Source organism: Kitasatospora sp. NPDC127060 (assembly GCF_042724935.1).
Taxonomy (GTDB): domain Bacteria; phylum Actinomycetota; class Actinomycetes; order Streptomycetales; family Streptomycetaceae; genus Kitasatospora.
In genome coordinates this window covers 1-55,853 of sequence record NZ_JBHXEG010000036.1, presented here as the reverse complement: position 1 = coordinate 55,853, position 55,853 = coordinate 1, and the positions used below count along the sequence as shown (strand labels likewise).

Here is a 55,853-nt window from a genome sequence, read left to right as displayed (position 1 = left end):
CGGCGTCGACGTCGATGACGGCGGTGGCGGTGGTCACGGCGGGGCTCCTCGGGAGGCTTCGGCGGGCCGTCGTCCGGCGGCCCCGGATCCAGTGGAGACCCTCCGGCCACGGTTCGCACCCGGCCTTGACGCACGGCCTACGCATCGGGGGCGTACCTTGACGACTTCCTGACATGCCCTTCATCCCGAGCCCGCGAACGGGTGTTCGTGCAGGTGAGGGGCAGATCGATCATGGTGTCAGGGAACTGTCAAGAACCGGCGCTTCCCCGCCAAGCCCGCGTCAAGAGCCGCATGACCCGGCGGAATCCGGTGGTGGGCTGGCCGCCGTCCCCCGTCGCCACCGAGCCCGCCGCCCCGCCGCTGAGAAGCCGAGGAAGGGGCGGCCCGGAAGGTCCCCCGAGACGATGCGCCGTTCGGCCCTCACCACACCGGATGCCACCGCCCCCCGAACCGACTGGTTCCGTCGCCCGGAGCCCGCCACCCCGGAGCCGCCACACCCCAGCCACCGTCCGTCGACCCCCAGGGGCCGCCGCGCCCTGATCACCCGGCAGCAGCTCGCCGAGGCCCTGCCGGCCGCCGCCCGCAAGCTCCACCCGCGCACCATGATGCGCAACCCGGTGATGCTGGTGGTCGAGACCGGCTCGGCGCTCACCACGATCAACGCCGTCCTCCAGCCGAGCGTGTTCGCCTGGGTGATCTCCTTCTGGTTGTGGCTGACGGTGCTGTTCGCCAACCTCGCCGAGGCGGTGGCCGAGAGCCGGGGCAAGGCGCAGGCCGACTCGCTGCGCCGTGCCCAGGCCGGAATGACGGCCCGGCGGCTGCTGCACTGGCGGGTCGGCACCCGCGACCACCGCCACGAGGTCGTCCCCGCCGAGGAGTTGACGCTGCACGACATCGTGCTGGTGCCGGCCGGGGAGGCCGTCCCACGGGACGGCGAGGTGGTCGAGGGCGTCGCGAGCGTGGACGAGTCCGCGATCACCGGCGAGTCCGCGCCGGTGATCCGCGAGTCCGGCGGCGACCGCACGGCCGTCACCGGGGGGACGAAGGTGCTCTCCGACCACCTGGTCGTCCGGGTCACCTCCCGCCCCGGGCAGAGCTTCGTGGACCGGATGATCGCCCTGGTCGAGGGCGCGAACCGGCAGAAGACTCCGAACGAGATCGCCCTCAACATCCTGCTGGCCTCGCTCACCATCGTCTTCCTGCTGTCCGTGGTCTCGCTCCAGCCGATGGCGATCTACGCCCGCGCCCCGCAGACCACCGTCGTACTGGTGGCGCTGATGGTCGCGCTGATCCCGACCACCATCGGCGCACTGCTGTCCGCGATCGGCATCGCGGGGATGGACCGGCTGGTCCAGCGCAATGTGATCGCCCTGTCCGGCCGGGCGGTCGAGGCCGCGGGCGACGTGGACGTGCTGCTGCTGGACAAGACCGGCACCATCACCCACGGCAACCGCCGGGCCGTCGCCCTGCACCCGCTGCCCGGCGCGACCACCGAACAGCTCGCCGAGGCCGCCCAGTTGGCCTCCGTCGCGGACGAGACCCCGGAGGGGCGCTCACTCGTTGACCTGACGAACCGTCAGTACTGGGTGCCGCCACGGGCCCCCGGCGAGCTCGGCGAGCAGCGGCCGGTCCCGTTCACCGCGCACAGCCGGATGAGCGGCGTCGACCTCACCTGGCCGGACGGCACCGGCTGCCTGATCCGCAAGGGCGCGGCCGCGGCCGTGGCCCGCTGGGTGGTGGACTCCGGCGGCCGGATGCCGATGGAGGCGAAGCCACTGGTCGACCGGATCGCCGAGGCGGGCGGCACCCCGCTGCTGGTCGCCGTGCACGACCGGCACGGCGCCCGGGCGCTCGGCGTGGTCGAGCTCAAGGACGTGATCAAGGAGGGCATCGCCGAACGCTTCGCCGAGCTGCGCCGGATGGGCATCCGCACCGTCATGGTCACCGGCGACAACCCGCTCACCGCCCGGGCGATCGCCGGGGAGGCCGGGGTGGACGACTTCCTGGCCGAGGCCACCCCCGAGGACAAGCTCGCCCATCTCAAGCGCGAACAGGCCGCCGGCAACATGGTGGCGATGACCGGCGACGGCACCAACGACGCGCCCGCCCTCGCCCAGGCCGACGTCGGCGTCGCGATGAACTCCGGCACCGCGGCCGCCAAGGAGGCCGGCAACATGGTCGACCTCGACTCCAACCCGGCGAAGCTGATCGACATCGTCCGGGTCGGCAAGCAACTCCTCATCACCCGGGGCGCGTTGACCACCTTCTCGATCACCAACGACGTCGCCAAGTTCTTCGCGATCATCCCCGCGATGTTCGCCCACGCCTACCCCGGGCTGCACGATCTCAACATCATGGGCCTGCACAGCCCGCAGTCCGCGATCGCCTCCGCGATCATCTTCAACGCGCTGATCATCGTCGCCCTGATCCCGCTCGCCCTGCGCGGCGTGCGCTACCAGCCCGCCTCCGCGACCGACCTGCTCCGGCGCAACCTGCGGGTGTACGGACTGGGCGGGCTGATCCTGCCCTTCCTCGGCATCAAGGCGATCGACCTGCTGATCGAGTTCGTGCCCGGACTGGGCTGACCGGCGCCGCAGTCAGGGGCGCCGCTGTCAGGGGCGCCGCTGTCAGGGGGCCGTCAAGAAGTGGGCGCCCGACGTCATGGAGGTGTCAGCGCCGGTACGGACGGATCGGTTCCGGGTTTCACTGGAGGCATCCGGTGCAAGGAGCAATCGACCGGCAGGACTCGACCGAAGAGCTACCGAAGAGCTACCGGAGAGACGGAGGCGAACGGCCATGACCGGGACCACGAGCGGGACCACCAACGGCACCACCCGAGTGATCGTCGGCCTGAGCGGGTCACTGAGCAGTCTGGCCGCCCTCTACCACGCCGTCGGCGAGGCGGCCCGGAACGCGGCCGTGCTGGTGCCCGTCGCCGCCTGGACGACGGGCGACAGGGACGGCCTTCGCCCGCTCTCCGAACTGGAGCACGCCGCCCGTCGCCGCCTGGACATCGCCTTCGAGCAGGCCTACGGCGGCTACCCGTCCGGCCTGGTCATCCACCCGATGGTGGTGAACGCCGAACCGGGGCCCGCCCTGGTCGCCGCCGTCACCGGACCGGACGACCTGCTCGTCCTCGGCGCGGCCACCCGGCGCCGCTTCGACCGGCTGCGCGGCACCTCCGTCGCCCGGCACTGCCGGCACCGGGCCGGCTGCCGGGTGATCGAGGTCTCGCCGTCGGCGCTGCTGACCCGGCTGGAGCTGCCCGCCCGGACCGGGGCACCGCTGCCGCTGCTGGCGCGGTAGGCGTCGCGCAGCGCGTTGGCGGAGGCGGAGGCGGGGGCGACCGCGTACGAGGTCGGGGTCGGACTGGCGGATCGCGATCCGGTCCGCGGTGGTGCCGAGGGCCCCGGTGGTGATCTGCTGGTGCACGGTGGTGGCGCCGTTGCCGAACTCGGCGGTGCCCACGGCGACGTCGTAGCCGCCGTCCTCCCACGGGGACACCGTCGCGTCGGCGAGGTGGCCGCCGGGTGGGCCGGTCGCGAGGGCGGCCATGGCGAAGCCCTGGCCGACCAGCCAGCCCTCGGGGGGCGGGTGTCACGAGTGGGCCCGGGCACCATTCGCACCCGTCGGCGCTGGTCGATCCTCCAGGGGCGCACCTCACCTGCCGGTGCTCCAAGGGGAGTTGGCGGTTCCGCGGGCCAACTTCGACAGAGCTGTCGAAGTTGGCATGACCGGGCTATGCTGTCGACGGGTCCGAAGGTGAAACCCCTGCCCCGTCGACGTCCGCACCACCCTGGCGCGCCCGACCGGAAGGAGGCGAGACGCATGGACCACACCCCTGCGGATCGCGACCCGCTCGACGCCCCTGCCCGGCTCCGCGTTCCCGGGTCACCCCTCGGCAGAACTCCGGCGCACCGCTGAGTCGCTGACGTGTCGTCAACTCAGTGCACGCCCCTTCACCGTCAGGCCGTCCGGGCGTGCCCCGGGCCGTTCGTCGCCGTTGTACGGAGGGTGAGTCGCCGCGCCCGCCCCAGCCTCCCGGCCCCGCTGCCGAGGAAGAGGTTTCCCATGACGACGTCCCGGCTCCTCCCCCGGCCCCGCGAGGCGGCGGTGCTGGCCGCCGTGCTCGGGCTGCTCGTGCTGGAGGAGGTCGCCCTCGGGCTGGCCGAGGAGGGCGACCGCCCGGTCATCGGCGGCATCCTGATCGGCGTCTCCTGTTCCGGCCTGCTGGTGGTGGGGGCCGTCCTGCTCGGCCGCTGGCTCGACGCCCGCCGCCCGCTCCCGCTGCCCCCGCCCGGCCCCAACGGGCGCGAGTACAGCGCCCGTGCGCTGGAGGGCTTCCCGATGGAGGCCGTCCGCCCGCTGCTGCTCGCCGAACGGGCCCCGCAGCTGGGTCAGTTGTATTCCGCCTGGATGCTCGCCCGGACCGGGCGGCCGGCCCCCTGGATCGCCCGGCGGCTGCAACTTCCGCTGGGAACCGTCCAGTTGCTGGTGGACGCGGCCCGAACCCACGCCGACGGCCCCCGGCCGCTGCCGGAGGGGTGACGGATCATGACGCCGACCCCGCCACCGTGAACCGTGGTGGCGGGGCCGGCGTCGGGGGGCGGGATCAGCTCTCGCGGCCCGAGGCGTCGTCGATCAGGAAGGAGGTGGTCGGGTTGGCGCCGGTCTCGTGGGAGACCAGTTCGAGGCCGATGGTGGTCCCCCAGCCGACCTGGCCGATGAGCGGGGAGAGGTCCACCGACTGGTACTGGTAGCCGTTGGTCGGGTTGCGGCCGCTCCAGGTCTTCACCGTGCCGAGCGGCTGCCCGGTGTACTGGTCGATCGCCACCAGCGACAGCGTGTCGGCGGCGGGTGCCGCGGGGTCGACCGGCGCCACGTCCAGCCAGAAGGAGAAGCTCGCCTGCCCGTAGCCCGGGTAGGTGTTGAGGTAGGTGGTGATCGAGTCGTCCGTCCCGGTGTTCTGGCCGAGCCAGGCGTACCAGGAGCCGGAGTGCGGCGCGTGCAGGCTGGACGGGGTGATGAGGTTGTAGCCCGACGGGCTCCAGGCGTCCGTCATCACGGTGTGGTTCACGTCCGCCGAGCCGTTCTCGAAGCCCGGGTCGATGAGCTGCTCGATCCCGCCGCAGCCCGTGCCGCCGGAGGCGCTGACGTTCTCCCAGAAACCGGTGGAGGCCGCCTTGCCCGCCGGGTCGGTCGCCGTGACGGTGATCCGCTGGTAGCCGTTCGTGGCGGCGGCGGTGCCGGAGATCACCCCGCTGTGGGCGTCGACGGCCAGCCCCTGCGGCAGTCCGGTGGCGCTGTAGGTCAGGGCAGCGCCGCTGCTGGAGACGCCCACCGCCGGGATCGACAGCGGCTGCCCGGCCTTGTCGGTGCGGTCGCACATGGTGCTCACCGAGACCGGCGGGGAGGCCACGACCGGGTCCGAGGCCATGCACAGGTGGTCGGCGTTGGACCACAGGGTCTGCAGCGGGAAGGAGCCGGTCGAGAGGTCCTCGGTGAACAGCCCGCCGTTGGAGCCCTTGGGGATCCAGGCGCACTTGTCACCGATCTCCTGGCCGGTGGCGTCGGTCCAGCCGCCGGGGGTGTTCGGGTCGCTCACCGTCTCCGCGTACTCGTGGCCGCCGATGATCCCGTAGCCGTCCAGCCGCCCGCGCGGGGTGTTCTCGCCGAACCAGTTGGTGCCGCAGCCGGCCACGTCCGTCAGGTACGGCATGTTGGTGTAGGCGAGCTGGCCGTACGGGGAGCGCTGGAAGTCGTGCCAGGCGCAGTAGCCCAGCTCCTTCCACTTGTCCGGGTCGGTGCCCTGCGGTGAGTCGATGACGTACTGGACGTTGCGGTTCTGCGCCTCGGTCAGGTTGCCGAAGTGCTTGGCGGCGGCCAGCGCCTCGGCTCCGAGCTGCGGCTCGGTCGCGGACTGCGGCGCGGGGGCGGCGTTGTCCACCCAGACGCCGGCGAGCACGCTGCCCGGCTGCGGGTACGGGATGTGCGCGGAGCCGGCCGGGCACTGGACGGAGCCGGCGGCGATGCCCTCGCAGTACTGGGTGAGCACGGCGCTCCAGCCGTCGCCGGCGCTGCCGAGGCCCTTGAAGAAGTCCTGCTGGTAAGGGGCCGCCTGGTCCGGGTCGCCGGTGGTCACGGTGTCGCCGGTGGCGTTGGTGGACGGGGTGCCCCACTGGGAGCCCCAGAGCACCAGGTAGACCTTGGGCGCGCCGATCACCACACCGGTCGACTCCTGGCCGCCCTTGTAGGTGACCTGGAGGTCGTACTGGTTGGCGACGTTGCCGTCGCCGTGCTCGCCGGTGCCCGGGTCGGCGCCGTCCACCAGCTTGGGCGCCTTGGTGGTGGCGCCGACGGGCCCGGCCTTGGCCGCCCCGACCCGGCGCGGGCCGGACTTCTGCGGGGCGGACTTCTGCGGGGAGGCGGCCTTCGGGGTGCCGGGCCGGGCCGCCACGGTGGTGGGCTGCGGCGCGTGGGAGTCGGCCATCGCGGACAGCGGACTGCTGAGCGCGGCACCGGCCAGCGCGGCCGCGAGCGCCACCAGGGCGGTGCGCGGGGCGCGTCGGGCGCGTCCGGGCGTGCGGGATCGGAATCTGAACACGGGTCGGGTTCCGTCTCTCGTGACGTGGGGGGGGAGGGGTGCACGGGTGGGGCACACATGCGGTCCGGAAGGACGGGGAACGGGGTCTCACTCCGGGCCGACCACTGTGCAATGCGCCATATGATATTTCACTGATGGGCGCGCACAAGGCCCTCCGTGCGACGCCCGGCAGCGCCACCCGACCACTCGCACACCCCTCGGCGGGTCACCGCGCCCGCCCCGCCCGGCCCGATCGCCCGCGAACCGGCCGCGCGTCAACTCTCCGGCCGGGCACCGATTTTAACCGCCCCTTACCCGACCACACCCCCGCCTTGACCCGCTGTCCGCCCGGGCGGTGAATCGTCTGGCCGCTCGGGCGGCGGGCCGTCAGACCCGCCGCCCCGCGCTCGCCTGCGCCACCAGGTACGGCACCAGCCCGCGCTCCGCCAGGGCCGACCGCCAGGCATCCCGCGCCTGCACCAGCTCGCCCGGCCCCTCCGTCGCCCCGGCCTCCGGGCCCCGCCCCCGCGCCGCCGACCCCAACAGCCCCAGCCCGCCGACCAGCAGACAGACCGCCGCCACCCCGGCGGCCACCCAGCCGGCCCCCACCAGCGCGTGCCCCAGCACCGCCAGGTCCTCGGCCAAGCCCAGCAGATGGCCGAGCACCAGGAAGGCCACGGCCGCGGCGACCGCGATGATCGGCACGATCACCCCCAGCACGCCCCACCAGCCGGACGCCCGCTCCCGCGCCGGCGCGTCCACCGGCAGCCGCGCCACCGCGTCGGCGTCCGCCCGCAGTGCCGCGTAGCGCTCGTACTCCGGCGCCGCGGCGGCCAGCACGTACTCGGCGTTCTCCCGCGCCGTCCGCCGCAGCCGCTCCACCCCGCGCGCCTCCTCCCCACTGTCCCGCAGCGCCGCCCGCACCTGCGGCGCGGCCAGTGCCCTGCTCAACTCCGTCTCGAAGTCGGCCCGATCCTGCTGCGGCAGTCGAAGCGGCCTGTCCATGCCGTGCCCCCGTTCGCTGTTCACTCCGAGCCTTAGTTCTACAGCACTGTAGAACAAGGGGCCAGAGCCGGACCGGCCCCTTCACCTGTGGAATCGTGAAGCGGAACGGCTGCCTCGGCGAACCGCCGACACCCCGGACAGCACCGAGGCCCGGCCGGAGGGCCGGGCCACGATGACGGCGACGGTGACGGGCGGTCGGGGGGGTCCCGGGGGACGGGCGGTCGGCCGGGCGGGCGGGCGGGCGGGCGGGCGGCTCAGCCGGCGGCGAGCTTCACCCGGCGGCTGTCGGCCGAGGCGGACGGCGACGCACCGATGTTGGAGACGGTGGCGATCACGACGGCGTCGACGTCCGGGATCCAGTTGGAGGTCTTGGACTGGACGATCAGCTGGCGCTGCCGCTGGTTGCCGTCGCAGACGATGTCGGCCTCGGCGGTGCGGCTGGAGCCGAACGCCTTCGAGGCTGCGTCCTCCGGGTCCGTCTGCTCGACCGAGACGGTGAGCGACCGGGCCTCGTCGGCGACCGAGCAGAGGTAGCCCACGTCCACCCGGACCCGGCCGGGCACCTTCGGGTCGATCCGGGCCTCACCGAGGGTGACCGCCGTACCGGGCGAATCCCGCACCACACGCCGGGCCGGGGCCTGCGCCGGGGCCGGGTCGGCGGCCAGGGCGGGAGCAGCGAGGCCGGTGAGGGCCGAGGTCAGTGCTGTCAGGACGATCCACCGCTGCACGAGGGGCTCCAAGGATTGGGGACGCGTTGCGGCCGACGCTAACCGTCACTCAGAGCACCTGCGCGCCGGGTCGTCCGATCGTCGTACGGGCGCTCCGGCGGCGGGAGGCCGATCGGGTAACGGTCCCGGCCGTCGCGGCGAGCGCCCGCAACGCGTCATCCGGTCGGCCGGTGACTCCGCCGCCCGGGCCTCCCCCAGCGCGTCCGCCCGCCTGCTGGGGCTCGGGGACGCGGAACCGGAGACGCCCGCACGGAAACGCACGCACGAAAACGCGCGCACGGAAACGCGGACCCGGAAAGGTCCCGGAATGCCGGACGGCCACCGGCCGGTGTTCAGCGGATTCCACGGGCGACGAACCAGGCCAGGGCGAATCCCGCCGACGGCCACCGCCGGCCACGATCACCGCTGGATTCCAGGACGCAACGACCGGGGCCATGCCCGGCGCAGCCGGCCGGGAATCCTGGCCCGGTCCCGCGGCGTCCGCTCGTCATTCCGGGTGACGGCCTTTCCGAGGTCCGCGGCCAACAGGGAGCCGATGCCGAACAGCAGGATCCCGAGGACCGCGCTCAGGCCGGGGGCGGCACTCGGGCCCGCGCTCAGGCCGGGCCCGCGCTCAGGCCGGGCCCGCGCTCAGGCCGGGCCCGCGCTCAGGCCGGGGCCGCGGCGTGCCGCTCGGCGACCAGGACCACCAGGTCGCCGAACTTCCGGTGCGAGACGATCTCGATCGCGTCCACCGTGACCTGGAGCTTCTCCTGGATGTCGGCGGCCAGGTAGACGGCCACGATCGAGGTTCCGCCGCACTCGAAGAAGTCCGTCCCGGCGGTGACCTCGTCGCACTTGAGCAGTTCGGTCCAGATCGCCGCCAGCTGGCTGTTCAGATCCATGTCACATTCCTCCCGGTGGGAGTCCCGGCGAATTCACAGGACATTCGTGGAAAACGGAAAGTACGGGATCCGGCGGGCCCGGATCCGCATTCGCGCACGAACTCGAGGATGTCGGCGAACGTCACGGGCGGCACACGACCGGATATCGATCCGATGACCCGTCAACTCTTTCACGCGCGGCCTATTGCGTCAAGGTGCGAACGAACCCACCGGCATTCCGGCGGGCGCGCTTGTCAGTCATTCCCGGTGCCCCGGGAAATCGGTCAGTGTTTCAGGACGTTGAACCGCCCCTGGTGGTAGAGCAGTGGACGACCGGGCCCGCCGGCGTCCCCCGCGATCACCTCGGCCAGCAGCACCCGGTGGTCCCCGGCGGGCACCCGCACCACCACCCGGCAGACCAGCCAGGCGGGCACGTCGTCCAGGATCGGTATCCCCCGGGGGCCGGGCGCCCAGCGGGTCGGCGCGGCGAAGCGGTCGATCCCGCTACGCGCGAAGGTGGCGGCCAGCTCCCGCTGGTGCTCCCCGAGGATGTGCACGCCGACGTGCTCGGCGTCGGCGAACACCGGCCAGCCGGAGGAGCCGGTGCTGATGCCGAAGGAGACCATCGGGGGGTCGGCGGCGACCGAGGTGAGCGAGGTGGCGGTCAGTCCGACCGGCCGCTCCCCGCACGCCGTGATCACGGCGACCCCGGCCGCGTGCCGGCGGAAGGCGGACCGGAACAGCTCGCCGGACGCCGGCTGTGGTCCGCGGAGTCCGGCGGCGGGCGCGGTGCGGGTCCTTCCCCGGGCGGCTGCCACGGCTCAGCCCGTCGGCCCGCCGGCCGCGAACAGCGGCTTCAGCGCGCGGTCGCGGGCCCAGGCGGCGCCGAGGTCCTCGGCCACCACGCAGTACATGACGCCGTTGTTGCCGTCGAAGGCGTTGGTCAGCACCACTCCGGTGCGGGTGGCCGGGTCGTAGCCGAGGCCGGCCTGTCGGATGGCGGCGTGGGCGGCCGGGAACGACGGGGTGGACCAGCCCTCCGGCCAGACCCGTTCGAGGATGACCCGGTCCTTGCCGAAGCCCTCGCCGACCCCGTACCGGCCGATCCGCCCGTAGATGTGGGTGGATCCGGTGACCCGGCCGTTGTACTCGGTGAAGAGCACCTCGCGCTCGGGCGTGACGATCGCGTCCGGGCCGAGGATGCCGCGGTAGCCGATCGCGTGCAGCGCCTCGGCGAGCCGGCGGCCGCCCTCGATGATCCGCTCCAGCACGTCCGGCTCCAGACCCTGGGAGGGCATGATCTGGCCCACCGCGTAGGGGGCGGACAGCAGTTCGCCGTCCCCGGTCAGCTCCACCCCGTCCTCGGTGAGCAGGAACTCGGTGAAGAAGGCGGAGCTGTCGCGGACGTAGCGCTCCGCCACCGGACGCCCCCGGCCGGCCGCGGTCAGCCACTCCCACCGCTCGCGCAGGTAGGACCGCACCTCGGCGCGGCCGTCCACGGTGATCACCCGGCGGGCGCCGATCGGGCGGAACCGCTCGCCGGTGGTCAGGATCTCGTTGCCGCGCCCGCCGGAGAGGTAGTCGTGCTTGACCACCACCGGTCCGCCGCCGAGGAGTTCGAGGATGGCCTCCTCGGCGGCTTCCGGGCTGGTGCAGACGGCGCCCTCGGGCAGCGGCACCCCGGCGCCGCCGGCGATGGTGCGGAACGCGGACTTGCTGTTGGCCAGCACGCCGCCGGCCTGGTCGACGAAGCCGTAGCCGGGCATCGCGTCCTGGACGCCGAGGGTGCGGGCCAGCCGGGCCACCGCCGCGTCCGGCCAGAGCGCGGACAGATGGGTGACCGTACGGTCGCCGACGGCCTCCTCCAGCGCCTCGACGAACTCCGGGTCGGCCAGCCGGGCCGGGGAGAGGGTGCCCTCGCTGCCGGCGTGGGCGGGCGGGACGACGACCGTCAGGCTCTGCCGCCGCACCCCGGTGTGCGAGGTCACGTAGTCGAGGAAGGCCTCCTCCGGGCGCACCGGCAGCACCAGGACGTCGCCCTCCTCGGCGAACCAGGCGATCCGCTGCACCCACCAGCCGGTCCAGCCGCGGTCGGTCCGGACGTCCTCGCTGAAGTCGTTGGCGATCAGGATCCGGGTCCCGTCGCCGGTGCCGCGGGCCGTGCGGGCGGCCCGCTCGCTGGGCAGGATCAGCATCAGTTCTCCCGTTCGATCAGGGTGGCCATGGTGGCGACGGTCGGGGCTGCGAGGACCTCCACGAGGTCGAGTTCGACGCCGAACCCGTCCTGGAGCGCGGACAGCAGTTCCAGCAGCCGGATCGAATCCCCGCCGCTGGCCATGAAGTTGCCGTGCAGGTCGGCCGAGGGGACACCGAGGACCCGGCACCAGACGGCGGCCACCGCGATCTCGGTCGCGGTCCGCGGTGCCTCGCCGGGGCCGGCCGCGACCTCCTCGGGGGCGGGCAGCGCGGAGCGGTCCAGCTTGCCGGTCGGGCCGAGCGGCATCCGCTCCAGGGCGAGCAGGCGCCAGGGCACCGCGTACTCGGGCAGGGTGCGGGCCAGGTAGCGACGGAGTTCCTCGGGGTCGGGCGGGAAGGCCGTCGCGGGGGTGACGTACCCGACCAGCCGGGCCACCGGCTGCCGGGTGTCCACGGTGAGCACGGCCTCGGCGACGGTGGGGTGGCCGCGCAGCACCGCCTCGATCTCCCCGGGTTCGATCCGGTGGCCGCGGATCTTGATCTGCCGGTCCTTGCGGCCGCGGAAGACCAGGGCTCCGTCGGCCCGGCGGCGCACCAGGTCGCCGGTGCGGTAGAACGGCGTTCCGTCCGGCCCGGTGCCGAACGCCGTTGCGGTGACGTCGGGTTGCCGCCAGTACCCCTCCGCGACCCGCTCGCTGTGGATCTCCAGTTCACCGCAGAGCTCGGTGGGGTGGCCGTCCTGGTCGACGAGCCGGATCCGGACGCCGTCGACGGGGTGGCCCACCGGCAGCGCGCCGCTGCCGAGGTCGGCCCGGCCGGCCAGGTGCTGGGTGACCAGGGTGCACTCGGTCGGGCCCAGCCCGTTCACCAGCGCGCTGCCCTCCGGGAAGGCGCCGAGGAACCTGCGCAGGTCGTGCTGGGTGGCCTCCTCGCCGCCGAGCACCACCGCGCGGACGGCCGCGAGCGTCGGCTCGGGCCGGGCGGCGTCGGCGGGGAGGTCCCCGGTGAGGTGCCGGAACAGCGTCGGGGTGCAGTGCACGATGCTCGCCCCGGCCGCGGCCAGCCGGCCGCGCAGTTCGGGGGCCGGCAGCAGCGGGTCCAGCACGTGCAGGGTGGCGCCGGTGAGCAGGGCGCCGTAGAGGTCCATGACGGCGGCGTCGAAGGTGTAGCGGGCCAGCAGGGGCACCTGGTCACCCGGGCCGAGCCGGAGCCGGTCGGCGTAGCAGAGCCCGTGGGTGAGGACGTTGTGCCGGGTCTGGGTGACCGCCTTCGGCTTGCCCGTGGAGCCCGAGGTGTGCAGCAGGTAGGCGGGTGCGCCGGGGTCGACGGCCCGTCCGGGATCGCCCGGCTCCCCCGGATCGGTCAGGTTCCCCGGATCGGTCAGGTCCAGCGGGAGGACGTGCCGGCCGCGGAACACCGCCGCGGCGCGGTCGGCGAGTTCGGGGTCGCAGACGACCGCGCCGACCTCGGCGTCCAGCAGGAGGCGGGTGAGCCGGGCGTCCGGCTGGCGCGGGTCCAGCGGGACGTACGCGGCACCGGACTTGAGCACCGACCAGACGCCGACCACCGAGCCGAGGTCATGGGCGCAGAGCAGGGCGACCCGCTTGCCCGGGCCGCCGACGCGGCGCAGCCGGCGGGCCGTCGCGCTGGTGATCCGGTCCAGTGCGGCGTAGCTGAGCGTGCCGGAGGGGCCGGTCAGCGCGGGCCGCTCGCCGTGGGCCCGCGCGGTGCGGCGGAAGCGGTCGACCAGGTCCTCGCCCCGCTCGGCGGGCGCGGGGGCGCGGTGGCCCGCGGGGACGGGCAGCCGCCACTCGGGGAGGTGGACCGGACCGTCCTGCACCCGGAGGTCCCGCAGCGGCTGGCCGGGCTTGGCCACGGCCTCGGAGAGCAGGGTCAGGCAGTGGCCGAGGATCCAGCCGGCGGTGGCGCGGGAGATCAGGCTCGCGTTGTAGTGCAGGGCGAGCGCGCCGCCGTCGTCCGCCAGTGCGAGGGCGAGGTCGGGCGCCACCGCCCGCAGCTCCGGCTCGGCGGGGCGGCCGGCCACGGCACGCAGCTCGGGGGCGGTGGCCGGCGGCGGGCTGCCCAGGGCCTCGGCCGCGGCGGCCCGGCAGCGGAGCAGCTCCTCGGCGAAGGGGGCGTCGGGCCGCAGCTCCAGGCGCAGCGGGCGGATCCCGGGCCCGCCGGCCGACCCGGTCGTCGGTGCGGCGGCCCGCCCGGCCGTCGGGCCGGCAGCCGGTAGGGCCGTCGGGGCAGAAGCCGGTACGGCCTCGGCGAAGGAGCCGGCGGCCAGGCCGAGCAGCAGGTCCGTCTGCCCGGTGTGCCGGTGCAGCACGGCCGCCCACACCGTGAGCAGGGTGATCGCCGCCGGCACGCCGGTGCTGCGGCCCAGTTCGACGAGCAGGGCGGTCGTCCCGGCGGGGAGCGGCACGCTCTCGGTCTCGCCCCGGTACGGTCCGGCGGTGAGCCGGGGCCGGTCGGTGGCCAGGTCGAGCGGCGCCGCTCCCGCCGTCGCCTCCCCGTCGCGATCGGGCCGGCGACCGGCGCCGATCGGCTCGGTGCCCTCCATGACTGCTCCTTCCGGGCTTCAGCTTGGTGGTGGATTGCCGGTCCGATCCGTCATGCCTGGTCCCGCCGGGGAGCGCCCCCCGGTCAGCCGGAGGGCAGTACGTCGGCCGGGTCTCCGTGCCAGGAGTGCCACAGCCGGGCGTACGGGCCGCCCTGGCGGACCAGTTCGTCGTGGCTGCCGGTCTCGCTGATCCGGCCGTCCTCCATGACCACGACGCGGTCGGCGTCGTGCGCGGTGTGCAGCCGGTGGGCGATGGCGATGACGGTGCGTCCGGCCAGGACGGCGGCCAGGCCGCGCTCCAGCTGCCGGGCGGCGCGCGGGTCGAAGAGCGAGGTGGCCTCGTCCAGGATCACCGCGTACGGGTCGGTCAAGACCAGCCTGGCCAGCGCCAGTTGCTGGGACTGGACCGGGGTGAGCGCGACCGCCCCGGAGCCCACCTCGGCGTCCAGGCCGAGTTCGGACGCCCAGTCCCAGGCGTCCACCGAGCCGAGGGCCTTCTCCAGCTCCTGGTCGGAGGCGTCCGTCCGGGCGATCAGCAGGTTGTCCCGCAGGGTGCCCCGGAAGACGTGCTGCTCCTGGGTCACCAGGGCGATCTCCCGGCGCAGTTCGGCCAGCGGGATGTCGGTCAGCGCGGTGCCGCCGATGGTGATCGCGCCGGACCGGGGGGTGTGGATGCCGGCCAGCAGCGCGCCCAGGGTGCTCTTCCCGGCGCCGGACGGGCCGACGATCGCGAGCCGCTCCCCCGGTTTGACCACCAGGTCGACGGAGTGGAGGACGTCCTGCCCGTCGCGGTAGGCGTGGGTGACGCCCTGGACCACGATGTCCTTGCCGCTGGGGACGTGCTCCGCACCGGCCTCGGCCGCCTCCCCGCCGGTGCCGGCCGCCTCCTCGGCAGGGCTGCTGACGCCGAGGATCCGGGCCAGGGCCGTGCCGCCGACCTGCAGTTCGTCCATCCAGTACAGCAGCCGGTCGACCGGGCCGATGATCTGCTGGACGTAGAGGGTCGCCGCCGTCACGGCCGCGATCGAGACGTGCCCGTCCAGGTACAGCAGCCCGCCGACCAGCAGGGTGGCGGCCACCGGCAGGATGTACCCGGTGTCCGCGATCGGCAGGTAGACGCTGCGCAGGTAGAGGGTGCGGCGCTCGGCCGCGTAGGACTCCGCGATGTCCCCGTCGACCCGGGCGGAGCGGTGGTCGGCCAGCCGCATGGCCTCCACCGTGCGGGCGCCGTCGACGGTCTCGCTGAGGCCGCCGGTGAGCCGGGCGTAGGAGGCGTTGGCCCGCAGGTAGCCGGCCCGGGCCCGGCGCAGGTACCACTGGGTGGAGAGCCACAGCACCGGTACCGCGACCAGGCAGGGCAGCACCAGGACGGGCGCGGTCAGGGCGATCGCGCCGAGCGTCAGCGCGACCGTGGCCAGCGCCACCAGGGTGTCCGGGACGGCGAGTTGCACGGTGTTGGCGAGGACGTCGATGTCCCGGGTGGTGCGACTGATCAGGTCGCCGGGGCCGGCCCGCTCCACGGTGGCCAGCGGCAGGGCGAGCATCCGGTCGACGAACTCCTCGCGCAGCCGGGCCAGCACCTTCTCGCTGAGCTTCAGCGAGGCGAGCATGGCGAAGCGGGTGAAGGCCGCCTGGGCGACGACGGCGACGCAGATCGTCACGGCGACGCGGGTGACGTCGTCGACGCCCTTTCCGGCGTCCTCGACCAGCCCGCCCAGCAGCTTCGGGGCGACCAGCCCGGCCACCGTGGCGAGGGCGTGCAGCAGCAGCGCCAGGGAGAGCTGCCGGGGGTACTGGAGCATGAGGCGCCGGGCGTAGGAGCGCACCTCTCGGGGTGTTGCCACGGGCAGGATGGTCACGCCACTGCTACCTCTCGGGTCACGACGGATCGATAGCGGGCGTTGCCGAGCAGTTCCTCGTGGCTGCCCTCCGCCACGGCCTTGCCGTGTTCCACGTAGACCACGTGGTCGGCGTGGTCCAGCACGATCGGGCTGGTGGTGAACACCACCGTCGACCGGCCCCGTCGGTGGGCGCCGAGCCGGGCGGCCACCCGGCCCTCGGTGTGGGCGTCCAGCGCGCTGGTCGGCTCGATCAGGATGAGGGTCTCCGGGTCGGCGACCAACGCCCTTACCAGGTTGAGCCGTTGCTGCTGGCCGCCGGAGAACTCGCGGCTGCCGAGGATCTCCTGGCCGAGGCCGTCCGGGAGCGCGTCGACGATGTCGGCCGCCGAGGCGTCGTCGATCGCGCGGTCCAGCCGGCCCGTGTCCTCGGCCGCGCGGGCGTCCGGGTCGAGCTGGGCGCCCAGGGTGCCGGAGAACAGCCGGGCGCCGTGGTCCACCACCAGGATCCGGCGGCGCACCTCGTCCAGCGGGAGGTCCGCCAGCGGGACGCCGCCGTAGCTGGCGGAGGAGTCGGTGTACCGGCCGAGCCGGTCGGTCAGCAGCTGGGCGTCCCCGGCGGTGGCGCAGGCCACCGCGACGAACCGGCCCGTGGGCAGGTCGATCCCGGACTCCGGGTCGCGCAGCGCGCCCTGCTCGGGGAGGTCGGCCGCGTCCCGGTCACCCGAGGTCAGTTCGCGCTCCAGGGCCAGGAATTCGGACGCCATCCGGGCGCCGACCAGGGCTCGGGTCAGCTGGTCGACCATGGTCGTGGCCCGGCGCAGCTGCTCGGCGAGGAACACCGCGTAGCCGTAGAAGGCGACGAGTTCGCCCGGGCTCATCCGGTCGCTGTCGACGAAGTGGGCGCCGAGCCAGACGATGGCGGTGATCAGGAGCCCCGGAAGTAGCAGCCGGCCCGCCATCACATTGGCCTCGACGGCGGCCACGCGGACGCCCTCTCCGCGCACCCGCTGGGAGCGCTCGTGGTAGCGGGCGGCGAAGACCTTCTCGCCGCCGATGCCGCGCAGCACGCGCAGGCCCTCCACGATGTCCACGGCGAGGCCGGCGAGCACCCCCTGCTCCTTGCGCAGGCCCTGCTGACGGCTGTGCAGCACCCGCATCAGCCGGGCGATGGCCCAGGCCGACAGCGGCACGCCGACCAGGGCGACCAGGCCGAGCGGCCAGGAGACCGTCAGCATCACCCCGGCGATGACCACGATGGACACCACGGCGCCGCCGCCGCGGGCGGTGCTCTCCAGGGCGATGCCGATCCGGGTGATGTCGGTGGCGCCGACGCTGACCACCGAGCCGGCGGACACCCGGCGCGGCAACTCGGCTCCGAGAGTGGCGGCTTGACGGGTGACCAGCTGCATCGTCCGGTAGCTGGCGCCGAACCGGTTGGTCACCGAGCAGCGGTCGCGCAGGGTCCCGGTGACGGCCTGGATGACGCCCAGGGCGAGGACGGCGGCGCTCCACAGCACCAGCGCCCCCTTGTCCCGGGCGATCAGCCCCTCGTCGATGCCCCGGCCGATCACGGCGGGCACGAAGGCCTGGGCCAGCGTGCAGACCACTCCGTAGCAGACGGCGAGGATGACCGAGGTGCGGTGGTTGGCCACCAGCCATAGGAGGTAGCGACTTGGGGAGCCGAGTGCGGGCCTGCCCGGATCTGGTTCGGGGAACTGGCGCATGTCGTCCAACACTTGTCGTCTGGGGGGCACCCCCCGCGTCGGCAGGGCAGGTGCGACGGAAGGAACTAGGCCTTGGTGCCCATGCTGAGCCCGTGCTCGTACGGGAGCCCGCCTATGGTCTTGACGTCGCCGAAGCCTACCTGCTGCAGCCACGCCTCGTAGTCCTTGGCCGGGTAGGCCATGCCCTGGCCGCTGGCGAGCACGTTGAAGTAGAGGCCGAGCCGGGCGGAGAAGATCCCGCTGGTCTCGTCGTCGGAGACGTTGTAGCCGTAGACGAAGACCTTGCCGCCGGACGGCAGGGCGTCGTACGCCTTGGCCAGCAGCGCGAGGATCTGGTCCTCTGCGAAGATCTCCAGGACGTGGCTGAACAGCACGGCGTCGGCGCCGGCCGGGAACGGCTCGGTGAAGATGTCCCCGGGGTGCAGGACCACCCGGTCGGCCAGCTCCGGGGTGACGGCGTGCTCGGCGAGCCGCGACACGCTGGGCATGTCGAAGACCGTCGACCGGAGGTCCGGGTGGCGCCGGGCGAGCCGGACCGAGGTGGTGCCGTCGCCGCCGCCCACGTCGAGCAGGTGCCGCACCGGGGCGAACTCGCCGCGGTCCACCAGCGCGTCCACCGAGCGGAGCGTGAAGGCGCTCATGGCGCGGTGGAACACCGCCTCCAACTCCGGGTTCCGGGCGAGCCGTTGGTAGAGCGTGGGCTCGTCGCCGGGGTGGTCGGCGAGGGCGAGGTTGGTGCCGGCCCGCAGGGCGGCGGTCATGTGCGAGAAGGCCGGGTAGTAGACCTCCTTCCAGCCGACCACGATGTGGGCCCAGCTGTCCGGGGCGTCCGAGGCCAGGAGGTCCCGGGCCACCGGGGAGTTGGCGTACGCCCCGTCCGTCCGCTCCAGCAGCCCGGTCGCGCAGACGGCCTGGAGCAGCACGCGGAGCTGGTGGGCGGGGATTCCGGCGAACGCGTGGATCCGCTCGAACGTTGCCCCGGGGTGGTCCGCGAGGAACCGGAAGACGTCCAGTTCGACGGCCGTCGCCACCGCGTTGAAGAGGGCGGGGGCGTTCACCAAGAACCGGAAGCGCTCGTAGACCGGGTCACCCTCGTGCGAGTCGCTCATGGGATGAGCATTCCCTTCCTGGACCATCAGCTGACGAATTCCGACCTTGAGGGGGTTCCGACGCGGGGGTCGCCGATCCGGGCACGGCTGCGGCCCTGGCGATTCGATCCGTCGGAAATTGGTCCTGAGTGGAGATGTCGCTTCTTACGCGATCCATGTCCGCGCACAATGGCGGATTATTACTCGAAGTCGAGTCTTGCACATGTACAGCCAAGCCGTCAATCCCGAGATCCACAGCCGCCCGGATGCCACGACCCAGCTGACCCGAGCCTCTCCGACCTGCCGATGCCAGGTCAATCCCCTTGCTCGAAAGGAGAGTTCAAGAGGACGCCGACCAGGGCGGCCCACCGCTCTGACGCACCGTCAACTCACGGCGGGGTCGCCAATGATACCAAGATCATGAATTTCCGGCGGAGACTCCGCGAGCTTTTGGGTGAATCGCTCACAGACGGAGAAACGCCCTTTGAACAACCAGGGGTTGACGAACCGTCTCGGCGCGGTGAAGTAATGGTGAGAGCCCGCATGACCGCGCACGCCCCCGGATCCCGGCACAGGTTGGCGGATTGTAGGCCCCGCTCTGGTCACGGCGACCCAAGTGTGCTTGCATGTCGAACTATCCAAGGTGCCAGAACCGCCCTGCCCCTGCGGGCCGGAGCCACCCCGCGGCTGCGTTGAGGATTCCCGCCGCCACGGTCGGCGCCCGTGACACATCCGGTGCCGGCGCACCCGCCCGGCCATCGATCACTGCTTCGAGTAAGCCATGTGCCAACGGATCCACCACTGGAGGAGCCTGCGATGCAGCTGAACACCTTCGACGAATGGTCGCCGCTCAGGGAAGTGATCGTCGGCTCCGCGCTGAACTACACCTCGCACGAGCGCGAGCTCTCGTTCGACCTGTTCTTCCACGACAACATCGCCAAGGACAACTCGTCACGCTCGGAGTGGTACTACCCCCGGCTGTCCGCCGCCGGCCGCGACGGGCAGGCCGCCAACTCCAGCCGCCAGCCGATCAAGCAGCGCTACGTGGACGAGTTGAACGAGGACCTGGACGGCATCGTCAAGGCCCTGGAGTCCCTGGACGTCACCGTCCACCGCCCGCTGGACGTCGACCCGACGACGGCCCGGGTCGAGACCCTGGCCTGGGAGGCGTCGGTCGTCCCGCCGCTGAACGTCCGGGACAACACCCTGATCGTGGGCGACGAGATCATCGAGACGCCCCCGATGATCCGCTCCCGCTACTTCGAGACCCAGTTCCTCACCCCGATCTTCAACGAGTACTTCCGCCAGGGCGCCCGGTGGACCGTCATGCCCCGGCCCCTGATGACCGACGCCTCCTTCGACCTCAGCTACGCCCGCACCAGCACCGTCGGCGGGCCCACCGAGCCGATCGCGGACCCGCAGCCCTCCCCGTACGACGTCGGCTTCGAGATGATGTTCGACGGCGCCCAGTGCCTCCGGCTCGGCCGCGACCTCGTGGTCAACATCTCCACCGCCAACCACGCCCTGGCCTGCGACTGGCTGGAGCGCCACCTGGAGGGCCGCTTCCGCATCCACCGGGTGCACCAGCTGAGCGACAGCCACATCGACAGCATGGTGCTGGCCCTGCGCCCCGGGACCCTGCTGGTCCGCTCGGAGAAGGTCGCCGAGAAGCTCCCCGAGGCGCTGCGCTCCTGGGACCTCATCGTCCCGCCCGCCCCCGAGGGCAACAACTTCCCGCAGTACGGCGACGACGACCTCATCCTCACCAGCCCGTTCATCGACCTGAACGTGCTCTCGGCCGGCCCGGACACCGTACTGGTCAACGAGGCCTGCCCGGAGCTGATGCGCAAGCTGGAACGGCACGGCTTCACCGTCGTACCGGTGCGGCACCGTCACCGGCGGCTGTTCGGCGGCGGGTTCCACTGCTTCACCCTCGACACGGTCCGCGACGGCGGCCCCGAAGACTACCTGAGCTGATGAGCCCGACGGTGCGCGACGGCGGACGGGCCGGCCGGGCAGGGCGGGGCGGCGGGGCAGGGCGGACCGAGCGGGGCGGCGGGGCCTCAGCGGGCCTGCCACCGGGGGTCGCGCTTCTCCACGAAGGCGAGCGGCCCCTCCTCGGCGTCCCGGCTGGCCATCCGCCGCTCCTCCCAGGGGTAGCGGGTGGCGAAGGCCGTCTCCAGCGGCATGGTGACGGACCTGCCGGCCGCCTCCTTGATCGCCCGCACCGAGAGCGGCGCGCACCGGAGGATGTCGGCCACCCAGCCGTCCACGCAGGCGTCGAGCTCGGCGGCCGGCACCACCTCGTTGACCAGCCCGAGTTCGTACGCCCGCCGGGCGTCCATCGGACGGCCGGTCAGCAGGTGGCCCATCGCCGTGCGCCACGGCAGCTGCCTGGTCAGCCGGAACACGCCGCCGGCACCCGCCATCAGGCCGAGCCTGGCCTCGGGCAGGGCGAAGGTCGCGTCCTCGGAGGCGATCACCAGGTCGCAGGCCAGGGCGAGTTCGAAGCCGCCGCCCATCGCGTAGCCGCGGACCTTGGCGACCACCGGCTTGGCCAGCTCGAAGCGCTCGGTCAGCCTCGGCCAGCCCGGCTTGCCCCGGCTGCCGAAGGTGGCCGTCCCGGCGGTGCCGGACCGGACCCGCTCGGCCAGCTCCTTGAGGTCCTGGCCGACGGAGAAGGCGCGCTCCCCCGCGCCGGAGAGCACCGCCACCCACACCTCGTCATCGGCCTCGACCTCGTCCCAGACCGCCGCCAGCTCCTCGTGCATGCGCTGGTCCATGGCGTTCAGGACGCCGGGCCGGTCGAGGGTCACGCGGGCCACGTGGCCGTCCTTCTCGTACCGCACCCTCGGGTCGTCCGGGGTGCGCGCGGTAACCGAACCATCGCTGCTCCTGGATTCCTCTGACATGGCAGGGATCATAGCGGCGGCAACCACCGGATCCAATACCGGAATTCGGCCCGGAGGAGATTGATGTGAAACTCGCCGACAGGAGCGTCCGGCCCAGCCCGGAATCCTTCGCCAGGAAAGCCCGGGTCACCTCGCCGAGAATCCTGGGCGTCGGGACCGCGGTACCCGAGACCTCGTACACCCAGCGCGAACTACTGGACATCTTCGCCATCACCGATCCACGGATCCGGTCGATATTCCTGAACAGCGCCATCGAGCGCCGCGGCCTCACCCTGCCGCCGCCGCTGCCGGACGGATCGCGGGGCGTCGAGACCCAGGGGCAGCTGCTGGCCAAGCACGTCAGCAGCGGCATCACCATGGGCCGGCAGGCCGTCGAGGCCTGCCTCAAGGAGGCCGGCGCGACCCTCGCCGACCTCCGCTACCTGTGCTGCGTCACCTCGACGGGCTTCCTCACCCCGGGCTTCTCCGCGCTGCTGATCAAGGAGCTGGGCATCAGCCGGCACTGCTCCCGGCTGGACGTGGTCGGCATGGGGTGCAACGCGGGCCTCAACGGCCTGACGGCGGTCGCCGGTTGGGCCACCGCTCACCCCGGCGAGCTGGCCGTCATGGTCTGCATCGAGCCGTGCTCGGCCGCCTACGTGCTGGACGGGACGATGCGCTCCTCGGTGGTGAACAGCCTGTTCGGCGACGGCTCGGCCGCGGTCGCCCTGCTGGCCTCCGAACAGCCGGGCGACGAACAGCCGGGCGACGAACAGCCGGTCGGCCAGGTTCCGGTCGATCGGGAGCCGGCCGGCCACCCGGCGCTGCTGCGCTTCTCCAGCTGCATCGTCCCGGAGGCCTCCGGCGCGATGCGCTACGACTGGGACGACGCCCAGGGGAAATTCAGTTTCTACCTCGACCCGGAAGTCCCCTACGTCGTCGGCGCGCACGCGGAGATATCGCTCGACCGGCTCCTGCACGGAACCGGACTGCGCCCCTCCGACATTTCCCACTGGGTGGTCCATTCCGGCGGGAAGAAGGTCATCGATTCGGTCCGGGTGAATCTCGGGCTGAGCCGCTGGGACGTCCGGCACACCACCGGGGTCCTGCGCGACCACGGAAACCTGTCCAGCGGATCTTTCCTGTTCTCGTACGAACGCCTGGCGGCCGAGGGCCGCGCGAAGTCCGGCGAATTCGGCGTCTTCATGACCATGGGCCCCGGATCGACCATCGAGATGGCCCTGGTGGGCTGGTGACGGAAGGAAGGACGGTCCGGTTGAACGAGAACCCCGACCTCACACAATTGCCCGACGGGCTCGGCCTGATGGTGCGGGTCGACGGCACGCGGCCGCTGACCGACCTCACCGCCCTGCTGAACGCGGTCTGCGACGAGGTGGAGAACCGCGCCGAGAAGTCCGTCGTGGTGCTGCGGCTGGAGCCCACCCCGGCCGACGTCCGGGCCTGGCCGGGCGCCGTCGCCATCCAGCAGGTCAACCGCTGGGAACGGGCGGTGCGCCGGCTCGAACGCCTCACCGCGATGACCATCGCCGCCGCCCGCGGCGCCTGCGGCGGCCCCGCCCTGGACCTCCTGCTGGCCGCCGACTTCCGGATCGGCGCCCCGGACCTGCTGCTGATGCTGCCGGTCAACGACGGCCACTTCTGGCCCGGCATGTCGGTCTACCGGCTGGTCCAGCACCTGAGCCTCGCCAAGGCCCGGCAGATCGTCATCTGGGGCAACGACATCTCGGTCGACAAGACGCTGGAACTCGGCCTGATCGACCAGATCAGCGAGGACGTCGCCGAAGCCGTGCACACCGCGACCGTGCTGATGGGCCGGATCTCGGACCAGGAGCTGACCATCCGCCGCCTGCTGCTGCTGGAGGCCGGCTCCGCCGACTACGACGACGCCGTGGGCGTGCACCTGGCCGCCTGCGACCGCGAACTGCGCAGGCTGCAGCAGGGCGCCGCCCCCGCCGCCGGAACGCCGAGGAGCAACCGGCGATGACCGCCACCCCGCCGGCCGGCCCGGACCAGGCCCCGCCCGCCCCCACCGGCGACCTCGCCGAGGACACCACCGCCCTGGCCCGGTACGCCCGGGCCGGCGAGGAGGTGCTCGCCGCGCTCCCGGCCCGGCCCGGGCGCAGCGCGGCCCAGCAGCACCGCGCCGACGCCGTCCACACCGCCGTCCGGGCCGCCCGCCGGGCCTTCCTCGCCCGGCACACCGACGCGGTGTACGGCCTGCTCACCGACGGCCTGACCCGCCGCCCACGGCTGCCCGAACTCCTCGACGCCGCCGCCGGGCGCTTCCCCGGGCTCGTCCCGGACGGCGCCCAGCTGGCCGCCGAACGGGATCGCATCCAGGCGGACAAGGAGGGCCGGGAGATCGACCAGGGCGTCTTCTGCGCCGCGGTGCTGCGCTCCCGCACGGCGGGCCGGCACCTGATCGAGTCCATGCTGGCGCCCACCCCGCGCGCCCTCGACCTGCTGGACGGCTTCCGGGTCAAGGGGCGCGTCGACCTCGACTCCGTGGTGGTCGAGCGCCGGGACGCGGCCGCGCACGTGACCTTCCACAACGCCCACTGCCTGAACGCCGAGGACAACGGGCTGATCGCGGACGTCGAGACCGCCGTCGACCTCGCCCTGCTGGACGACCGGGTCCGGGTCGGGGTGCTGCGCGGCGGCCCGGTCGACCACCCGAGGTACCGGGGCCGGCGGGTGTTCAGCGCGGGCATCAACCTCAAGGACCTGCGCAACGGCGCCATCTCCTTCGTCGACTTCCTGCTCGGCCGGGAGCTGGGCTACCTCCACAAGATCGCCCGCGGGCTGCTCACCGACCAGGCGCCCGGCGCCTGGTCGGACCGTACGGTCGCCAAGCCGTGGGTCGGCGCGGTCGACTCCTTCGCCATCGGCGGCGGGATGCAGCTGCTGCTGGTCCTCGACCGGGTGATCGCCGAGACCGACGCCCACCTCAGCCTCCCCGCCGCCGAGGAGGGCATCGTCCCGGGGCTGGGCAACCTCCGGCTCACCCGGCTCACCGGGGGGCGGCTGGCCCGGCAGGTGATCCTCGGCGGGCACCGGATCCACGCCACCGACCCGGAGGCCCGGCTGCTCTGCGACGAGGTGGTCCCCGCCGGGGGCGTGGACGAGGCCGTCGAACGCGCCGTACGGGAGCTGGCCGCCCCCGCCGTGGCCGCCAACCGGCGGATGCTCAACCTGGCCGAGGAGCCGCTCGACCTCTACCGCGAGTACCTGGCCGAGTTCGCCGTCGCCCAGGTGGAACGGGCCTACAGCCCGGATGTCCTCGCCAAGGTGGAGCGCCGCTGGCAGCGCTCGGCGGCCAGGGGGTGAGCCACGACGTGGTGCGACTGGCCGCCGCCGAGCTGCACGCCTCGCTCCGGGAGCCGGTGCTCGGCTCGATCGGCTTCCTCAACGAGGTGATGAGCCGCTACCCGGACGCCATCTCCTTCGCCCCCGGCGCCCCCCACCCGGAGCTGCTGCGCGACCTCGCCCCCGAACGCTACGTCGAGCGCTTCCTGGCCCACCTCGTCCGGGACCGCGGCCACAGCCCGGAGCGCGCCCGCCGGCTGCTCTACGAGTACGGGCCCAGCCGCGGCCTGGTCAACGGCATCGTCGCCGACGCGCTCCGCCGCGACCAGGGCATCGACGCCGCCGAGGCGGCCGTGGTGGTGACCGTCGGCGCCCAGGAGGCCATGTTCCTGGTGCTGCGGGCGCTGTTCGCCGGCCCGGCCGACCTGCTGGCCGTCGCCAACCCGTGCTTCGTCGGCATCACCGGCGCCGCCCGGCTGCTGGGCGTGGACCTCGTCCCGGTGGACGAGACCCCGCTCGGCATCGACCTCGACGCCCTGGCGGCCGAGTGCCGGGCCGCCCGCCGGGCCGGGCGGCGGATCCGGGCCTGCTACGTGGCGCCCGACTTCTCCAACCCGGGCGGCAGCCGGATGCCGCTCCCGGTCCGCCACCGGCTGCTCGAACTCGCCGACCGCGAGGACTTCCTGGTGCTGGAGGACAACGCCTACGGCTTCACCGCCGCCCCGGGGGCGGAACTGCCGCCGCTGAAGGCGCTCGACCGGGACCGCCGGGTGGTGCACATCGGCACCTTCGCCAAGGTGTGCTTCCCCGGCGCCCGGGTCGGCTACGTGGTCGCCGACCAACCGGTGGCCGACGCGGACGGCTCCCGGAGCCTGCTGGCGGACGAACTCGCGGCCGCCAAGAGCATGGTCACCGTCAACACCTCCCCGGTCTGCCAGGCGATCATCGGCGGAATGCTGCTCGAACACGGCGGCTCGCTGGTGGAGTTGAGCCGGCACAAGGCCGCGCTCTACCAGCGCAACCTGACCCACCTCGCCGAGGCGCTGGACCGGCACCTCGCCGGGCCGCTGCCGGCCGGGATCAGCTGGACCCGGCCCGAGGGCGGGTTCTTCCTGCGCATGACGCTGCCGGTGCCGGCCGACACCGCCCTGCTGGAGGTCTCGGCGGCCGACTACGGCGTGCTGTGGACCCCGATGGCCCAGTTCCACCTCCGCGGCGGCGGCGACCGCCAGCTGCGGCTCTCCTGCAGCTACCTCGATCCCGGGCAGATCGAGACCGGCGTGCAGCGGCTGGCCGAGTTCCTGAGGAAGGAGATCCGATGACGCGTCCGACCGTCCTGCCCCCGATGCTGCCCACCGTGCGCGCCCGCCCGTTCGACCCGCCGGAGGAGCTGGCCGGGGACCGCGAGAACGAGCCGATCCGCCCGCTGCGCTACCCGGACGGCCACATCGGCTGGCTGGTCACCAGCCACGCCCTGGCCCGCAGCGTGCTGGCCGACCCCCGGTTCAGCGCCCGCTCCGAGTTCAAGCGGGCCCCGGTGGCCCGGCCCAGCGCCGACCCGTTCTACGGCCGCGCCGCCCTGCCCGGCTGGCTGGTCGACATGGACGCCCCCGAGCACACCAGGATCCGCCAGCGGCTGGCCGGCCGGTTCACCGCCCGCAAGATGAAGGACCTGCGGCCGCAGCTGGCGCGGGTCGTCGACGAACACCTCACCGCCATGGCCGAGTCGACGCCGCCCACCGACCTGGTCGAGCAGTTCGCGCTGCCCGTCCCCTCGCTGGCGATCTGCGAACTCCTCGGGGTGCCCTACGCCGAGCGGGCCGCCTTCCAGCGCAACAGCGCGACCCTGTTCAGCCTGGACGCCTCCGAGGCGCAGGCCGCCCTGGCGATGGACCAGCTGGACTCCTTCCTGCGCGAGCTCACCGAGCACAAGCGCGGCCGCCCGGACGACGGCCTGCTCAGCGCCCTCGTCGCCGACGCCACCCTGAGCACCGAGGAGATCGCCGGCGTCGGCGTCCTGCTGCTCACCGCCGGGCACGAGACCACGGCGAGTTCGCTCAGCCTGGGCGCCTTCGCCCTGCTGTCGCACCCCGAGCAGCTGGCCGCGCTCACCGGGGACCCGTCGCTGGCCGACAACGCGGTGGAGGAACTGCTGCGCTACCTGACGATCTTCCACTTCGGGGTGCCGCGCACCCCGCTGGAGGACGTCGAGCTGGCCGGCCGCACGCTCCGGGCCGGGGAGTCGGTCACCGTCTCGCTGTCGGCCGCCAACCGGGACCCGGCGCAGTTCACCGACCCGGACCGGCTGGACCTCACCCGCCGGGCCACCGGCCACCTGGCATTCGGGTACGGGATCCACCAGTGCCTGGGCCAGAACCTGGCCCGGGTCGAGATGCGGATCGCCCTCCCCGCCCTGTTCCGGCGCTTGCCCCGACTCGCCCTGGCCGTCCCGCCGGGCGAGGTGCCGCTCTCCACCGACATGGGTTTCTACGGGGTGCACCGGCTGCCGGTCACCTGGTAGCCCGCAGCCGCGTAAGCCGGCAGCCCGCACCCCGCACCCCGCACCCCGCACCCCGCACCCCGCACCCGCGAGGAGGAAACATGCACCTCACCGTCGACACCGGGGTCTGTGTCGGGTCCGGGCAGTGCGCTCTGGCCATGCCCGAGGTCTTCGACCAGGACGACGCGGACGGCACGGTCGTCCTGCTGGACGCCCAGCCGGCCCCGGAGCTGCACGACGCCGTCCGCGACGCCGTCAGGAGCTGTCCCGTCCAGGCCATCTCGGCCAACGAGCAGTGATACCCGGCAGTGACACCGAGCAGTGAGGGGAACCATGCCCGGCACCACCATCTCGGCCATCGGCCACGCCTGCGGCGACGCCCGCAAGGTGTCGGAACTGGCCGGGACGACGACCACCGACCTCGGTCCGCTGATCGCGGAGATCGTCCACTTCCGGGAGAGCCGGCAGGAGATCTGGGAGCTGGCGGTGGCAGCCGCCGAACAGAGCCTGGCCGCCACCGCCGGCCCGCCCGACCTGGTGCTCTACGTCAGCGAGAACGACCCCGACACCACCGGCTCGCTGGCCCGGATCGCCGACCGGCTCGGCCTGGCCTCGGTGGAGCACCTGGCGCTGTCCGGGCAGGACTGCGGCAACCTCGTCCCGGCCGTCCGGGCGGCCTCCGACGCGCTGGCCGCGGGCCGCTGCGAACGCGTCCTGCTGGTGCTCGCGGACCGGACGGCGGACCGGCACCGGATCATGGCCAGCGGCCTGTCGGTGTTCAGCGACGGCGCGGCCGCCTGCGTGCTCACCGCCGGTCCCGAGCCGGCCGGCCCCCGGTTCCGGGTGGCGGCCACCGGCACCCGGACGGCGGTGCGGCCGGCCGGAGTCGGCCCCGCCGAGGACGGCGTCCTCGGCACCGTCCGGCTCGCCTCGGAGGGCGTCGCCGCCCTGCTGGACGGGCTCGGCCGCGGTCGCGAGGACTTCCGGCACGTGGTGCTGCCCAACTACCGCCCGGCGGCGCAGAAGTTCCTGCTCGCGGCGATGAAGCTGCCCGCGGACCGGCTGCTGCTCGGCCCGGTCACCGAACTCGGGCACTGCTTCTCGGCCGACGTCCTGATCACCCTGCAACGGCGTGCCGCGGCTGGCGAACTCGCCCCGGGCGAGCGCCTGTTGGCCTCGGTGAGCGGGCCCCACTCCTGGTCCACGATGGCGCTGGAGTACGCCGACGGACAGTAGGCCCCGCCCGGCGTCCGACCGGCCTCGAACTCCCCACCGGAAACCGGGAGTTCGAGGCCCTTGCAGGCCCTACAGCGGGTGCCCCCGCGACTCCCGGACCAGCGCCCGGGCGATCGCGCGCAGGGTGCACGGCGAGTCGAAGTGCCAGCGCCGCAGACCGGTCAGGCCGCGGCGGCGCAGGCTCTCCACCACCGAGGGGGCCAGGATGGCCCGGCCGCCGGCCCCCGTGTAGGTGAGCGCCAGGGTGGCCGGTTCGAGGCCCTGGGTCTCCCGCAGGGCGGCGAGCAGCTCGCGCTCCGGCTCGGTCTCCGCCGCCAGCACCGGCAGCGCGTGGCTCGGCACCCAGTCGGCGCCCTCGGCCAGGTCCGGCAGGCCGCGCCCGGCGGCCCGGCCCTTGGAGGCGTCGGTGAGCCGGTAGCGGTGCGGGGCGACCAGGTCGACGGCGTCGTGCAGCAGGGCCAGCACGTGCTCGTGCACGTCGAACAGGCAGACCGACTCGTCCAGGGCCAGCTGCGCCACGATCTCGTCGGCCTCCACCGACACCTCGGCGTCCAGCACGCCCGGGACGGCGCCGACCGCCCGGCCGACGGCGTCCAGGTCGACCCAGGCGCCCTGGACCAGCAGGGCGTCCGGGTCCAGCCGGTAGCCCTCGGGCAGGATCGCGCGGGCGCTCGCCAGCGGCGCGTCCGGCTGCTCGTCGATCAACCGGATGAACCGGGGCAGCAGTTCACCCATGGTGTGGATGAGCGGTGCGGGGAACATCACGGTGTCGATGTCGAAGTCGACCGAGACCGTGGTGTCGTCGACGTAGAGCCACAGGGCGGTGGTCCAGTGGTTGTCGTCCGGCCGCCACTCGTCGGTGCGAGTGATCTCCACGGGCGTGTCGGCGGCCTCGCCGTCCGGGGCGGTCTCCCCGGGTTGGGAGGGCCCCTGGAAGTTGAAGTACAGCCCCCGGACGGTCGCCACCCCGCGCCGCTCCGCGAGGCGCGCCCGAGAGTCCAGCGAGCGCATGCCCAGGCGCAGGTCCTCGGCGTAGACCCGCAGCAGGGTGGCGGAGGCGTCGGCCAGCGACTCGGCGAAGGTCCGGTCCTCGGCGAAGTCCAGTACCACCTCGACCGTCCGGGCGAGGTCGTCGATGCTGTCGTCGGTGGGCAGTCGGTGGCCGGCGGCGTTGCCGAACATGATCCGGGGGATCCCGGAGTGGCGCGAGAACAGCCAGCCGAGGGCGTGCATCAGGACCATCGCCCGGGACACCCGGTGCCGCCGGCAGATCCGGTCGATGACCGGCAGCAGTCCGGCGTACTCGGTCGAGGAGATCACGAACCGCGAGCCGGTCGTCTCCCGTTCCGCGGCGGGCACCAGCAGTTGGGGCACCAGGCCGCGCGGGTCGGGGCTGTGGTCCTCCCGCTCGGGCGCGTGCGAGTGCACCGAGTCGCCGGTCGCCCGGTCGATCGGGTGGGTGATCCGCAGCCGCGGCTCCTCGGCGCCCCGGCAGAGCGCCAGGAACTGCTCCCGGAGGTTCTGGGTGCCCGAGCCGTCGACGATGACGTGCTCGAAGACCAGGGCCAGCACCCGGACTTCGCCGTTCTCCACGAACAGCCGGGCCGACCAGGGCGGCCGCATCAGGATCGAACCGCCGAGCAGCGGGTGCACCCCGGCCAGGTCGCCGAACTCCTCCAGGGTGTCCAACTCGGCGACGGACACCGGCAGTCGCAGGCCCTCCGGGGCGTAGACGAGCTGGACCGGCAGGTTGTCCGGGCCCAGGGCGATCGCGGTGCGCAGGCTCTCGTGCCGTTCCACCAGCACCGTCAGGGCCTCGGTCGCCGTGTCGACGGAGATCCCGGGCGGGAGGTCCCACCGCTTGGACCAGGCGACGTCGAACGCGCCCTGCTCCCGCCAGTAGATCCGCAGCCACCAGCGGGTCTGCAACGTGGTGAGGGGGCCGCTTCGCTCCACCAGACTCAACTTCTCCACACCTCCATGAACCGTTCGCGGGGCGCGGCCTCGGTCGGGCCCGCCTTCGGCCGGACAGGGTCTAGGACTCCGGCGTGCCGATGTGCCGCCGTGCCGCCCGGATCGCGGCGTTGATGTCGTCGTAGTCGTCCTCGTAACTGCCGTTCAGCAGGACGTGGCCCACGCCCGCGCGCAGGTAGTCGGCGAGCCCGGCGCCCACCTCCTGGTAGCCCCCGACCAGGAAGGGCGCGCTGGCCCGGCCGCTGCGGAAGGCCCCCAGCCAGTACGGGTCCGGGGCGGAGCCGTCGGCCTGCTGCACCTGCACCCGCTCCGACCCCGGCTCCCGCTCCTGCTCCTGCTCCTGCTCCTGCTCCTCGGCCACCGCGTGCACGGCCAGCTGCCGCGACCACGCGTTCTGCGAGATGGTCTTGAGCAGCGTCTCCTGTCGGCCCTGCCAGGACTCCGGGAACCGCTTGCCGGCCGTCGCCCAGGCCTCCTCCGCCGCGGGCTTGGCCAGGATGCCGATCCGGATCCCGATCTCGCCGGTGTAGCCGTCGGCCAGCAGCGGCCGCAGGAAGGTCTCCTCCCACTCCGGGAAGCGCGCGGGGTGGGTGACCACCACGTCGGCGATCTCCCGGGCCACACCGAGGCTGGCGGGCGAGGATCCGGCCACGAACAGCTTGCAGCGGGACAGCACGTCGGGCCTCGGCTCCAGGCTGAACCGCTCGAAGGCGTAGTAGCTGCCCCGGCCGTCGACCTCCTCGCCGTGCAGCAGCGCCCGCAGCACCCGGCCGTACTCGCGCATCCGTTCGTAGCGCTCGTCGTGGGTCAAGTGGTCTCCGGTGCGCCGCAGTTCGTCGTCGCGGGCGCCGGCCACCAGGTTGAAGTGCACCGGGCGGCCGTACAGCGCGGCGTACGCCGCCGCCATGGCCGCGGCGGTGTGCGGGGGCACCGAGGCCGGCTGGACGGCGATCAGCGGGACGAGTCCGCTGGTGACCGACCCCAGGTAGCCGGCCACCAGCCAGGGGTCCACCTCGTGGAGGTTGTGCGGAACGAGGATGCCGCCCCAGCCCGCGCGCTCGCAGGCCGTGGCGGTCTCCCGCACCCGGGTGAGGAAGTCCTGGTCGAGCACCTGGTGCTCGCTCGCCGATTCCGGAGTGACCGAGTAGAGCTGCACGATCGCCGCCTTCGATGCCGTCCGCGGAACCGTTGCCCGCGGTTCAGGGTGGTCACCATGGTTGGCCCCGGGCCTGGGCGGCCCCGAACGGCCGGGCGTCAGCCGATGCCGAGGACGCCGGTCGGGTCGTTGCTGCTGCCCTGCGGCCGGAGGTCCTCCGGGTCCACGTAGTCGCGGATGCGGCGGATCAGGGTGGTGCTGTTCTGGCCGAAGCGGTGCGGCTCACGGAGGTTGGTGATCTCCAGCCGGCCGCCCTCGCGGCCGCGCAGGGACTCCAGGTAGCGCAGCACCGCGCGCCCCTCCGGGTAGGTCATCAGGTAGTGGGCGGCGAACAGTCCGCCGGCCGGGTTGACGAGGTCCCAGTACTCGCGGACGAAGGCGAGGGTGTCCCAGGTGTCGATCCAGGCGAAGTCGACCAGGCCGAAGGCGTCCCGGACCTTGTCGGCCGAGCCGCGCAGGTCGCCCTCGATGATCCGGCAGACCCCGGAGAGCTGGAGCTCGTCCATGACCTTGAGCGCCCGGGGGGCGGAGGAGGTCGGGTCGGTCATCCGGTCGATGCAGATGAGCTGGGGCTCGTACGGCTCGTCGTAGTAGGCGGCGTGGGCGAGCGGCTGGACCTCGGCCGCGTCCGGGGTACCGAGCAGCGCCCGCTCCGCCTCCCAGGACTCCTTGTTGTCCTGGAGGGCCTTGGCCAGGAACGGGGTGGTGTATCCCATGCCCACTTCCAGGACGCGCTGCGGCCGCAGCGTCCGGATCAGCCAGTAGAGCAGCGGGGCGGTGGAGTCGGTTCCCATCTCGGGGACGTGGAGGGACTTCACGGTCGCGGCGAACGCGTCATCAATCATGCAACACCTACCGTCGGTTGCCCTGTTCGGGGGGAGGGAGTGAGGTGGATTGACCTTCGGACTGTAGCAGCCCTCCCAGGCCCCCCGAGGGCGGGAACCGTACGCTTGGTTCACATACGGCTTGTTCGGGTCACATCAAGCCGAATTGACATCCCGTCAGGACATTCGGCCAACCCGTCACACCCGCACCGACGGCCGGAGCCACACCGCCCAGGTCAGCGCCGAGCACACCGAGTAGGCCGCCAGGAACGCGAGATACGCGGTGTCACCGTTGTGACTGGAGAGGAAGGACTGCCGGAAGGCCAGGTTCACCAGTACCCCGCCGAACGCCCCGACCGCGCCCGCCAGCCCGATCAGCGCCGCCGACCGCCGGCGTGCGTCGGCCTCGGCGGTCGCCGGATCGGCGCCCGCCGCCACCGCGCGCCGGGCGACGCCGCGGTAGTGCGCCGGGATCATCTTGTACGTCGAGCCGTTGCCGATCCCGCTGAGCACGAACAGCGCGATGAACCCGCCCAGGAACAGCGGCAGCGAGCCCGCCCGGGAGGCCGCCAGCACCAGCGCCGTCCCGGCGCCCATGGCCACGAAGGTCGCCAGCGTCACCCGGGCACCGCCGAACCGGTCGGCCAGCCGCCCGCCCACCGGCCGCAGCAGCGAGCCCAGCAGCGGCCCGAGGAAGGTCAGCGCGGCGGCCTTGACCGGGGTGTCGAAGTGCTGGTGGAACTGCACCTGCAGCACCTGGCCGAAGGCGAACCCGAAGCCGATGAAGGAGCCGAAGGTGCCGATGTACAGCGCGGAGACGGCCCAGCCGTACGGATCGCGGGCGACCTCACGCAGGGCCCGCCCCGCGCCCCGGCCGTGCGCGGACGCCGGCAGGTCGTCCATCCGCCACCAGGCCCCGGCCGCCGCCGCCACGATCAGCGGCAGGTAGACCAGCGGCAGCAGCCGGGGGTGGGCGGCGCCCGCGGTGGCCAGCACCAGCAGCCCGAGCAACTGGACCGCGGGGACACCGAGGTTGCCGCCGCCCGCGTTGACGCCCAGCGCCCAGCCCTTCAGCCGGTGCGGGTAGAAGGCGTTGATGTTGGCCATCGAGGAGGCGAAGTTGCCGCCCCCGACGCCCGCCACGCAGGCGACCGCCAGCAGCGTGCCGTAGGAGACGCCCGGCTCCAGCACCACGGCCGCCAGCGCCGTCGGCACCAGAAGCAGCAGGGCGCTCACCACCGTCCAGGTGCGGCCGCCGAAGCGGGCCACCGCGAAGGTGTACGGCAGCCGCAGCAGGGCGCCGAGCGCGGTGGGCAGGGCGGTGAGGGTGAACTTGCCCGCGGTGTCGATGTGGTACTCGGGCCCGAGGAAGAGCACCAGCACCGACCACAGGCTCCACACCGAGAAGCCGATGTGCTCGGAGAGGACGGAGAGGACCAGGTTGCGGCGGGCGATCCGGGCGCCGGTGCGGGCCCAGAACTCCTCGTCCTCCGGGTCCCAGTCGGCGAGCGGGGAGGGCGTTCTGGTAGCGACCGCGGTGGTCATGCCGCCGCCTCCTCTTCGAGCGCCTCGCCGTCGACGGCGTTCCCGTCGACGGCCTTCCCGTCGAGAGCCCGGACCGGCCAGCGGCGCAGCACGGCCGGGGCGCCGTCGGGGGCGGTGTCCTCGTCCAGGCAGCGCCCGTCGGTGAGGTCGTACACCTGCTTGTACATCGGCGAGATGAGGGTCGGCCGGTCGCCGCGGCTGCCGAGCAGGCCGCGGGAGAGCACCGGGGCGCCGCTGAACGGGTCCAGGTTGTCGACCGCGTACAGCTCCCCGGAGCGGCCGCGGAACAGCGCGACCTGCCCGGCGTCGGGGAGCAACACGGCCACGCCGCGGCCGGGTTGGAGGTCGGTGAGGGCGCAGACGGTGCGCCAGTGGCTGCCGTCGTGGATCTGTACGGTCACGGGGTGAGCACCTCCGGTCGGGGCCCGGCGATCAGCACCGGGGCGTTGAGGGGGCGGCCGGCCTCGCCGGGGCGGGCGGGGCGGATCTGGCCGCGTTCGGGGACGAAGGTCACGGCGGGGTCGGGGGTGCCGGGGGCGTTGACGAAGGAGGCGAAGCGGCGCATCCGCTCCGGGTCGGCCAGGGTCTCGGCCCATTCGTCCCGGTAGCCGTCGATGTGACGCTCCATCAGTTCGTCCAGCTCGGCGGCGATGCCGAGCGAGTCGTCCAGCACCACGGCCCGCAGGTGGTCGAGTCCGCCCTCCAGCCGCTCCAGCCAGACCGAGGTGCGCTCCAGCCGGTCGGCGGTGCGGATGTAGAACATCAGGTAGCGGTCGATGGTGCGGATGAGCGTGTCGCGGTCGAGGTCGGCGGCCAGCAGGTCGGCGTGCCGGGGGGTCATGCCGCCGTTGCCGCCCACGTAGAGGTTCCAGCCGGCCGAGGTGGCGATGATGCCGAAGTCCTTGCTCTGCGCCTCCGCGCACTCGCGGGCGCAACCGGAGACGGCGGCCTTGAGCTTGTGCGGGGAGCGCAACCCCCGGTAGCGCAGCTCCAGTTCGATGGCGAGGGTGGTGGAGTCCTGGACGCCGAAGCGGCACCAGGTCTCGCCGACGCAGGACTTCACGGTGCGCAGCGACTTGCCGTAGGCGTGCCCGGACTCGAAGCCGGCGTCGACCAGCTTGCGCCAGATGACCGGGAGTTGGTCGACGGTGGCGCCGAACATGTCGATCCGCTGACCGCCGGTGATCTTGGTGTAGAGGCCGTGGTCGCGGGCGATCTCGCCGATCGTGATCAGGCCCTCGGGGGTGATCTCGCCGCCGGGTACCCGGGGAACCACCGAGTAGGAGCCGTTGCGCTGGAGGTTGGCCAGGAAGTGGTCGTTGGAGTCCTGGAGGGCACCCTGTTCGCCGTCCAGGATGTGGCCGTTGCCGAGGCTGGCCAGGATGGAGGCGACGGTCGGCTTGCAGACCTCGCAGCCCTCGCCGCCGGTGCCGTGCTTGGTGAGCAGTTCGGAGAAGCTCGCCAGCCCGGTGACCCGGACGATCTCGTACAACTCGGCTCGGCTGTGGGCGAAGTGCTCGCACAGGCCCTGGACGGTGGCGACCCCGGCGGCCTCCAACTCCTCCTTGACGACGGTGCCCAGCTGCTTGAGGCAGCTGCCGCAGCCGGTGCCGGCCCGGGTGCACTTCTTGACCGCGGCGACGCTGTCGGCGCCCTGCTCGCGGACGGCGGCCCGGACGGCGCCCTGGGTGACGTTGTGGCAGGAGCAGAGCACCGCCTCGTCGGGCAGCGCGACCGGCCCGGCGGAGGCGAACCCGGCCGGCAGCACCAGCTGTTCGGGGGCGACGGTGAGCGGCTTCCCGGCGACGGCGAGCGGGCGCAGCGCGCCGTAGCCCTCGGTGTCGCCGACCAGGACGCCGCCGAGCAGGGCGCCGTCGGCGCCGATCACCAGCTTGCGGTAGACGCCGCTGCGGCTGTCGCTGTACAGCACGTCGAGCGCGCCCTCGGCGCTTCCGTGCGGGTCGCCGAAGCTGGCGACGTCCACGCCGAGCAGCTTGAGCTTGGTGGAGGTGTCGGCGCCGGTGAAGCCCCCGCCCTGCTGCTCGGCGATGGTGCGGGCCGCCGTCTCGGCCATCTGGTAGCCGGGGGCGACCAGCCCGTACACCCGGCCGTCGACGGCCTGGGCGCACTCGCCGATGGCGAGGACGGCCGGGTCCTCGGTGCGGCAGTGGGCGTCGACCACGATGCCGCCGCGCTGGCCGACCGGCAGTGCGCAGTCCCGGGCGAGCTGGTCGCGGGCGCGCACCCCGGCGGAGAAGACCACCAGGTCGGCGGGGAGTTCCCGGCCGTCGGAGAGGGCGAGGCCGCGCACCCGGCCGTCCGGGCCGGTGAGCACCCCGCTGGCGCCGGCGCCGGTGTGGACGGTGACGCCCAGCTCCTCGATCTTGCGGCGCAGCGCGGCGCCGCCGCCGTCGTCCACCTGGACGGCCATCAGCCGGGGCGCGAACTCGACCACGTGGGTGGCCAGTCCGCCGGCCCGCAGGGCGCCGGCCGCCTCCAGGCCGAGCAGTCCGCCGCCGACCACCACGCCGGTGGCGGCGTCGGCGGCCTGGGCGCGGATCGCGTCGACGTCCTCGATGGTGCGGTAGACGTGGCAGCCGGGCGCGTCGGTGCCGGGCACCGGCGGCACGAAGGGCACCGAGCCGGTGGCCAGCACCAGGACGTCGTACCGGACTTCGGAGCCCGACCGGGTGGTGACGGTGCGGCCGGCCCGGTCGATGGTGGCGACCGGGTCGCCGAGCCGCAGGTCGATGCCGTGCTCGGCGAGGAAGCCGGACGGGCAGAGCGCGAGGTCCTCGGGCGTGCTGCCGGAGAACAGCGAGCTGAGGTGGACCCGGTCGTAGGCGGGCCGGGGCTCCTCGGCGAGCACGGTGACCCGCCAGCCGCGGGCGGCCGGCTGCTCGCTCCAGGCCTCCAGGAAGCGCTGGCCGACCATGCCGTGGCCGACCAGGACGAGGTCCCGAACGGCACCGCGATCCCGTGCGGTGCGGTCGTCAAGGGTCACTGTGGTACTCCTCCGGTGAGCAGGTGCAGGGGGTGGCCGGCGAGGGCGCCGCCGTCGGCGAAGGCGCCGGCCAGCGCGTCCACGGTGGCCAGGTCGCCGAGCAGGATGGCGCCGACCAGCCGGTCGCCGCGCAGGACGAGCTTCTTGTAGCTGCCGCGGGTGGCGTCGGTGAGCCGCAGCACGTCGAGGCCCGGGTCGAGGGTCTCGTCCACGGCGCCGAAGGCCGCGTACTCCAGGTCCCCGGTGGTGAGCCGGGCCCGCGGGCTGGTGCCCGGGTAGCGGGCGTCGGGTTCGGCGCCGGAGAGCCGGCGGGCCAGCACGTCGGCCTGTTCCCAGGCGGGGCCGGCCAGTCCGTGGACGGTGCCGCGGTGCTCGGCGCAGTCGCCGATCGCGGACACCCGCGGGGCGGCGGCGAGCCGGTCGTCCACCAGGACCCCGGTGCCGACGGGCAGTCCGGCGGCGTGGGCCAGCGCGGTGCGCGGGCGGGTGCCGCAGGCGAGCACCACCAGGTCGCAGTCCAGCCGGTAGCCGTTGGCCAGCTCGACCGCGCCGACCCTCTCCCCGCCGTGCACGACCCGGGCCCGGTTGCCCAGGTAGCAGTCGACGCCGAGGGTGCGCAGGCGCTCGCGCAGCACGGCGGCGGCCTCCGGGTCGAGCTGGCGCTCGATCAGGTGGGGCGCCTGGTGGACGATCTCGGTGCGCACGCCGAGCGCGGCCAGCGCCCGGGCGGCGCTCACCCCGAGCACCCCGCCGCCGATCACCACCGCCCGCTCGGCGCCGACGGCCTCCTCGGCGAGCCGGGCGCAGTCCTCCAGGGTGCGCAGCGTGTGCACGCCCTCGGCCAGGCCGCGGCCGTCGGGACGGCGCAGTCCGCGCACCGGCGGGAGCACCGGGTTGGCGCCGGTGGCCAGCACCAGTTCGTCCCACTCCTCCTCGGTGCCGTCGGCCAGCCGCAGGGTCCGGGCCGCCGGGTCGAGGGCGACCACCTCGCAGCCGGGCCGGGCCAGGGCGCCACCGAGCGGCAGCGCGATCGCCTCGGCGTCGTACCGGCCGGTGAGCACCTCGGCGAGCAGCACCCGGTTGTACGGGGCGCGCGGCTCGGCGCCGTACACGGTCACCGTGCCCGGCCCGCCGAGGGCGGCGTACCGTTCGGCGAAGCGGGCGGCCGCCATGCCGCCGCCGACCACCGCGATCCTCATGGCGTCACCTCCGTCTGTGCGCGCTCCACCCGGACGGCGCAGAGCTTGAACTCGGGCATCCGGGAGACCGGGTCGAGGGCCGGGTTGGTGAGGCTGTTGGCCCGGCCGGCGCCCGCCCAGTGGAAGGGCATGAAGACGGTGTCCGGCCGGATGGCGTCGGTGATCCGCGCCGGCGCGACGGCCCGCCCGCGCCGGCTGGTCACCGCGACCGGCTCGCCGTCGGCGATCCCGAGCCGCTCGGCCAGCCGCGGGTGCAGCTCGACGAACGGGCCGGGCGCGGCCGCGTTGAGCTCGGCGACCCGGCGGGTCTGGGCGCCGCTCTGGTACTGGGAGAGCACCCGGCCGGTGGTCAGGAACAGCGGGTAGGCGTCGTCCGGCTCCTCGGCGGCCGGGCGGTGGGTGACCCCGGCGAACCGGGCCCGGCCGTCCGGGGTGGCGAAGCGGTCCAGGAACAGCCGTGGCGTGCCGGGGTGTCCGGGCGTCGGGCAGGGCCAGAACACGCCGTCCTCGGCGGCGATCCGGGCGTAGCTGATGCCCGCGTAGTCGGCGTCGCCGCCGGCCGAGGCGCGCCGCAGTTCGTCGAAGGCCTGCTCGGCCTCGGCGGGGAAGCCCTCCGGCACGCCCAGCCGGGCGGCCAGTTCGCGCAGCAGCCACAGTTCGCTGCGCACGCCCTCGGGCGGGTCGAGGGCGCGGCGGCGCAGGATCACCCGGCCCTCCAGGTTGGTGGTGGTGCCGTCCTCCTCGGCCCACTGGGTGACCGGCAGCACCACGTCGGCCAGCCGGGCGGTCTCGGAGAGCACCACGTCGGCGACCACCAGCAGGTCCAGGGCGCGCAGCCGTTCGGTGACGTGCCCGGCGTTCGGCGCGGACACCGCCGGGTTGGAGCCGGCCAGCAGCAGCGCCCGTACCCCGCCGGGTTGCCCGAGGCCGTCCAGCAGCTCGTACGCGGACACGCCGGGACCGGGGATGCGCTCGGCGGGGACGCCCCACACCGCGGCCACGTGTTCGCGGGCCGCCCGGTCCTCGATCGAGCGGTAGCCGGGCAGCTGGTCGGCCTTCTGGCCGTGCTCGCGCCCGCCCTGCCCGTTGCCCTGCCCGGTCAGGCAGCCGTAGCCGCTGTACGGGCGGCCCGCCTTGCCGGTGGCCAGGCAGAGGTCGATCCAGGCGCCGACGGTGTCGGTGCCCTTGCTCTGCTGTTCGGGGCCGCGCGCGGTGAGCACGATGCCGGTCGCCGCCTCGCCGAACATCCGGGCGGCGGCACGGAGTCGATGTGTGGGCACGCCGGTGATCCGCTCCACCCGGTCCGGCCAGTGGGCCATCGCCGACTCCCGGGCCGCGTCGAAGCCGGTGGTCCGCTCGGCGATGAACTCCTTGTCCACCAGGCCGTCCGCGATCACCAGGTGGAGTAGGCCCAGGGCGAGCGCGAGGTCCCCGCCGGGGCGCGGCTGGAGGTGCAGGTCGGCCAGCTCGGCGGTGCGCGTGCGGCGCGGGTCGACCACGATCAACTTCCCGCCGTTCTCCCGTAGTTCGCGCAGGTAACGGACGGCCGGCGGCATCGTCTCGGCCGGGTTGCCGCCGACCAGGATCAGGCAGCCGGTGTGCGGGAGGTCGGCGAGCGGGAACGGCAGGCCGCGGTCCAGGCCGAAGGCCCGGCGGTGCGCGGCGGCGGCCGAGGACATGCAGAACCGGCCGTTGTAGTCGATGTTGGCGGTGCCCAGCACGACGCGCGCGAACTTGCCCAGCAGGTAGGCCTTCTCGTTGGTCAGCCCGCCGCCGCCGAACACGCCCACCGCGTCCGGCCCGTGCTCGGCCCGCACCTTCGCCAGCCCGGCGGCCACCCGGTCCAGCGCCTCCGGCCAGCCGGCCGAGCGCAGCGGGCCGCCGGGCCGGTCCCGCAGCAGCGGTCCGTCCAGCCGGGCGCCCCGGGCCAGCAGGGCGGGCGCCGTCCGGCCCTTGCCGCACAACGCGCCCCGGTTCACCGGGAAGTCCGGGCGCTCCAGCACCTCGACCGGCAGCCCGGCGCCCGGCGCGCCGGGCGACAGCCGCATGCCGCACTGCAGCGAGCAGTACGGGCAGTGGGTGTCCGTGGCGGCGGGGGCGGCCGGGGCGGCGATCGGTGTCATGCCGAGAAAGGTCGCCGCCCGCTGTTTCGCGACCGGGTCGCGGATGTTGCGGGCGCGGTACGCCTCGCTCACACCGCCCGGCCGACGGGGTGCGCACCACGACATCCGGCGTAACCGCAGCGGCACCTTCGCTTACCGGCAGGTGACGGCCGGGCAATGCCCCCGTAACAAGCGCCCCGCAGGCTGGCCCGCATGGCAGCAACCCCCACCGCACCGGGACCGGCCCTACCGGCAGGACCGCCGGGCCCGCTCACCGGCTTCACCGTCGGCGTCACCGCGGCGCGCCGCCGCGAGGAGCTCACCGCCCTGCTCACCCGGCGCGGCGCCCAGGTGGTCGAGGCGCCGGTGCTGCGCATCCTGCCGCTCGCCGACGACCTCGCCCTGCGCGAGGCCACCGAGCGCTGCCTGGCCGCCCCGCTGGACTACGTGGTGGCCACCACCGGCGTCGGCTGGCGCGGCTGGATGAGCGCCGCCGAGGGCTGGGGCCGGGGGGCCGCCCTCGCCGAGGCCTGCCGCGCCTCGGTGGTGCTCAGCCGCGGCCCCAAGGCCACCGGGGCGGTCCGCGCCAGCGGGCTGGGCGAGGGCTACTCCCCCGACACCGAGGCTACCGACGAGCTGCTCACCTGGCTGCTGGCCCGCCCGCTCGCCGGGTGCCGGATCGCCGTCCAGGAACACGGGGTGCGGCTGGACGCCTTCGCGGCGGCCCTGCGCGAACGCGGCGCCGAGGTGATCTCCGTCCCGGTCTACCGCTGGGCGCCCCCGGAGGACCCGGGCGCGGTGCGCAGGCTGCTCGACCAGACCGTCCGCCGCCAGCTCCACGCGCTCACCTTCACCAGCGCCCCCGCCATCACCGCACTGCTCGTCACCGCCCGGGCCGAGGGCCGCTACGAGGCGTTGCTGGACGCCCTGCGCACCGATGTGCTGCCGGTCTGCGTGGGGAGCCTGTGCGCCCGGCCGCTCACCGACCTCGGGCTGCCCGCCGTCCACCCCGAACGCGGCCGGCTGGGCGCCCTGGTCCGGCTGCTCGCGGACACCCTTCCGGGCCGCTCCAGCCGTGAAGTCACCCTCGCGGGACAGGTGTTGACCCTCCAGGGGAACGCCGCCCTGGTCGACGGCGAGAGCCACTGGCTCAGCCCGCGCGGCGCCGCCGTGCTGCGCGCGCTCGCCGAACGGCCCGGCCGGGTGCTCAGCCGCGCCGACCTGCTGCGCGCCGCCTGGCCGGACGCGGCCGCCGACGAACACGCCGTCGAGGCAGCGGTCGGCCGACTCCGGGCCGCCCTGGGACCGCACGCCGCCCTGATCCGCACCGTCCCCAAGCGCGGCTACCGGCTGGCGGCGGGCTGATGCTGCTCGCGGTCGCGCACGGCAGCCGGGACCCGTCGGCCGCCGCCTCGATCCGTGCACTGCTCCGGACGGTCCGCTCGCTCCGGCCCGAACTCCCGGTCCGGTGCTGCTTCCTGGACCTCGCGCAGCCGTCCCTCGACCAGGCCCTCGACCGATTCGCGGGCGCCCGGCCGGTCCTGGTCCCGCTGCTGCTCGGCACCGGCTACCACCTGCGGGTCGACCTGCCCGCCGCGCTCGCGGCCGCCGGCCTCCCGCTGACCCACCTCGCCCCCGCCCTCGGCCCCCACCCGCTGCTCGCCGAGGCCCTCGCCGACCGCCTCACCGAGGCCGGCGCCCCAGCCGACGCCCCCGTGGTGCTGGCCGGCGCCGGCTCCTCCGACCCCACCGCCCTCGCCGACACCGCGTACACCGCCCGGCTGCTCGCCGCCCGCCTCGGCCGCCCCGTCACCCCCGCCCACCTCTCGGCCGCCGCCCCCACCCCCCAGCAGGCCGTGGCCGCGCTCCAGGCCGCCGGGCACCCGCACGTCGGCCTCGCCACCTACCTCCTCTCCCCCGGCTTCTTCGCCCGCCGCGCGGCCTGCACCCCGGCCCACTGGACCAGCGCCCCGCTGGCCGACCACCCGGCGGTCGCCCGGCTGGTCCTCCACCGCTACGACCAGGCCCGGGCCGGGGCGACCGGGGCCGTCGCCGCCTGACAGGGCCTGACGGGGCCTGACGGGGGGCCGCCTACACCGACTGCTGCACCGAAGCGATGAAGCCCAGCAGCCGCTCGTTGACCAGCTCGGGCTGCTCCAGGTTCAGCCCGTGCCCGGCCCGTTCGACGATCTCCGCCCGCACGCCCGGGATCAGCGCCGTGACCCGCTCCACCACCTGGCGCGGCCGCAGCAGCGCGCTGCGCCGGCCGACCAGCATCAGCACGGGCAGCCCGATCGAGCCCAACTCCCCGTCCGTGAAGGGCCGGGCCGGCGGGCGGCTGCCCGGCCTGTAACTGCGCATGGCGAGCATCAGCGGGGCGGTCATCTCGCGCGGCGCGCCGAGCGCCGGGTTGGCCAGCAGTCGCCCCACGGCGGGGCGCAGCGGGCGCGGGGCCAGCATGCCGAACAGCCCGCCGATCATGTGGGCGTAGAACCGCGCGGGGACCTTCTCGATCCCGCCCGGGTCCAACGACGTGACGGAGGAGAGGCGTTCGGGCCCATGGACGGCCTGGTTGAGCGCCAGCCAGCCGCCGTACGAGACCCCCACCAGGTGCACCCGCTCCAGCCCGAGCCCGGCCAGCACCTCCCCCAGCCAGGCCGCGTTCTCCGGCGACCCGGCGGCGACGGCGCGCTGCACGCTGCGGCCCGGGTCGTCCAGGGTGTCGATCGCGTACACCGGGTGGCGCTCGCCGAGGGCGGCGATCTGCGGGTACCAGTTGGACGGGTGCCCGGCGTGGCCGTGCAGCAGCACGATCGGCTCGCCCTCGGTGGGCCCGTAGTGGTGGACGTGGACGGTGCCGTAGCCGGTCTCGACGTCCGACTCCCGTCGTGGGCTCGGCCAGAGCTCCATCGCCCGGTCGTACGCCTTGAGGAACTTCGCCTTCGCCGCCTCGCTGGCGAAGTGTCCGACGCTGGTCCTGGTCATGATCCCTCCCGGTTTGATGGTATGGTTGTACCACAAAAATATCCGGAAGGAACCCGATGCCCAAGCTGGTGGATCACGAGGAACGACGGGCCCACCTCATCGACGCCCTGCTCCGCTCGGCGACGCACAGCGGCCTGCACTCCGTCACCATGCGCTCCGTGGCGGCCGAGGCCGGCGTCTCCGTCCGGCTCGTCCAGTACTACTTCGACACCAAGGAGCAGCTGCTCCTCGCCGCCATGACCCGCCTCGCCACCCGGATGGGCGAACGCGTCCAGCAGCGCGTCCGCGCCACCGGCGCCGGCACCGACCCCCGCCGGATCATCGAGGCCGTCCTGCTCGAAGCCGTCCCCACCGACCAGGAGAGCCGGGCCTTCCACCTGATCTACACCGAGTACGCCGTACTCTCCGTCACCGACCCCGCCCTCGCCGACCGGTCCTTTCTCACCGCCCCCGACGAGATGGAAGCCTTCCTCACCGCCCAGCTCACCGCCGCCGGCGCCGCCGACCCGCGCCAGGAGGCCGTCGTCCTGCTCGCCCTCTCCGCCGGCCTCGGCCTCAGCGTCCTCCTCCACCAGCGCACGCCCGAGGACGCCACCGCCGTCCTGCGCCACCACCTGGGCCGGCTCTTCCCCTGATCGGCCCCAGGCGCGGCGGGCACAGCGGGCACAGCGGGCACAGCGGGCAGCACACCGGGGTTCAGCTTGTGGGCGTCAGCCCGGCCTCGGCGGCGGGCCCCGCGCCCGGCGGCACCGGGCGGGTCCGCTCACCCCAGGCGGCCACCGACGGCCCCGCCGCCCCCAGGACGGCGAAGAACACCCCGAGCAGCAGCCACCCCGGCCGGCCCAGCGGGAGCACCAGCCCGGTCAGTACCAGCGGGGCGAGCGCCTGGCCCGCGTCGAAGCCGACGCCGAACAGGCCCTGGTACTGCCCCTGGGCGTGATCGGGCGCCAGCCCGTAACCGAGCGCGTAGCCCGCCGAGGACTCCCACACCTCCCCGACGCTGTGGACGCACACCGCGAGCACGGCCAGCGCCGGCGCGACCCAGGTCGGCACGTCCGCCGTCAGCGCCATCAACGGGCAGCTCACCAGGAACAGCAGCCCGGCCAGCCGGAACGCCCGACCGCCCTGCCGCGGGGTCTCCACCCCGGCGCCGAGCCTGCTCTGCAGCAGCGCGCAGACCGCGCTGTTCACCGCGTAGACCGCCGCCACCGTCCAGCGCGGGGCGTCGGTGTGGGCGCTGAGCCAGATCGGCAGCAGCAGGGAGACGGTCTGGTACTGCAGCCCGATGGCGCTGTACAGCGCAACGAAGGACACGTACGGCCGGTCGGCCAGCACCGACCACCGCCCATGCGCCGCGGGCCGCGCCAGCGGCGGGTGGTCCGGGACGCGCAGGAGGGCGATCAGCCCGGCGAAGGCGAAGCTGGCGGCGTTGGCGAGGATCAGCCCGGTGTACGCGGCCCGGGTGTCCAACTGGACGGCGACGGCCGCCCCCAGGGTGCCCACGACCACCCCCAGGTTGACGAACGTCCGGAGCCTGGCCCGGAACGCCGCCGGCCGTTCCCCGCCGACCCGCGCGACCAGCGCCCCGCCCGCGGCACCCGCCGCGGTGGCGGCCAGCCGGTCCAGGGTGGCGACCAGGGCGAACCCCGGCCAGCCGTCGATGAGCACGAAGGCCGCCATGGTGACGGCCTGCACGGCCAGGGCCGTCAGCCAGACCCGGCGCGGCCCGTACCGGTCGGCCAGGTTCCCCGCCGGCACGCCCGCCGCCAGGCCGCACAGCCCGGCGACCGTCAGCCCGGCCCCCACCTGGGTCGCGGGCAGGTGCACCACCAGCGTGAAGTAGAGGATGGCCGCACTGTTGAACAGCCCGTTGCCGACCCTGCTGACGAAACTCGCGGCGATCAGGGCCCGCTGCGCACCCGTCCCCGGCCCCATCCTGATCACGTCAAGCAGGCTAACAGAGGCCCCACACGCCCCCCTTCGGCCCGCCACCGGTCAATCCCGGTGCGGCATCAGGCCGTTCTGTGCGACGCTCCGACCATGTCTCACCCGAACCACGGCAAGCGGTACGTCTTCCTCGACCCGGTCAGCTCCGGCACGGGCCTGGGCTGGATGTTCGTCATCGTGGCGGCGCCCACCGGCGTGGTCTACCAGAACCAGGGCGGCGGCCTCCGCTGCGCCCAGTACGAGCAGGAGGGCTACCTGATCCCCCTCCTCGGCCGCCGGCTGGACGACGAACTGCGGGCGATCTTCGTCCGCGAGCTGAAGAAGCAGGGATCGAGCGGCCTGGACTGGCCCGCCGATCTCCTCGACCGCCTGCGGGCCGCCGTCGGCTTCTCCGTCTCCTCCTCCGACAACCGCGACGACGCCCTCCCCACCCCGCTGGTCCTCGACGAGTCCCGCCTCGCCCAGGCCGACGAGGCCTGGGTCCCGGTCCTCACCCCGGACGGGCCCGGCATCCTGGTCTGGGAGAACTCCGACTAGCGTCGGCCTGCCGCAGCAACGGCCAAAGGCCGCTCGGTGCGCAGGACTTCACCCAGGGCAGAACGCCGCCCCCTTCCCCCGGGGCCCCGGATCCCTAGGCTGAAGGGGTGAGCACTCAAGCGCCGAACGAAGCCCGCGTCATCCCGCTGCGCCCGCAGACCCCGCCGCCGCATTCCGGCCCGGGTCCCCAACCGGCCGCCCCCAAGGAACCGCTCTGGCGTGACCTGGTCGGCGACGTGCTGCGGCGCGAACGGCTCGCCCAGGAGCGCACGTTGAAGGACGTCGCGGAGGAGGCCCGGATCTCCATGCCGTACCTGTCCGAGCTGGAGCGCGGACGCAAGGAGGCCTCCTCCGAGGTGCTCTCGGCCGCCGCCAGGGCCCTCGGACTCGGCCTCGGCGACCTCCTCTCGCTCGCCCAGGACGAACTCGTCCGGCACACCCGCAGCCGGTCGGCCCACCGCCGCACGGCGCCGTCGGCGCGGACCAACGGCCTCTGTCTGGCCGCCTGAACGGACCGGTGGCCGGTACACCCCCGTGGTACCGGCCACCCGCCACCCGCCACCGGCCACCCGCCACCGGTCACGCGCCGGGGGTCACGCGCCGGGGGTCACGCGCCGGGGGTCAGCCGAACGCCAGCCGCCGGCTCAGCACCTCGTCCGCGAGCCCGTACCCGACGGCCTCCTCGGCGGTGAGCACCTTCTCCCGGTCCATGTCCGCGCGCAGCGTCGCCACGTCGTGCCCCGTGTGCCGGGACAGCACCTGCTCCACCTGGGAGCGGATCCGCACCATCTCCTTGGCCGCGAGGGTGAGGTCGGAGACCATCCCCTGCCGCCCGCCGCTGGCCGGCTGCCCGAGCAGCACCCGCGCGTGCTGGAGCACGAACCGCCGCCCGGGATCCCCGCCGGCCAGCAGCACCGCCGCCGTCGACGCCGCCTGGCCGACGCAGAACGTCGAGATCGGCGCCTGCACGAAGGTCATCGTGTCGTAGATCGCCATCAGCGAAGTGAACGATCCCCCGGGCGAGTTGAGGTAGATCGAGATCTCGCGCTCCGGGTTCTCCGACTCCAGGTGCAGGAGCTGGGCGATGACCACGTTCGCGACGCCGTCATCGATGTCGGTGCCGAGGAAGATGATCCGCTCGTTCAGCAGCCGACTGAACACGTCGTAGGACCGCTCACCCTGCGCGGTCCGCTCGATCACGTACGGAACCGTGTACGACCCCATGTCAGAGCCCCATCCGTCGCCGCGACGAGGCCGGGCGGATGTCGGTCACCGACTCCACCACCCGGTCCACCAGCCCGTACTCCACCGCCTGCTCCGCGGTGAACCAGCGGTCCCGGTCGCCGTCCCGGGCGATCGTCTCCTCGCTCTGCCCGGTGTGCTCGGCGGTGATCCGCTCGATGGTCCGCTTGGTGAACTCCAGGTTCTCCGCCTGGATCTCGATGTCCGCAGCCGTTCCGCCGATCCCCGCCGACGGTTGGTGCATCATGATCCGCGCGTTCGGCAGCGCGAACCGCTTGCCGCGCGCCCCCACCGTGAGCAGGAACTGCCCCATGCTGGCCGCGAACCCCATCGCGAGCGTCGACACGTCGTTCGGGATCAGCCGCATGGTGTCGAAGATCGCCAGCCCCGCCGACACCGACCCGCCAGGGCTGTTGATGTACAGGCCGATGTCACTGCGCGGGTCCTCCGCCGACAGCAGCAGGAGCTGCGCGCAGACCCGGTTCGCCGACACGTCGTCGACCTGCGTGCCGAGCAACACGATGCGCTGGGCGAGCAGTTGGGCGGCGAGATGGTCGTCGAAGGCACTGGGCGGAGTGTCCCCCCACTCCGCGCGGGGCGCGTCGAATGGATTCATGTGGTCCCTCCTCGTAGGGCCGAAGATGCCGTCGACCCCACTCTCACCCCCGACCGCCCACCGGCCCCCGTTTCTCTGCCCGCCGCAGATTCGCCGAGGGCAGAGCGGCTACGCCACCTGCCGCGGGGCGCCGTGGAACACCTGCCGCACATGCCACTCCCGGTGCCGGTCCGCGACCGGCGGATTGCCCGGCTGAGGACCGATCACGGGGCGCCCGGCGAGCGCGAGCACGTGCCGGCGGCTGGCCTCGCTGCGGCCGACGAACCGCTGGGAGACCAGGATCCGGCGTCCCTCCCCCAGACCCAGGACGCCCTTGTCGAAGAGCTTGTGGTGCAGCGAACAGAGACACAGGCCGTTGTCGACCTCGTCCGGCCCGTCGTGCGACCACCAGCGCACATGGGCGGCCTCCAGGCCGACCGTGCTCGCCCCGAGGGCGCCGTCGTAGCCGCAGAACGCGCACTGGAACTCGTAGGCGGTGAGTATCAGTTCGCGCATCCGCCGGTCCCGCTGCCGCCGGGCGGCGGCTCTCACCGTCCCGGTCCCGGCCTCCTCCAGGTCGAGCCCGACCGCCTCGCAGAGATCGGCGTGCAGCGACGCCGGGAAGTGCGCGTCGAGCAGCACCCTGGCCATCCGCCCCAACAGCGCCGGCTCCTCCCCGAGCGCCACCCGCAGCCCGGCCGCGAGCCGGCCGGTCGCCCCGCTGGAACGCAGGATCCCGACCCCGCTACCGGGACTCCCCGTCCCGTGATCGGTCCGGACCTCCCATACGCCGTCGCTGACCATGTGGTGGAAGGGGTAGCCGGGGTTGGTCGGATTCGCCGGCCCGTAGTCGGCGAGCAGCCGCTTCAGCTCCTCCTCGACCATGCTGTAGCGCAACTCCCCGTCCGCGTCCCGCTGGTAGCTGCCGAGGGCGTAGAGCAGCAACAACGGCTTGTGCGGCGCCCGGACGCCGTTGCTCGTCCAGCGCCTGAGATTCGCCACGCGTTCCAGCCAGTCCATGCACGTCAGGGTAGCTACGTCGTCAGATGGTCGAACTCCCCGGCCTTGACACCGCGCAGGAGGGCACGGAGCCCGTCCGGCGTGGTGGTGACGACGACCTCGGGGTCATCACTCTCGCGGATCTTTATGGCGTCACCGAGTGTCGCCGCGACGTAGATGCAGTTGGCGGTGTCCCCGCTGAATGAGGACTTCTGCCAGTTCTGAACGGCCATGATCGTTCCCGTCTCACATGCTCTGGGCGGTACGGCGGATGAGATCGCGAGACGCCTCGGGCCCGAGTGCGGTCGCCTCCAGCCGATCCAACACGGCTCGATACTTGATCAGCTGCGGCTCGGTGTCAATGAACTCGAACCGGTCCCCGTCGACCTGCACACTGTCCAACCGGGCGACCTCAGCGGCGAAGTACACGATCCCGGCACCGGAGCTGGGGTAGCTCCCGGTCCCGAACGGGATCACTCGTACATCGACGTGAGGGATTTCGCTCGCGGTCAACAGGTATTCCAGCTGATCACGGGCCACCTCGCGCCCGCCGAAACCCATGCGCAAGGCGGTCTCATGGACAACGGCGGAAAGTGGGGTCGGCTGCTTCCCGAACAGCACCGCCTGCCGCTTGATGCGATGGGAGACAAGGTGCTCCACTTCGGGCGGCGACAACGGTGGGACTACATCACGGAAGAGCGCACGGGCATGCTCCGGGGTCTGGAGAAGCCCGGGGATGTGAACCACTGAGACGATCCGCATGGACTGCGCATGGTGCTCGACCTCCGCCAGGTCGAGCGCTCCGGCCGGGAGGATCTCGCGGTACTCCTCCCACCACCCCCGCGTACGCCCTCCCGTCATACGGGTCAGCGCCTCGATCAGGGCTTCATCCACGCAGCCGTAGAGGCGCGCCAGCGTCCGCACCCGGTCCGCACTCACCGGGTATCCGCCGGCTTCGATGCTGCTGATCCTGGACTGCGTCGCACCGTGCAGTTCCCCTGCCCGCGTGGCCGACAGACCCGCCTGCTCGCGCAGCCGACGCAGCTCTGCACCGAGACGTCGCTGCCGGACGCTCGGCGGAAGCTTGCTGGGCGGCATCCGCCGCTCCCTTCACTCTTTGGGGTGGAAGTGCCATGGATCCCTCAAAGAGGGTGGACTGCATCCTACCGGCTAGCTATTTTTGATGCTGCATCAGAGACGCTCCGCGCCTTTGGTGGTGGCAGCACCGCGTCCAACTCCCCTTCACGTAGGAGATTTCCATGACTGCTGCGCCCACGCCAAACCCTCGCCCGTTCGACATGACGTTCGACCAGGAGCTGCGCGGACTCGTCCTCGACACCGCACCCCGACTCTTCGCCGTCGTCCAGGTGCACAACGAAGGCGACGCGGCCGCCGACGGCTGGGTGGCGGCCTGGGGCCTCGCCGACCCCGACGGTCTCACTCACGTCATCACCCTCGACCGCCGGACGCACCTGACCCTCCCCGAGCCCGAGCGCGCCCTCCGCCACTTCTCCCGCCGCCCGAACATCACCGCCCGCCTGGTCTGGCTCACCCGCCCGGACACCGCCGCCCCGGACCACCCCGAAGCCGCCTGACGGCCGCCCACCGCGTTGGCCGGATCGGCCCTGTCGAGTGACCTCGACTACCCGGCAGGCTGGACCTCCACGACCACGCAAATCCACGCAAGTGACTTGGCACTGGAGAGCATCGTGGATCTACGGTTCATCGGAATGGACCCGAACACCGGCGGCGAGGGCTCGCCCACGGTGTGGGTGGACGAGGAGACGGCCGACCTGGTGGTCCAGGACGAAGAGGCCGACGAACTGTTGACACTCGGTCGTCCACCTGGAGATGCGCGACTCCTATGCGGTGGGCGACGAAGTGCAGGAGTTCGACGAGTTCCGGCGCACCGGCCAGGTGAACCTCGACCCGACCGCACGGTGGTGGCCCGAGTGGCTCGGCACCGTGCGTGAGGCCGTCGGCAGGGGTGTCGTGATGCGCCGGGCCCGGATCGTCTCGCAACCCGTGACGGACTACATCCGCTGGGAACACGCCTCCACGCCGCTGAACATCGGCGCCGGCGAGCTGGTGCGGTGGCTGCCGCGCCGCCTCGCCTTCGACCTCGCATTGCCCGGCACCGACTTCTGGCTGTTCGACGAACGTCTGGTCCAGTTCCACAACTGGACGGGAGCCGGAGACTGGCACCCCGAGGAACCCAAGGTGTGGAGCGACGACCCGGCGGCGATCAAGCTGTGCGCCGACGCGTTCGAGCAGGTGTGGCAGCGCGCCACGCCCCACAAGCGGTTCTCCGTCTGACCCTCTCACCCACCGGAATGACAGCTCATGCCCGCTTCCCCGTCCTCCAGCGCCCAGGGTGCTCGTGAAGCGCTCGCGGTGCGCCTGACGCACCTCCGCAAGGAGGCCGGGATCAACGGGCGCGAGCTGTCGGCCCGGTGCGGCTGGCACCCCGCCAAGACCACCCGCATCCAGAAGGGCGAGACCCAGCCCACTGACGCCGACATCCGCGCGTGGTGCGCGGCCTGCGGGGCCGACGACCAGGTGGACGACCTGATCGCCACCGCTCGCGCCGTGGACTCGATGTACCTGGAATGGCGTCGCCTGCACCGGAACGGCATGCGCAGGACCCAGGAGGACTTCTATACCCGCCATGAGCGGACCAGCCTGGTGCGCGCCTACGTCTCCAACGTCGTCCCCGGCTTCCTCCAGACGCCGGCCTACGCAACGGCACTGCTGACCTCCATCACACGCTTCCAGAACACCCCGGACGACGTCACCGAGGCCGTGGCCGCACGGATCGCCCGCAGTCGGTTCCTGTACGAGGGGCACCGCAGGTTCGTGGTGCTGATCGAGGAGTGGGTATTGCGCTCGCGCATCGCGCCACCGGAGGCCATGGTCGGCCAGCTGCGCCATCTGCTGGCCGTGATGCCGCTGCCGTCTCTCTCGCTGGGCGTGATCCCCTCCACCGCTCAGCGGGAGGGCACTTGGCCGCTGGAGGCGTACTACGTCTACGACGACCGGCGGGCCCTGGTGGAGACGCTGACGGCCGAGATCAACATCACACAGCCACGCGAGGTCGCCGACTATCTCAAGGCGTTTCGGGATCTGGCGGCCGTGGCCGTCCACGGCCACGCAGCACGGCAGTTGATCGATTCGGCGATCAGCACGATCGGGTGAATCTCCGCAACTTCCAGCAACTCCTTTGATTCGCACAGCGCTTGCTCGGCACCGTGGTTTCTGCAAGCCCGCCGGCTCCAGCCACCACAACGACCGAGTAGGAGAACCCCCATGGGAGACCAGAACAAGGGCGGCCCGAACGACGGCAGCGGAGGGCAGCACGCCAAGCCCGGCGGTCCCGTGATCGGCCCGAAGCCCAGTCCTGACGGCCAGGGCCCCGACAAGGGCGGCAAGCACCGCTGATGACGGACGACCAGCACTCTGCGGAGCAGGCCGCCATGCGCGACCTGCTCCGAGCCGTCAGCGACGTCCTCGGTCACGACGTGGCCCCCGAGTGGATCAGGGCCGCCGACGCGGCCCCGCGCCATGCCTTCCTCCCTGACCGCATCTGGCTCGACCGCGACGGGACCTACCGCAATGTGGACCGCCGCGACGACGCCGACGCCTGGTTGGCCAGCGCCCTGGCCAACGAGCCGGTGGTGACCCAGCTCAACGACGGTGCCGTACCCGACGACCCCTCGCAGGCGTGGCCGTCCAGTTCGTCCTCCGCCCCCTCGGTCGTCTTCCGGATGCTCGAACTGCTCGACCTGCGACCGGGCATGCGGGTGCTGGAGATCGGCACCGGGACCGGGTGGACCTCTGCCCTCATGTCCCACCGCCTGGGCGACGCCAACGTCACCACGATCGAGGTGGACCCGGCTCTGGCCCTGAGCGCCCGCGTGGCACTCAAGGAGGCCGGGTTCGGCCCCGAGGTGGTCTGCGGAGACGGGGCGCTCGGGTGGGGCCGGCACGCCCCCTACGACCGTGTGGTGTCCACCTGCTCCGTACGCCGCATCCCCACCCGGTGGATCGGTCAGACCAAGCCCGGCGGCGTCATCCTCACTCCGTGGGACAACCCGTGGATCTGCTGGGGCCTGCTACGGCTCACCGTCGGCGGGGACGGGGTGGCGGTCGGCAGGTACCTGCCGGTCAGCTCGTTCATGCTCATGCGCACCCAGCGCCAGGACCTGGAGATCTACGGCGACGTGGTGAAGGAGGGCCATACCCCGCAGGTGTCCGCCACCACCCTGCCGCGCCGCGAGGTGGTGTGGGGGGATGCGGCGTTCGCCGTCGGCCACCGCATCGGCGACATCTGGCACGCCTGGCAGGACAGCCCGATCGACGGGGTGGCGGACCGGCTCTGGATCGCCACCACGGACCGCACCTCGTGGGCGGCCGTTGACCACGACGGCGGCGAGCACGACGTGTTCACGGTGCGGCAGCACGGTCCGCGTCGCCTGTGGGACGAGATCGAACAGGCGCACTCGTGGTGGGAGGGAAACGACTCCCCCGGACCGGAGCGGTTCGGCCTCACCGTCACCCCCGAAGGTCACCGGGCCTGGCTGGACGACCCGGCGGACTCCTGGCCGTTGCCGTGACGAATCGCACCGATCACCTGCGCCCGCCCACCCCTCTCGCTAGCGTGAGGACCAGGACCGTCCCGGGCGAGAGGTAAGGCACTGACATGGCGTCTCGCCGACTCGGGCGTTGGGTGCTGGGGGCGTTCCTCACTGTGTGCGTGCTGATCACCGTGGGGTGCGTCTGGTGGATGGTGACGGCGTTCCTCCGGTTCGGCCAGCAGCCGGAGGGCGACACCGCCCGCGCGGAGCGGCTGGCGGGCCTGGACCGGGAGCAGCATCCCCACAAGGGGCGGTACTACCATCCGACGAATGCCGTGCTGGCGCGAGCCGCCGACGGCTCGCGCGTCGCCTACCTGCGCTACGAGGTCGGTGGCGGCGAGGGTGCCGACGTCGAGGACTTCCTCTCCACCTACGACCTGCCGCAGCCCGGCGCCGCAGCCCCGCTGCCGGAGGACCTCAGATCAGCGCTGCCGGGCGCGGAGCCGGCGGAGGGCGCGCTGGTGACAGAGGGGCGGGCCGGGCGGCAGGTCTTCGTCGTGCCGTGGCCCTCCGGCCGCAGAGGCGCCGCCGACATCTACGTCCGGGCCACCGGCACCTGAGAGCGCCCGCGCAGGAAGTCGGACGGGCCGACTTCCTGCGCAGGGGCGCCGGCCGATGCCGTCGGGGACGGGCCCGCCGCACCGGAACGGCGCGACGGGCCCAGCAGGGATCGGCTACCGCCGGGCGGCGGCACGCTCGCCCTGGGAGTTCTCGTCCTCGCCCTGGTCGTCCCCGCCCCAGCCGTCGCTGCGGTCCCGGTACAGCGTGAACCGGTCGTACAGCACCGGCGTCGGCGCCGGGTTCGCGGCGGTGGCCGGCACCGAGTGGTAGTAGGAGACCGTGATGGTGGTGCGGCCGCCGGGCACCAGTCCCGGGTCGACGTCGAACACGGCCACCCCGTACGGGTACTTGGTGTCCGGGTCGGTGACGGCGGACCAGTGGGCCTTCTCCTTGGCGTCCGGGTCGGCCTTGAAGGTGAGCCGCTGGGTGCGGACGGCGGCCTCGCGGACGCCGTCCGCGCCGACCGGCAGGTAGACGTCGTCGTGGCCCGCCGTACCGCCGCCGCCGAGGATCAGGTGGACGGTCCCCTCCGAGGTGTCGATCTGCCGCAGGTCGTCGTCGACGACGGCCGGGGTGAGCAGCCCGCCCGGCTCGGTGCCGCGGACGGGGTGGGTGCGCTCGTAGTCGTGGTCGTGCCCGGCCAGCACGAGGTCGACGGAGTAGCGGTCGAGCAGCGGCAGCAGCTTCTCCCGGATGCCCAGGTCGCCGCCGTGGCTGGCGGCGGAGGAGGACATCGCGAACTGGTGCAGGTTGACCACGATCCAGTCGACCGCGCTGCCGCCCCTGGCCCGGGACAGCACCCGCTCCAGCCAACGGAGTTGGGCACCATCGCTGTAGTCGCTGATGTAGATCGACTGCCCGGTGGCCGGGTCGAGGCTGGCGTCGTCCTCGACGGCGATCTCGTTGCCGTCCAGGCTGACGAACAGCACCGAACCGACCTGGAAGCCGTACCAGTTGCCGCAGTGGTCGCGCGTCCCGTTGTCCGGCAGCTCGAAGCGGGTCAGGTAGGAGGCGTACCCGAGGTCGCCACCGCCGGCCTCGACCTCGTGGTTGCCGGGGGCCGGCATCCAGGGCCGGTTGGCGGCGGACCTGGCCATGTTGTTCATGAACGCGTTCCAGGCCTGCGGCTGGAGTTGCGGGTTGTTGTTGGCGTACGCGAGGTCGCCGTTGAGCAGGTGGAACAGCGGGGCGAACTGCTCGACCTGGCGGACGGCGGCGGCGCCGTGGACGGACGACTTCTTGAACACGTTGTCGCCGGTGCCGAGGTCCCCGAAGCTGGTGAACCGGAAGGCGGCCCGGCCGCGGGCGGGCGCGGTGCGGAAGGTGCCCCGGACGGGCTGGGCGCCGTCGTGCAGCACCTCGTAGACGTACGTGGTGTCGGGGCGCAGCCCGTCCAGCCGGGCGTGGTGGGTGAAGGTCTCGACCTTGTTGAGGCCGTCGACGTAGCTGCGGCTGCGCGCGTCGACGGTGCGGCCGGCGCCGCCGCGCGGGGTGCCGATGCGCACCCGGGGGCGCTGCACCGATGCGGCGGTGGCCCAGGAGACGGTCATCTGACGGGACGGCTCGTTGCCCCACTGGAGGTGGATCTGCTCCGGCCCGGGGGTGCCGGCGACGGCCGGCTGGGTCCACAGCAGGGTGGAGGCGGGCAAGGCGGTCAGCGCGCCGACCGCCGTGCCCGTCCGAAGGACCGTTCTACGAGAGGGGTGTGCCACTGCCGGAACCTCCTGGCTATGAGAAACGCCGAGGAGGCTCCCAGCCGGACGGTACGTCCGCCCCACGTTCGCGTGTGGGGACGGCGAACGGGAGCTGAACGCTGGTCCGGGCGGGGAGTCAGCCCGCGGCCACCCCCGGCAGGCCGGTGGCCACGCCGTCCAGTGCGTGCGAGCAGACGCAGTCCCGCTCGGCCGGCAGGGCCTCCAGGGCCTTGAACAGCACCGTGCGCAGTCGGTCGACGTTGCCCGCGAAGACCTCCAGCACCTCCGCGTGGGTCACCCCGTCCCC

At 73.3% G+C, this 55,853-nt stretch carries 51 protein-coding genes and 2 pseudogenes (1 of these 53 running past the window's edge); 23 read left to right on the top strand and 30 right to left on the bottom strand.

The window, feature by feature from the left end; genetic code table 11:
* Nucleotides 1-37, bottom strand: partial view of a hypothetical protein gene (locus tag ACFWIS_RS20945; protein WP_380455648.1) — the start only. 146 nt of this gene lie to the left of the window's left edge; the window shows 37 of its 183 coding nt (coding positions 1-37); it begins with the start codon at nt 35-37; the stop codon falls past the left edge of the window.
* A gap of 367 nt (nt 38-404) precedes the next feature.
* On the opposite strand from ACFWIS_RS20945, the gene kdpB reads away from it, so the two are divergent.
* Both kdpB and ACFWIS_RS20935 read left to right on the top strand, forming a co-directional pair.
* Nucleotides 405-2,585 carry a potassium-transporting ATPase subunit KdpB gene (gene kdpB, locus ACFWIS_RS20940; RefSeq protein WP_380455650.1) on the top strand — a complete coding sequence of 727 codons (2,181 nt, stop codon included), beginning with the start codon at nt 405-407 and terminating at the stop codon, nt 2,583-2,585.
* A gap of 211 nt (nt 2,586-2,796) precedes the next feature.
* Nucleotides 2,797-3,306: a universal stress protein gene (locus ACFWIS_RS20935; protein WP_380455652.1), complete on the top strand. Its 510-nt coding sequence runs from the start codon at nt 2,797-2,799 to the stop codon at nt 3,304-3,306.
* Nucleotides 3,307-3,348: 42 nt separating this feature from the next.
* On the opposite strand, the pseudogene ACFWIS_RS20930 reads toward ACFWIS_RS20935, so the two are convergent.
* A pseudogene (locus tag ACFWIS_RS20930) lies at nt 3,349-3,588 on the bottom strand (molybdopterin cofactor-binding domain-containing protein); the annotation flags it as partial.
* A 483-nt stretch (nt 3,589-4,071) separates the two neighbouring features.
* Between ACFWIS_RS20930 and ACFWIS_RS20925 the strand changes: the two are divergent.
* Nucleotides 4,072-4,548: a hypothetical protein gene (locus ACFWIS_RS20925; protein ID WP_380455654.1), complete on the top strand. Its 477-nt coding sequence runs from the start codon at nt 4,072-4,074 to the stop codon at nt 4,546-4,548.
* Between the two features lie 64 nt (nt 4,549-4,612).
* On the opposite strand, the gene ACFWIS_RS20920 is transcribed toward ACFWIS_RS20925, so the two are convergent.
* From ACFWIS_RS20920 to ACFWIS_RS20875, 10 genes are all read right to left on the bottom strand, one after another.
* Entirely contained in the window at nt 4,613-6,604 is a 1,992-nt protein-coding gene (locus ACFWIS_RS20920) for a putative Ig domain-containing protein (protein ID WP_380455656.1), read from the bottom strand.
* A 366-nt stretch (nt 6,605-6,970) separates the two neighbouring features.
* Nucleotides 6,971-7,588 carry a hypothetical protein gene (locus ACFWIS_RS20915; RefSeq protein ID WP_380455658.1) on the bottom strand — a complete coding sequence of 206 codons (618 nt, stop codon included), beginning with the start codon at nt 7,586-7,588 and terminating at the stop codon, nt 6,971-6,973.
* A 254-nt stretch (nt 7,589-7,842) separates the two neighbouring features.
* On the bottom strand, nt 7,843-8,316 hold the full coding sequence (locus ACFWIS_RS20910) for a hypothetical protein (RefSeq protein WP_380455659.1): 474 nt from the start codon (nt 8,314-8,316) through the stop codon (nt 7,843-7,845).
* A gap of 647 nt (nt 8,317-8,963) precedes the next feature.
* Nucleotides 8,964-9,200: a phosphopantetheine-binding protein gene (locus tag ACFWIS_RS20905; protein ID WP_380455661.1), complete on the bottom strand. Its 237-nt coding sequence runs from the start codon at nt 9,198-9,200 to the stop codon at nt 8,964-8,966.
* 263 nt (nt 9,201-9,463) lie between these two features.
* A complete protein-coding gene (locus tag ACFWIS_RS20900; RefSeq protein WP_380455663.1) occupies nt 9,464-9,997 on the bottom strand; it encodes a flavin reductase family protein in 534 nt (177 codons plus the stop codon).
* Nucleotides 9,998-10,000: 3 nt separating this feature from the next.
* A complete protein-coding gene (locus ACFWIS_RS20895; RefSeq protein ID WP_380455665.1) occupies nt 10,001-11,374 on the bottom strand; it encodes a peptide ligase PGM1-related protein in 1,374 nt (457 codons plus the stop codon).
* Nucleotides 11,374-13,941 carry an amino acid adenylation domain-containing protein gene (locus ACFWIS_RS20890; protein ID WP_380455667.1) on the bottom strand — a complete coding sequence of 856 codons (2,568 nt, stop codon included), beginning with the start codon at nt 13,939-13,941 and terminating at the stop codon, nt 11,374-11,376. The genes ACFWIS_RS20895 and ACFWIS_RS20890 overlap by 1 nt, the downstream gene beginning before the upstream one ends.
* A gap of 83 nt (nt 13,942-14,024) precedes the next feature.
* The gene (locus ACFWIS_RS20885; protein ID WP_380455751.1) at nt 14,025-15,743 is read right to left on the bottom strand and encodes an ABC transporter ATP-binding protein; all 1,719 of its coding nucleotides are present in this window, start codon (nt 15,741-15,743) and stop codon (nt 14,025-14,027) included.
* A gap of 53 nt (nt 15,744-15,796) precedes the next feature.
* On the bottom strand, nt 15,797-17,434 hold the full coding sequence (locus ACFWIS_RS20880; protein WP_380455669.1) for an ABC transporter ATP-binding protein: 1,638 nt from the start codon (nt 17,432-17,434) through the stop codon (nt 15,797-15,799).
* Between the two features lie 137 nt (nt 17,435-17,571).
* Nucleotides 17,572-18,615, bottom strand: coding sequence for a methyltransferase (locus tag ACFWIS_RS20875; RefSeq protein WP_380455671.1), 1,044 nt, complete (start codon nt 18,613-18,615; stop codon nt 17,572-17,574).
* Between the two features lie 795 nt (nt 18,616-19,410).
* Between ACFWIS_RS20875 and ACFWIS_RS20870 the strand changes: the two genes are divergently transcribed.
* The gene (locus ACFWIS_RS20870; RefSeq protein ID WP_380455673.1) at nt 19,411-20,571 is read left to right on the top strand and encodes a glycine amidinotransferase; all 1,161 of its coding nucleotides are present in this window, start codon (nt 19,411-19,413) and stop codon (nt 20,569-20,571) included.
* Between the two features lie 86 nt (nt 20,572-20,657).
* Here ACFWIS_RS20870 and dpgD read toward each other — a convergent pair whose 3' ends face one another.
* A complete protein-coding gene (dpgD, locus tag ACFWIS_RS20865) occupies nt 20,658-21,506 on the bottom strand; it encodes an enoyl-CoA-hydratase DpgD (RefSeq protein WP_380455674.1) in 849 nt (282 codons plus the stop codon).
* A 140-nt stretch (nt 21,507-21,646) separates the two neighbouring features.
* Between dpgD and dpgA the strand changes: the two genes are divergently transcribed.
* The 7 genes from dpgA to ACFWIS_RS20830 all read left to right on the top strand — a co-directional run bounded on the left by dpgA (nt 21,647) and on the right by ACFWIS_RS20830 (nt 28,548).
* Nucleotides 21,647-22,741, top strand: coding sequence for a 3,5-dihydroxyphenylacetyl-CoA synthase DpgA (dpgA, locus tag ACFWIS_RS20860; RefSeq protein WP_380455754.1), 1,095 nt, complete (start codon nt 21,647-21,649; stop codon nt 22,739-22,741).
* A 20-nt stretch (nt 22,742-22,761) separates the two neighbouring features.
* Nucleotides 22,762-23,490 carry an enoyl-CoA-hydratase DpgB gene (dpgB, locus tag ACFWIS_RS20855; protein WP_380455676.1) on the top strand — a complete coding sequence of 243 codons (729 nt, stop codon included), beginning with the start codon at nt 22,762-22,764 and terminating at the stop codon, nt 23,488-23,490.
* On the top strand, nt 23,487-24,833 hold the full coding sequence (dpgC, locus tag ACFWIS_RS20850; RefSeq protein WP_380455678.1) for a (3,5-dihydroxyphenyl)acetyl-CoA 1,2-dioxygenase DpgC: 1,347 nt from the start codon (nt 23,487-23,489) through the stop codon (nt 24,831-24,833). The genes dpgB and dpgC overlap by 4 nt, the downstream gene beginning before the upstream one ends.
* Complete coding sequence (locus tag ACFWIS_RS20845; RefSeq protein ID WP_380455680.1) at nt 24,830-26,134, top strand: PLP-dependent aminotransferase family protein; 1,305 nt, start codon at nt 24,830-24,832, stop codon at nt 26,132-26,134. Before dpgC ends, ACFWIS_RS20845 begins: the two co-directional genes overlap by 4 nt.
* Nucleotides 26,131-27,333 carry a cytochrome P450 gene (locus ACFWIS_RS20840; RefSeq protein WP_380455682.1) on the top strand — a complete coding sequence of 401 codons (1,203 nt, stop codon included), beginning with the start codon at nt 26,131-26,133 and terminating at the stop codon, nt 27,331-27,333. Before ACFWIS_RS20845 ends, ACFWIS_RS20840 begins: the two co-directional genes overlap by 4 nt.
* Before the next feature lie 80 nt (nt 27,334-27,413).
* Entirely contained in the window at nt 27,414-27,611 is a 198-nt protein-coding gene (locus ACFWIS_RS20835; RefSeq protein ID WP_380455683.1) for a ferredoxin, read from the top strand.
* A gap of 34 nt (nt 27,612-27,645) precedes the next feature.
* Nucleotides 27,646-28,548, top strand: a complete 903-nt coding sequence (locus tag ACFWIS_RS20830; protein WP_380455686.1) for a hypothetical protein — start codon at nt 27,646-27,648, stop codon at nt 28,546-28,548.
* A gap of 69 nt (nt 28,549-28,617) precedes the next feature.
* On the opposite strand, the gene ACFWIS_RS20825 is transcribed toward ACFWIS_RS20830, so the two are convergent.
* The 8 genes from ACFWIS_RS20825 to ACFWIS_RS20790 all read right to left on the bottom strand — a co-directional run bounded on the left by ACFWIS_RS20825 (nt 28,618) and on the right by ACFWIS_RS20790 (nt 40,373).
* The gene (locus tag ACFWIS_RS20825; RefSeq protein ID WP_380455688.1) at nt 28,618-30,522 is read right to left on the bottom strand and encodes a condensation domain-containing protein; all 1,905 of its coding nucleotides are present in this window, start codon (nt 30,520-30,522) and stop codon (nt 28,618-28,620) included.
* A 61-nt stretch (nt 30,523-30,583) separates the two neighbouring features.
* Nucleotides 30,584-31,678, bottom strand: coding sequence for an LLM class flavin-dependent oxidoreductase (locus ACFWIS_RS20820; protein ID WP_380455691.1), 1,095 nt, complete (start codon nt 31,676-31,678; stop codon nt 30,584-30,586).
* A 98-nt stretch (nt 31,679-31,776) separates the two neighbouring features.
* Nucleotides 31,777-32,523, bottom strand: coding sequence for a hypothetical protein (locus ACFWIS_RS20815; protein ID WP_380455694.1), 747 nt, complete (start codon nt 32,521-32,523; stop codon nt 31,777-31,779).
* A 177-nt stretch (nt 32,524-32,700) separates the two neighbouring features.
* A complete protein-coding gene (locus ACFWIS_RS20810) occupies nt 32,701-34,047 on the bottom strand; it encodes a nitrate/nitrite transporter (RefSeq protein ID WP_380455696.1) in 1,347 nt (448 codons plus the stop codon).
* A complete protein-coding gene (gene nirD / locus ACFWIS_RS20805) occupies nt 34,044-34,448 on the bottom strand; it encodes a nitrite reductase small subunit NirD (protein ID WP_380455698.1) in 405 nt (134 codons plus the stop codon). Before nirD ends, ACFWIS_RS20810 begins: the two co-directional genes overlap by 4 nt.
* Nucleotides 34,445-37,051, bottom strand: coding sequence for a nitrite reductase large subunit NirB (nirB, locus tag ACFWIS_RS20800; protein WP_380455700.1), 2,607 nt, complete (start codon nt 37,049-37,051; stop codon nt 34,445-34,447). The genes nirD and nirB overlap by 4 nt, the downstream gene beginning before the upstream one ends.
* Nucleotides 37,048-38,250: an NAD(P)/FAD-dependent oxidoreductase gene (locus ACFWIS_RS20795; RefSeq protein ID WP_380455703.1), complete on the bottom strand. Its 1,203-nt coding sequence runs from the start codon at nt 38,248-38,250 to the stop codon at nt 37,048-37,050. Before ACFWIS_RS20795 ends, nirB begins: the two co-directional genes overlap by 4 nt.
* On the bottom strand, nt 38,247-40,373 hold the full coding sequence (locus ACFWIS_RS20790) for a molybdopterin oxidoreductase family protein (RefSeq protein WP_380455705.1): 2,127 nt from the start codon (nt 40,371-40,373) through the stop codon (nt 38,247-38,249). The genes ACFWIS_RS20795 and ACFWIS_RS20790 overlap by 4 nt, the downstream gene beginning before the upstream one ends.
* A gap of 192 nt (nt 40,374-40,565) precedes the next feature.
* Here ACFWIS_RS20790 and ACFWIS_RS20785 point away from each other — a divergent pair, with 192 nt between their 5' ends.
* Entirely contained in the window at nt 40,566-41,717 is a 1,152-nt protein-coding gene (locus ACFWIS_RS20785; RefSeq protein ID WP_380455706.1) for a uroporphyrinogen-III synthase, read from the top strand.
* Nucleotides 41,717-42,412: a sirohydrochlorin chelatase gene (locus ACFWIS_RS20780; protein ID WP_380455708.1), complete on the top strand. Its 696-nt coding sequence runs from the start codon at nt 41,717-41,719 to the stop codon at nt 42,410-42,412. The genes ACFWIS_RS20785 and ACFWIS_RS20780 overlap by 1 nt, the downstream gene beginning before the upstream one ends.
* Nucleotides 42,413-42,443: 31 nt before the next feature.
* Here the strand turns inward: ACFWIS_RS20780 and ACFWIS_RS20775 are convergent, their stop codons facing one another.
* Complete coding sequence (locus ACFWIS_RS20775) at nt 42,444-43,337, bottom strand: alpha/beta fold hydrolase (protein ID WP_380455711.1); 894 nt, start codon at nt 43,335-43,337, stop codon at nt 42,444-42,446.
* 56 nt (nt 43,338-43,393) lie between these two features.
* On the opposite strand from ACFWIS_RS20775, the gene ACFWIS_RS20770 reads away from it, so the two are divergent.
* Nucleotides 43,394-43,972: a TetR/AcrR family transcriptional regulator gene (locus ACFWIS_RS20770; RefSeq protein WP_380455713.1), complete on the top strand. Its 579-nt coding sequence runs from the start codon at nt 43,394-43,396 to the stop codon at nt 43,970-43,972.
* A gap of 61 nt (nt 43,973-44,033) precedes the next feature.
* Here ACFWIS_RS20770 and ACFWIS_RS20765 read toward each other — a convergent pair whose 3' ends face one another.
* Nucleotides 44,034-45,272, bottom strand: coding sequence for an MFS transporter (locus ACFWIS_RS20765; RefSeq protein WP_380455756.1), 1,239 nt, complete (start codon nt 45,270-45,272; stop codon nt 44,034-44,036).
* A 105-nt stretch (nt 45,273-45,377) separates the two neighbouring features.
* On the opposite strand from ACFWIS_RS20765, the gene ACFWIS_RS20760 reads away from it, so the two are divergent.
* Nucleotides 45,378-45,821, top strand: a complete 444-nt coding sequence (locus ACFWIS_RS20760; protein WP_380455715.1) for a DUF6210 family protein — start codon at nt 45,378-45,380, stop codon at nt 45,819-45,821.
* A gap of 107 nt (nt 45,822-45,928) precedes the next feature.
* Complete coding sequence (locus ACFWIS_RS20755; RefSeq protein ID WP_380455717.1) at nt 45,929-46,330, top strand: helix-turn-helix domain-containing protein; 402 nt, start codon at nt 45,929-45,931, stop codon at nt 46,328-46,330.
* Nucleotides 46,331-46,442: 112 nt separating this feature from the next.
* Here the strand turns inward: ACFWIS_RS20755 and ACFWIS_RS20750 are convergent, their stop codons facing one another.
* The 5 genes from ACFWIS_RS20750 to ACFWIS_RS20730 all read right to left on the bottom strand — a co-directional run bounded on the left by ACFWIS_RS20750 (nt 46,443) and on the right by ACFWIS_RS20730 (nt 49,755).
* The gene (locus ACFWIS_RS20750; protein ID WP_380455720.1) at nt 46,443-47,045 is read right to left on the bottom strand and encodes a ClpP family protease; all 603 of its coding nucleotides are present in this window, start codon (nt 47,043-47,045) and stop codon (nt 46,443-46,445) included.
* Between the two features lies 1 nt (nt 47,046).
* Nucleotides 47,047-47,679 carry a ClpP family protease gene (locus tag ACFWIS_RS20745; RefSeq protein WP_380455723.1) on the bottom strand — a complete coding sequence of 211 codons (633 nt, stop codon included), beginning with the start codon at nt 47,677-47,679 and terminating at the stop codon, nt 47,047-47,049.
* A gap of 108 nt (nt 47,680-47,787) precedes the next feature.
* Nucleotides 47,788-48,678 carry a phosphorothioated DNA-binding restriction endonuclease gene (locus ACFWIS_RS20740; protein WP_380455726.1) on the bottom strand — a complete coding sequence of 297 codons (891 nt, stop codon included), beginning with the start codon at nt 48,676-48,678 and terminating at the stop codon, nt 47,788-47,790.
* Between the two features lie 14 nt (nt 48,679-48,692).
* On the bottom strand, nt 48,693-48,890 hold the full coding sequence (locus tag ACFWIS_RS20735) for a DUF397 domain-containing protein (RefSeq protein WP_380455728.1): 198 nt from the start codon (nt 48,888-48,890) through the stop codon (nt 48,693-48,695).
* Between the two features lie 13 nt (nt 48,891-48,903).
* Nucleotides 48,904-49,755, bottom strand: coding sequence for a helix-turn-helix domain-containing protein (locus ACFWIS_RS20730; protein ID WP_380455730.1), 852 nt, complete (start codon nt 49,753-49,755; stop codon nt 48,904-48,906).
* Nucleotides 49,756-49,916: 161 nt separating this feature from the next.
* On the opposite strand from ACFWIS_RS20730, the gene ACFWIS_RS20725 reads away from it, so the two are divergent.
* The 7 genes from ACFWIS_RS20725 (at nt 49,917) to ACFWIS_RS20695 (ending at nt 53,851) form a co-directional block, all read left to right on the top strand.
* Entirely contained in the window at nt 49,917-50,252 is a 336-nt protein-coding gene (locus ACFWIS_RS20725) for a hypothetical protein (protein WP_380455732.1), read from the top strand.
* Nucleotides 50,253-50,366: 114 nt separating this feature from the next.
* Nucleotides 50,367-50,630 (top strand): hypothetical protein, encoded by a 264-nt coding sequence (locus ACFWIS_RS20720; protein ID WP_380455759.1) that lies wholly within the window; start codon nt 50,367-50,369, stop codon nt 50,628-50,630.
* Nucleotides 50,527-50,973 carry a DUF6879 family protein gene (locus tag ACFWIS_RS20715; RefSeq protein ID WP_380523948.1) on the top strand — a complete coding sequence of 149 codons (447 nt, stop codon included), beginning with the start codon at nt 50,527-50,529 and terminating at the stop codon, nt 50,971-50,973. Before ACFWIS_RS20720 ends, ACFWIS_RS20715 begins: the two co-directional genes overlap by 104 nt.
* A 27-nt stretch (nt 50,974-51,000) precedes the next feature.
* Entirely contained in the window at nt 51,001-51,852 is an 852-nt protein-coding gene (locus ACFWIS_RS20710; RefSeq protein ID WP_380455737.1) for a helix-turn-helix domain-containing protein, read from the top strand.
* Nucleotides 51,853-51,963: 111 nt separating this feature from the next.
* A complete protein-coding gene (locus ACFWIS_RS20705; RefSeq protein WP_380455740.1) occupies nt 51,964-52,095 on the top strand; it encodes a hypothetical protein in 132 nt (43 codons plus the stop codon).
* Nucleotides 52,095-53,270 carry a methyltransferase domain-containing protein gene (locus ACFWIS_RS20700; RefSeq protein WP_380455742.1) on the top strand — a complete coding sequence of 392 codons (1,176 nt, stop codon included), beginning with the start codon at nt 52,095-52,097 and terminating at the stop codon, nt 53,268-53,270. Before ACFWIS_RS20705 ends, ACFWIS_RS20700 begins: the two co-directional genes overlap by 1 nt.
* Before the next feature lie 86 nt (nt 53,271-53,356).
* On the top strand, nt 53,357-53,851 hold the full coding sequence (locus tag ACFWIS_RS20695; RefSeq protein WP_380455744.1) for a hypothetical protein: 495 nt from the start codon (nt 53,357-53,359) through the stop codon (nt 53,849-53,851).
* Nucleotides 53,852-53,965: 114 nt separating this feature from the next.
* Here ACFWIS_RS20695 and ACFWIS_RS20690 read toward each other — a convergent pair whose 3' ends face one another.
* Nucleotides 53,966-55,501 carry a purple acid phosphatase family protein gene (locus tag ACFWIS_RS20690; protein WP_380523946.1) on the bottom strand — a complete coding sequence of 512 codons (1,536 nt, stop codon included), beginning with the start codon at nt 55,499-55,501 and terminating at the stop codon, nt 53,966-53,968.
* A 181-nt stretch (nt 55,502-55,682) separates the two neighbouring features.
* Nucleotides 55,683-55,853: pseudogene (locus tag ACFWIS_RS20685) on the bottom strand (5'-methylthioadenosine phosphorylase); the annotation flags it as partial.

Bases quoted from the DNA above. Each gene is read 5' to 3' on its own strand.
- ACFWIS_RS20750 (WP_380455720.1), bottom strand. From the start codon at position 47,045: ATGGGGTCGTACACGGTTCCGTACGTGATCGAGCGGACCGCGCAGGGT.
- ACFWIS_RS20705 (WP_380455740.1), top strand. From the start codon at position 51,964: ATGGGAGACCAGAACAAGGGCGGCCCGAACGACGGCAGCGGAGGGCAG.
- ACFWIS_RS20870 (WP_380455673.1), top strand. From the start codon at position 19,411: ATGCAGCTGAACACCTTCGACGAATGGTCGCCGCTCAGGGAAGTGATC.
- ACFWIS_RS20745 (WP_380455723.1), bottom strand. From the start codon at position 47,679: ATGAATCCATTCGACGCGCCCCGCGCGGAGTGGGGGGACACTCCGCCC.
- ACFWIS_RS20710 (WP_380455737.1), top strand. From the start codon at position 51,001: ATGCCCGCTTCCCCGTCCTCCAGCGCCCAGGGTGCTCGTGAAGCGCTC.
- ACFWIS_RS20700 (WP_380455742.1), top strand. From the start codon at position 52,095: ATGACGGACGACCAGCACTCTGCGGAGCAGGCCGCCATGCGCGACCTG.
- ACFWIS_RS20935 (WP_380455652.1), top strand. From the start codon at position 2,797: ATGACCGGGACCACGAGCGGGACCACCAACGGCACCACCCGAGTGATC.
- ACFWIS_RS20830 (WP_380455686.1), top strand. From the start codon at position 27,646: ATGCCCGGCACCACCATCTCGGCCATCGGCCACGCCTGCGGCGACGCC.
- ACFWIS_RS20725 (WP_380455732.1), top strand. From the start codon at position 49,917: ATGACTGCTGCGCCCACGCCAAACCCTCGCCCGTTCGACATGACGTTC.
- ACFWIS_RS20795 (WP_380455703.1), bottom strand. From the start codon at position 38,250: ATGAGGATCGCGGTGGTCGGCGGCGGCATGGCGGCCGCCCGCTTCGCC.
- ACFWIS_RS20770 (WP_380455713.1), top strand. From the start codon at position 43,394: ATGCCCAAGCTGGTGGATCACGAGGAACGACGGGCCCACCTCATCGAC.
- ACFWIS_RS20775 (WP_380455711.1), bottom strand. From the start codon at position 43,337: ATGACCAGGACCAGCGTCGGACACTTCGCCAGCGAGGCGGCGAAGGCG.
- dpgC (WP_380455678.1), top strand. From the start codon at position 23,487: ATGACCGCCACCCCGCCGGCCGGCCCGGACCAGGCCCCGCCCGCCCCC.
- ACFWIS_RS20915 (WP_380455658.1), bottom strand. From the start codon at position 7,588: ATGGACAGGCCGCTTCGACTGCCGCAGCAGGATCGGGCCGACTTCGAG.
- ACFWIS_RS20885 (WP_380455751.1), bottom strand. From the start codon at position 15,743: ATGCTCCAGTACCCCCGGCAGCTCTCCCTGGCGCTGCTGCTGCACGCC.
- kdpB (WP_380455650.1), top strand. From the start codon at position 405: ATGCGCCGTTCGGCCCTCACCACACCGGATGCCACCGCCCCCCGAACC.
- ACFWIS_RS20890 (WP_380455667.1), bottom strand. From the start codon at position 13,941: ATGGAGGGCACCGAGCCGATCGGCGCCGGTCGCCGGCCCGATCGCGAC.
- ACFWIS_RS20790 (WP_380455705.1), bottom strand. From the start codon at position 40,373: ATGACACCGATCGCCGCCCCGGCCGCCCCCGCCGCCACGGACACCCAC.
- ACFWIS_RS20695 (WP_380455744.1), top strand. From the start codon at position 53,357: ATGGCGTCTCGCCGACTCGGGCGTTGGGTGCTGGGGGCGTTCCTCACT.
- ACFWIS_RS20840 (WP_380455682.1), top strand. From the start codon at position 26,131: ATGACGCGTCCGACCGTCCTGCCCCCGATGCTGCCCACCGTGCGCGCC.
- ACFWIS_RS20765 (WP_380455756.1), bottom strand. From the start codon at position 45,272: ATGGGGCCGGGGACGGGTGCGCAGCGGGCCCTGATCGCCGCGAGTTTC.
- ACFWIS_RS20810 (WP_380455696.1), bottom strand. From the start codon at position 34,047: ATGACCACCGCGGTCGCTACCAGAACGCCCTCCCCGCTCGCCGACTGG.
- dpgD (WP_380455674.1), bottom strand. From the start codon at position 21,506: ATGTCAGAGGAATCCAGGAGCAGCGATGGTTCGGTTACCGCGCGCACC.
- ACFWIS_RS20835 (WP_380455683.1), top strand. From the start codon at position 27,414: ATGCACCTCACCGTCGACACCGGGGTCTGTGTCGGGTCCGGGCAGTGC.
- ACFWIS_RS20730 (WP_380455730.1), bottom strand. From the start codon at position 49,755: ATGCCGCCCAGCAAGCTTCCGCCGAGCGTCCGGCAGCGACGTCTCGGT.
- ACFWIS_RS20735 (WP_380455728.1), bottom strand. From the start codon at position 48,890: ATGGCCGTTCAGAACTGGCAGAAGTCCTCATTCAGCGGGGACACCGCC.
- ACFWIS_RS20740 (WP_380455726.1), bottom strand. From the start codon at position 48,678: ATGGACTGGCTGGAACGCGTGGCGAATCTCAGGCGCTGGACGAGCAAC.
- ACFWIS_RS20815 (WP_380455694.1), bottom strand. From the start codon at position 32,523: ATGATTGATGACGCGTTCGCCGCGACCGTGAAGTCCCTCCACGTCCCC.
- ACFWIS_RS20780 (WP_380455708.1), top strand. From the start codon at position 41,717: ATGCTGCTCGCGGTCGCGCACGGCAGCCGGGACCCGTCGGCCGCCGCC.
- ACFWIS_RS20925 (WP_380455654.1), top strand. From the start codon at position 4,072: ATGACGACGTCCCGGCTCCTCCCCCGGCCCCGCGAGGCGGCGGTGCTG.
- ACFWIS_RS20895 (WP_380455665.1), bottom strand. From the start codon at position 11,374: ATGCTGATCCTGCCCAGCGAGCGGGCCGCCCGCACGGCCCGCGGCACC.
- ACFWIS_RS20905 (WP_380455661.1), bottom strand. From the start codon at position 9,200: ATGGATCTGAACAGCCAGCTGGCGGCGATCTGGACCGAACTGCTCAAG.
- ACFWIS_RS20760 (WP_380455715.1), top strand. From the start codon at position 45,378: ATGTCTCACCCGAACCACGGCAAGCGGTACGTCTTCCTCGACCCGGTC.
- ACFWIS_RS20875 (WP_380455671.1), bottom strand. From the start codon at position 18,615: ATGAGCGACTCGCACGAGGGTGACCCGGTCTACGAGCGCTTCCGGTTC.
- ACFWIS_RS20785 (WP_380455706.1), top strand. From the start codon at position 40,566: ATGGCAGCAACCCCCACCGCACCGGGACCGGCCCTACCGGCAGGACCG.